Annotated in this window: 50 protein-coding genes and 3 pseudogenes (1 of these 53 running past the window's edge); 49 read left to right on the forward strand and 4 right to left on the reverse strand. The window is 37.6% G+C overall.

From position 1 onward, the window contains the following. Nucleotides 1–361: 361 nt before the first annotated feature. Both PZE06_RS06345 and secA2 read right to left on the reverse strand, forming a co-directional pair. Nucleotides 362–1249: an accessory Sec system S-layer assembly protein gene (locus PZE06_RS06345; RefSeq protein ID WP_150914838.1), complete on the reverse strand. Its 888-nt coding sequence runs from the start codon at nucleotides 1247–1249 to the stop codon at nucleotides 362–364. Between the two features lie 25 nt (nucleotides 1250–1274). Then, nucleotides 1275–3644, reverse strand: coding sequence for an accessory Sec system translocase SecA2 (gene secA2, locus PZE06_RS06350; protein ID WP_150914839.1), 2370 nt, complete (start codon nucleotides 3642–3644; stop codon nucleotides 1275–1277). A 401-nt stretch (nucleotides 3645–4045) separates the two neighbouring features. Between secA2 and PZE06_RS06355 the strand changes: the two genes are divergently transcribed. Continuing rightward, the gene (locus PZE06_RS06355; protein ID WP_150914840.1) at nucleotides 4046–5089 is read left to right on the forward strand and encodes a glycosyltransferase family 4 protein; all 1044 of its coding nucleotides are present in this window, start codon (nucleotides 4046–4048) and stop codon (nucleotides 5087–5089) included. A gap of 509 nt (nucleotides 5090–5598) precedes the next feature. On the opposite strand, the gene PZE06_RS06360 is transcribed toward PZE06_RS06355, so the two are convergent. Together PZE06_RS06360 and PZE06_RS06365 are read right to left on the reverse strand one after the other, a co-directional pair. Further along, nucleotides 5599–6588, reverse strand: a complete 990-nt coding sequence (locus tag PZE06_RS06360; protein ID WP_137743519.1) for an LCP family protein — start codon at nucleotides 6586–6588, stop codon at nucleotides 5599–5601. 157 nt (nucleotides 6589–6745) lie between these two features. Continuing rightward, entirely contained in the window at nucleotides 6746–7381 is a 636-nt protein-coding gene (locus PZE06_RS06365; protein ID WP_150914841.1) for a YigZ family protein, read from the reverse strand. A 659-nt stretch (nucleotides 7382–8040) separates the two neighbouring features. On the opposite strand from PZE06_RS06365, the gene PZE06_RS06370 reads away from it, so the two are divergent. The 48 genes and pseudogenes from PZE06_RS06370 to pseG form a co-directional block, all read left to right on the forward strand. After that, nucleotides 8041–9180: a sensor histidine kinase gene (locus PZE06_RS06370; protein WP_150914842.1), complete on the forward strand. Its 1140-nt coding sequence runs from the start codon at nucleotides 8041–8043 to the stop codon at nucleotides 9178–9180. A 31-nt stretch (nucleotides 9181–9211) separates the two neighbouring features. After that, complete coding sequence (locus tag PZE06_RS06375) at nucleotides 9212–9898, forward strand: response regulator (protein ID WP_095311905.1); 687 nt, start codon at nucleotides 9212–9214, stop codon at nucleotides 9896–9898. Nucleotides 9899–10238: 340 nt separating this feature from the next. Further along, entirely contained in the window at nucleotides 10239–11873 is a 1635-nt protein-coding gene (locus PZE06_RS06380; RefSeq protein WP_150914843.1) for a T7SS effector LXG polymorphic toxin, read from the forward strand. 13 nt (nucleotides 11874–11886) lie between these two features. Then, nucleotides 11887–12303: an immunity 70 family protein gene (locus tag PZE06_RS06385; protein ID WP_150914844.1), complete on the forward strand. Its 417-nt coding sequence runs from the start codon at nucleotides 11887–11889 to the stop codon at nucleotides 12301–12303. Nucleotides 12304–12424: 121 nt separating this feature from the next. After that, nucleotides 12425–12640 (forward strand): annotated as a pseudogene (locus PZE06_RS06390) (recombinase family protein); the annotation flags it as partial. A gap of 103 nt (nucleotides 12641–12743) precedes the next feature. Then, nucleotides 12744–13165, forward strand: a pseudogene (locus PZE06_RS06395) (SMI1/KNR4 family protein). A gap of 745 nt (nucleotides 13166–13910) precedes the next feature. Further along, nucleotides 13911–14168: pseudogene (locus PZE06_RS30065) on the forward strand (T7SS effector LXG polymorphic toxin); the annotation flags it as partial. Nucleotides 14169–14234: 66 nt separating this feature from the next. Then, nucleotides 14235–15344, forward strand: coding sequence for a DNA/RNA non-specific endonuclease (locus PZE06_RS30070; protein WP_369011849.1), 1110 nt, complete (start codon nucleotides 14235–14237; stop codon nucleotides 15342–15344). Between the two features lie 19 nt (nucleotides 15345–15363). Further along, on the forward strand, nucleotides 15364–15819 hold the full coding sequence (locus tag PZE06_RS06410; RefSeq protein WP_150914846.1) for an immunity protein YezG family protein: 456 nt from the start codon (nucleotides 15364–15366) through the stop codon (nucleotides 15817–15819). Between the two features lie 424 nt (nucleotides 15820–16243). After that, complete coding sequence (locus PZE06_RS29505) at nucleotides 16244–16486, forward strand: Imm70 family immunity protein (RefSeq protein WP_309145445.1); 243 nt, start codon at nucleotides 16244–16246, stop codon at nucleotides 16484–16486. Between the two features lie 328 nt (nucleotides 16487–16814). Continuing rightward, complete coding sequence (sda, locus tag PZE06_RS06420) at nucleotides 16815–16949, forward strand: sporulation histidine kinase inhibitor Sda (protein ID WP_150914847.1); 135 nt, start codon at nucleotides 16815–16817, stop codon at nucleotides 16947–16949. A 315-nt stretch (nucleotides 16950–17264) separates the two neighbouring features. Beyond that, on the forward strand, nucleotides 17265–18104 hold the full coding sequence (locus tag PZE06_RS06425) for a DegV family protein (protein ID WP_150914848.1): 840 nt from the start codon (nucleotides 17265–17267) through the stop codon (nucleotides 18102–18104). 237 nt (nucleotides 18105–18341) lie between these two features. After that, nucleotides 18342–19841 carry an ATP-dependent helicase ComFA gene (locus PZE06_RS06430; RefSeq protein ID WP_150914849.1) on the forward strand — a complete coding sequence of 500 codons (1500 nt, stop codon included), beginning with the start codon at nucleotides 18342–18344 and terminating at the stop codon, nucleotides 19839–19841. Further along, entirely contained in the window at nucleotides 19834–20541 is a 708-nt protein-coding gene (locus PZE06_RS06435) for a ComFC family protein (RefSeq protein WP_150914850.1), read from the forward strand. The genes PZE06_RS06430 and PZE06_RS06435 overlap by 8 nt, the downstream gene beginning before the upstream one ends. A gap of 285 nt (nucleotides 20542–20826) precedes the next feature. Then, nucleotides 20827–21246 carry a TIGR03826 family flagellar region protein gene (locus PZE06_RS06440; protein WP_137743525.1) on the forward strand — a complete coding sequence of 140 codons (420 nt, stop codon included), beginning with the start codon at nucleotides 20827–20829 and terminating at the stop codon, nucleotides 21244–21246. Between the two features lie 146 nt (nucleotides 21247–21392). Beyond that, on the forward strand, nucleotides 21393–25724 hold the full coding sequence (locus tag PZE06_RS06445) for a coiled-coil domain-containing protein (protein WP_150914851.1): 4332 nt from the start codon (nucleotides 21393–21395) through the stop codon (nucleotides 25722–25724). Further along, nucleotides 25724–26023 (forward strand): EscU/YscU/HrcU family type III secretion system export apparatus switch protein, encoded by a 300-nt coding sequence (locus PZE06_RS06450; RefSeq protein WP_137743579.1) that lies wholly within the window; start codon nucleotides 25724–25726, stop codon nucleotides 26021–26023. The genes PZE06_RS06445 and PZE06_RS06450 overlap by 1 nt, the downstream gene beginning before the upstream one ends. A 58-nt stretch (nucleotides 26024–26081) precedes the next feature. Then, nucleotides 26082–26510: a flagellar export chaperone FliS gene (fliS, locus tag PZE06_RS06455; protein ID WP_137743527.1), complete on the forward strand. Its 429-nt coding sequence runs from the start codon at nucleotides 26082–26084 to the stop codon at nucleotides 26508–26510. Nucleotides 26511–26529: 19 nt separating this feature from the next. Beyond that, nucleotides 26530–28452 carry a flagellin N-terminal helical domain-containing protein gene (locus PZE06_RS06460; protein WP_225310623.1) on the forward strand — a complete coding sequence of 641 codons (1923 nt, stop codon included), beginning with the start codon at nucleotides 26530–26532 and terminating at the stop codon, nucleotides 28450–28452. Nucleotides 28453–28593: 141 nt separating this feature from the next. Further along, nucleotides 28594–29031 (forward strand): YaaR family protein, encoded by a 438-nt coding sequence (locus PZE06_RS06465; protein ID WP_095311883.1) that lies wholly within the window; start codon nucleotides 28594–28596, stop codon nucleotides 29029–29031. A 145-nt stretch (nucleotides 29032–29176) separates the two neighbouring features. Then, nucleotides 29177–29440, forward strand: coding sequence for a flagellar biosynthesis anti-sigma factor FlgM (flgM, locus tag PZE06_RS06470; RefSeq protein ID WP_095311881.1), 264 nt, complete (start codon nucleotides 29177–29179; stop codon nucleotides 29438–29440). An 11-nt stretch (nucleotides 29441–29451) separates the two neighbouring features. Continuing rightward, nucleotides 29452–29940 carry a flagellar protein FlgN gene (locus PZE06_RS06475; protein ID WP_191963173.1) on the forward strand — a complete coding sequence of 163 codons (489 nt, stop codon included), beginning with the start codon at nucleotides 29452–29454 and terminating at the stop codon, nucleotides 29938–29940. Nucleotides 29941–29955: 15 nt separating this feature from the next. Further along, nucleotides 29956–31974: a flagellar hook-associated protein FlgK gene (flgK, locus tag PZE06_RS06480; protein ID WP_095311877.1), complete on the forward strand. Its 2019-nt coding sequence runs from the start codon at nucleotides 29956–29958 to the stop codon at nucleotides 31972–31974. 15 nt (nucleotides 31975–31989) lie between these two features. Continuing rightward, on the forward strand, nucleotides 31990–33195 hold the full coding sequence (gene flgL / locus PZE06_RS06485) for a flagellar hook-associated protein FlgL (RefSeq protein ID WP_095311875.1): 1206 nt from the start codon (nucleotides 31990–31992) through the stop codon (nucleotides 33193–33195). A 244-nt stretch (nucleotides 33196–33439) separates the two neighbouring features. Further along, nucleotides 33440–34021, forward strand: a complete 582-nt coding sequence (locus PZE06_RS06490; protein ID WP_150914853.1) for a DUF6470 family protein — start codon at nucleotides 33440–33442, stop codon at nucleotides 34019–34021. Between the two features lie 14 nt (nucleotides 34022–34035). Beyond that, nucleotides 34036–34485: a flagellar assembly protein FliW gene (gene fliW / locus PZE06_RS06495; protein WP_095311872.1), complete on the forward strand. Its 450-nt coding sequence runs from the start codon at nucleotides 34036–34038 to the stop codon at nucleotides 34483–34485. Nucleotides 34486–34488: 3 nt separating this feature from the next. Then, nucleotides 34489–34716: a carbon storage regulator CsrA gene (gene csrA / locus PZE06_RS06500; protein ID WP_095311870.1), complete on the forward strand. Its 228-nt coding sequence runs from the start codon at nucleotides 34489–34491 to the stop codon at nucleotides 34714–34716. A 157-nt stretch (nucleotides 34717–34873) separates the two neighbouring features. Further along, entirely contained in the window at nucleotides 34874–35848 is a 975-nt protein-coding gene (locus tag PZE06_RS06505) for a flagellin N-terminal helical domain-containing protein (protein ID WP_150914854.1), read from the forward strand. Between the two features lie 194 nt (nucleotides 35849–36042). After that, nucleotides 36043–36630, forward strand: a complete 588-nt coding sequence (locus tag PZE06_RS06510) for a hypothetical protein (RefSeq protein ID WP_150914855.1) — start codon at nucleotides 36043–36045, stop codon at nucleotides 36628–36630. 22 nt (nucleotides 36631–36652) lie between these two features. Next, on the forward strand, nucleotides 36653–37669 hold the full coding sequence (locus tag PZE06_RS06515; RefSeq protein ID WP_150914856.1) for an SDR family NAD(P)-dependent oxidoreductase: 1017 nt from the start codon (nucleotides 36653–36655) through the stop codon (nucleotides 37667–37669). Nucleotides 37670–37907: 238 nt separating this feature from the next. Continuing rightward, nucleotides 37908–39248, forward strand: a complete 1341-nt coding sequence (locus PZE06_RS06520; protein WP_150914857.1) for a UDP-glucose dehydrogenase family protein — start codon at nucleotides 37908–37910, stop codon at nucleotides 39246–39248. Then, nucleotides 39242–42148, forward strand: coding sequence for a motility associated factor glycosyltransferase family protein (locus PZE06_RS06525; RefSeq protein WP_150914858.1), 2907 nt, complete (start codon nucleotides 39242–39244; stop codon nucleotides 42146–42148). Before PZE06_RS06520 ends, PZE06_RS06525 begins: the two co-directional genes overlap by 7 nt. 20 nt (nucleotides 42149–42168) lie before the next feature. Continuing rightward, a complete protein-coding gene (locus PZE06_RS06530; RefSeq protein ID WP_150914859.1) occupies nucleotides 42169–43836 on the forward strand; it encodes an asparagine synthase-related protein in 1668 nt (555 codons plus the stop codon). Nucleotides 43837–43862: 26 nt separating this feature from the next. Continuing rightward, nucleotides 43863–45158, forward strand: coding sequence for a nitroreductase family protein (locus tag PZE06_RS06535; RefSeq protein ID WP_150914860.1), 1296 nt, complete (start codon nucleotides 43863–43865; stop codon nucleotides 45156–45158). Then, nucleotides 45151–46347: a polysaccharide pyruvyl transferase family protein gene (locus PZE06_RS06540; protein ID WP_150914861.1), complete on the forward strand. Its 1197-nt coding sequence runs from the start codon at nucleotides 45151–45153 to the stop codon at nucleotides 46345–46347. The genes PZE06_RS06535 and PZE06_RS06540 overlap by 8 nt, the downstream gene beginning before the upstream one ends. Before the next feature lie 62 nt (nucleotides 46348–46409). Next, complete coding sequence (locus PZE06_RS06545; protein ID WP_150914862.1) at nucleotides 46410–47648, forward strand: glycosyltransferase; 1239 nt, start codon at nucleotides 46410–46412, stop codon at nucleotides 47646–47648. A 23-nt stretch (nucleotides 47649–47671) separates the two neighbouring features. Next, the gene (locus tag PZE06_RS06550; protein ID WP_150914863.1) at nucleotides 47672–48892 is read left to right on the forward strand and encodes a glycosyltransferase; all 1221 of its coding nucleotides are present in this window, start codon (nucleotides 47672–47674) and stop codon (nucleotides 48890–48892) included. 226 nt (nucleotides 48893–49118) lie between these two features. Continuing rightward, nucleotides 49119–50240: a glycosyltransferase gene (locus PZE06_RS06555; protein ID WP_150914864.1), complete on the forward strand. Its 1122-nt coding sequence runs from the start codon at nucleotides 49119–49121 to the stop codon at nucleotides 50238–50240. Nucleotides 50241–50322: 82 nt separating this feature from the next. Beyond that, nucleotides 50323–51480 carry a glycosyltransferase gene (locus PZE06_RS06560; RefSeq protein ID WP_150914865.1) on the forward strand — a complete coding sequence of 386 codons (1158 nt, stop codon included), beginning with the start codon at nucleotides 50323–50325 and terminating at the stop codon, nucleotides 51478–51480. A gap of 92 nt (nucleotides 51481–51572) precedes the next feature. Continuing rightward, the gene (locus PZE06_RS06565) at nucleotides 51573–51812 is read left to right on the forward strand and encodes an acyl carrier protein (protein ID WP_150914866.1); all 240 of its coding nucleotides are present in this window, start codon (nucleotides 51573–51575) and stop codon (nucleotides 51810–51812) included. A gap of 11 nt (nucleotides 51813–51823) precedes the next feature. Continuing rightward, complete coding sequence (locus PZE06_RS06570) at nucleotides 51824–52567, forward strand: SDR family NAD(P)-dependent oxidoreductase (protein ID WP_150914867.1); 744 nt, start codon at nucleotides 51824–51826, stop codon at nucleotides 52565–52567. A gap of 114 nt (nucleotides 52568–52681) precedes the next feature. After that, a complete protein-coding gene (locus PZE06_RS06575; RefSeq protein WP_150914868.1) occupies nucleotides 52682–52891 on the forward strand; it encodes a hypothetical protein in 210 nt (69 codons plus the stop codon). After that, nucleotides 52851–54053 carry an AMP-binding protein gene (locus tag PZE06_RS06580; protein WP_150914869.1) on the forward strand — a complete coding sequence of 401 codons (1203 nt, stop codon included), beginning with the start codon at nucleotides 52851–52853 and terminating at the stop codon, nucleotides 54051–54053. The genes PZE06_RS06575 and PZE06_RS06580 overlap by 41 nt, the downstream gene beginning before the upstream one ends. 11 nt (nucleotides 54054–54064) lie before the next feature. After that, complete coding sequence (locus tag PZE06_RS06585) at nucleotides 54065–55123, forward strand: LuxE/PaaK family acyltransferase (RefSeq protein WP_150914870.1); 1059 nt, start codon at nucleotides 54065–54067, stop codon at nucleotides 55121–55123. Next, nucleotides 55120–56328, forward strand: a complete 1209-nt coding sequence (locus PZE06_RS06590; protein ID WP_150914871.1) for an acyl-CoA reductase — start codon at nucleotides 55120–55122, stop codon at nucleotides 56326–56328. Before PZE06_RS06585 ends, PZE06_RS06590 begins: the two co-directional genes overlap by 4 nt. A 4-nt stretch (nucleotides 56329–56332) precedes the next feature. Beyond that, entirely contained in the window at nucleotides 56333–56866 is a 534-nt protein-coding gene (gene pseH / locus PZE06_RS06595; RefSeq protein ID WP_150914872.1) for a UDP-4-amino-4,6-dideoxy-N-acetyl-beta-L-altrosamine N-acetyltransferase, read from the forward strand. A 25-nt stretch (nucleotides 56867–56891) separates the two neighbouring features. Further along, complete coding sequence (locus PZE06_RS06600; RefSeq protein ID WP_150914873.1) at nucleotides 56892–57617, forward strand: cytidylyltransferase domain-containing protein; 726 nt, start codon at nucleotides 56892–56894, stop codon at nucleotides 57615–57617. A gap of 2 nt (nucleotides 57618–57619) precedes the next feature. After that, on the forward strand, nucleotides 57620–57671 hold the 5' end (the start) of the coding sequence (pseG, locus tag PZE06_RS06605; protein ID WP_225310622.1) for a UDP-2,4-diacetamido-2,4,6-trideoxy-beta-L-altropyranose hydrolase. The gene runs 545 nt beyond the window's last position; 52 of the gene's 597 nt are visible here — the first part of the coding sequence; it begins with the start codon at nucleotides 57620–57622; its stop codon lies off the right edge, out of view.

The raw sequence follows: 57671 nt of genomic DNA on the forward strand, positions 1-57671 counted from the left end.
TAATTTTTTGAATTCGATAGTCATGTACCTTAGACGTTAATGCCCCACAATTCACGCAGGAATGTTCTTTTACAGGCATCTCCACATAGAAACAATACTTACCCTCTACTATTTCTGTCTTCTTAATGATCACTTCTTCAAATCCAGGTAAAAATATGTTAGAATTCATCATGCACGTATCCCCACTCTATACTTGTTTCTCGACAATTCAAGTATAAATGAATGGGTGATATCGTGCTCTTTTTTTTGCACAGTAATTGTGTAATAACCCCAACAAATATTATAGAACCAAAAAACAGAACACCACCTAAGTATGTGTTCTGTTTAAGCGGGCAGGTCCGTTATAAATGGGATAATCCATTTATTGAGCGATCGACGCTCTCCAGTTTGAAAAATCTGGGTTGTCTTTTTGCACAAGCTCTTTTGGAAAGACAAACGTCCAAGGTTTCGTAGTGTTTGCTTTCACCTCAAAGTTTTCCAGCTTAAATCCGCCTTGAGCGACAAGTTCATTGGTCGCATCCTCAATCTTTAATGGAATTTGCTGAAGATTGATGTTCTTTTCATTGCCATTTCGAATGAGAATAGTTACGTGTAAATCGCCATTTTCATTAAATCTTGCCTGCAAACCCATGAAATTCACTTCACCATCTTTTGGCGGCTGTAAAGAATCGACAAGCTTCACAAGTTTATCCTTTTCCTCTTGCGGAAGGGCAGACTCCCAATTTGGATCTAAATCAAGAGCATGTTTTGCTTTCAATTCAAAAGCTAATGTCCAATTTTCTTTGCTAAATTCAGACTTTTTGATCGAGTTAGCAGGAAATAAAAATTTCCATGGTAAACTGCTCTTTCCAGGCAATTCCCCAATGCTGCTTAAGTCAAAGTTATGTCTTGCAATGATTTCATTTTTAGAATCTAACAGGATAAGTCCAATGTCTGAAAACCGTATTCCTTTATTTAAGCTATTGCGTACGAAAGCGGTCGCCTCAATCCCACCCTCCGCAAGGTTTAATTCGATTCCCGAAATGGAAAGCTGGTTTGCCTTTAGTGGAGGCAATTCATTATTTAAAAAACGAAGTACATAAGAATCCTCATTACTTAGTTTCCACGAAGGATGGACAAATAATTCTGTATGGATCTCTTCATCAACAGAATTTTCTTTTTCGTTCATCAGTTCATCGGAAGAAACACTACTATCTAAGCCTGTTCTTTTTACATCTTTTAGATCTTTTTTCTTAAAAATAGAAAGCATTTGCCATTCTCCTTTTAGAGTAAAGCTAGATTTGTTTACTTTGATTAAATTCTGGAACAATTCTTTGTGCTATTTGCAAAGCACTATCTTTTTGGATTTTGTGGAATGTATATGTGAATAATTCTAATCCTTCTTTTTGATACAGTCTCATTGGGTCCTCCTGCTGATAGTGCCGGAGTCCGATGCCTTCTTTTAATCGAGACATCGATTCAAGGTGCTGGATCCAATTATAATCTAACACGGCAATCATGGTTCCCTTTAACGCATCTTGGAAGGAGTCATCCTCTTTATAATTATCAATGATCTTTTCATACTTCTCAAGCGCTGTTGTGATACTTTCTTGAATCTCCTGCTTGCTAATGGACTCATTTCCTGCAAGTGAAATCTCTTCTCCAGCAATTAGGCTATTGATGGTTTGTGAGAGCTCGGAAAGATTCCATTCGTCAGCATCCAGCTCATCGATGCAAATTCGCTCCATCTCATGTTCTGCTGCTTCTTTAAGCATTGGAATGAAAATGGCGACCTGATTTTCTTCTTCAAGCATCCGGTTGCGCAGTGTATAAATAATTCTTCGTTGTTCATTAATAATGTCATCAAGCTTTAAGTTATACTCTCGCATCGAGAAATTGGCGCCTTCCACAATGCGCTGAACTCTTGTGACAAATTCATCAATTTTACTATTCAAGATCAAGCCATTATCATCAACTTTAAGACTCTTCTGCAGTTTTTCCAGATCATCTTTGGCGAAGCGTCTAAACATGTCATCCTCTAAGGAGATGAAGAACTGGCTTGAACCTGGATCACCTTGGCGTCCAGCTCTGCCTCGCAATTGGTTGTCAATTCTTCGGCTTTCATGCTTTTCTGTTCCAAGAACGTGAAGGCCGCCAAGTTCAGCAACACCCTCACCTAAAATAATGTCCGTACCGCGTCCGGCCATATTGGTAGCGATGGTTATATGACCACGCTGTCCAGAATTGGCAATGAGCTGTACCTCCTGCTCAACACTTTTCGCATTTAAAATCTCATATGGAAGCTTTGCCTTATCAAAATATTCGGCGACTTTCTCCGATTGTAAAATCGAAGTGGTGCCGACAAGTACCGGTTGTCCAGTTTTATGGCGCTTCTTTACTTCAGCGGTAACGGCCACATATTTCTCATGCGCAGTCTTGAACACCTTATCTTCTAAGTCCATTCGGATTTTCGGTTTGTTCGTTGGAATTTGACAAACGGACATTCCGTAAACCTGCTCAAATTCCTTTTCCTCCGTTTTCGCAGTTCCCGTCATACCAGATAGATTTGGATACATTCTGAAATAATTTTGAATCGTAATCGAAGCTTGCGTTTTGTTCTCTTCGGTAATTTCTAACCCTTCTTTGGCCTCAATCGCTTGATGCAGTCCATCACTTAAGGTTCTACCATCCATGACTCGGCCTGTAAACATATCGACAAGCATGATTTTTCCATCACGAATGATATAATCAACATCCAGCGTAAACATAACATGGGCGCGCACCGCTTGTATGACATAATGGTACAAGGTTTGATGCTCTAACTCGTATAAGTTATCAACGCCGAAAGCCTTCTCGACTTTTTCAATTCCTTCTTCCGTTAAGCTGGTTGCTTTTGTTTCTTCATCATAGTTATAATCAACATCCTTCACAAACCGTTTTGCTAAGCGTGCTGCAATATAATGCAGGTCTGTGCTCGAGGGCATTTTCCCAGCAATAATAAGAGGGGTCTTCGCTTCATCAATAAGGATACTATCGACTTCATCGATAATCGCATAATGATATGGCCGTTGAACCTTTTCTCTTACATCTCTCACCATATTATCCCGTAAATAATCAAACCCAAATTCTGTTCCGACACCATAAGTAATGTCAGCTTGGTAAGCAAGAACTTTTTCTTCAGGCTGCATCAGCGGGACATTGATTCCAACTGTTAATCCGAGAAATTCATGGATTTGTCCAATGATTTCACGATCACGTCTTACTAAGTATTCATTGACCGTTACAACGTGTACCCCTTTGCCTTCCAGTGCCCTTAAATAACTTGGAAGGGAGGCGACAAGGGTTTTTCCCTCACCAGTGGCCATTTCCGCTATATTGCCGTCAGAAAGGGCTAAGCCACCTACAAGCTGGACGTCAAAGTGGCGCATGCCAAGAACCCGTTTAGAGGCTTCGCGGACAGTTGCGAACGCATCGATTTTAATATCATCAAGGCTTGTTCCTTCATTTAATTGCTTTTTAAATTCAACCGTTTTATTTTTTAATTCTTCATCAGTTAGTGAAGCATAATGCTGTTCCAAGTCATTTATTTTTTCAACTATTTTGTAATATTTTTTTAATCTTTTTTCGTTTGTGTCTCCAAATGTATTTTTGAGAAACGTGATCATGTTTTACGCTCCTTCGTAGTCAATGGGTTTTCGTTTATTTGTTTAGCGAATGATTTGTTTTTTGGAAAAATGTAAACTATCCACAACTATTAATCTTATCAAATTAATAGTTCTATTACTACTTAGATTGTCAAACTAACAATATTTGCAACTTTTTTTGGCGAATTACGTCTAAATAAATGGGGGAAAAATGCGATTGATGAGATTTTGGAGTACATACAATTCTTTACATCTATTAAAAATGTCTGGAAAAAATCTTAAGTAAACATTATAATATTGAAATTGAAGCGTATGTATTGAGATTTTGCTGAAAAGCAGTAACCATTTTTAGTCTAAAAAAGAGAACTTGTTGATTTTAAAAAATAATTCATTGGTTATGCTAATGGTTGAGGAGGTACTTCATGTTATACCTTACCTTGTTAATATGTTTTATTACTTCGATAATTATAACACCGATCATTAAAAAATTCGCCTTGAAAATTGGCGCAGTTGACAAGCCTAACAATCGAAAAGTTCATCAAAAAATCATGCCCCGTTTTGGAGGCTTAGCGATATATATCACGTTTATTTTGGGAATTGTGATCTTGCGTCCACAGGATGAATACGCCCTTCCGATTATTTTAGGGAGTATCATTATTATCATCACAGGTATGCTTGATGATTTGTTCGAATTATCGGCAAAAGTGAAATTGATTGGTCAATTGCTTGCAGCTCTTACGGTTGTCCTTGGCGGTGTCAGTGTAGAATACATTAACTTGCCATTTGGCGGCACGCTTGAGTTCGGCATTTTTAGTATTCCCCTCACGATTTTATGGATTGTCGGGATTACGAACGCCATAAATTTAATTGATGGTTTAGACGGCTTAGCAGCGGGTGTCTCCTCCATCGCCTTAATCACGATCTCAGGGATGGCGGTTTTAAAAGGGGATCCTTTCGTTGTAGCTGTCGGCTTGGTTTTATTATTTAGCACACTAGGCTTTCTATTCTATAATTTCCATCCCGCAAAGATTTTTATGGGGGATACAGGAGCCTTATTTCTCGGCTACATGATCGCCGTTCTGTCCTTATTAGGATTTAAAAACGTCACGATGATTTCATTGATTATTCCGGTTATCATTTTGGGAGTGCCGATATCGGATACATTTTTTGCGATTATTAGACGTTTTGTGAATAAGCAGCCTTTATCAGCGCCAGATAAATCCCATTTGCACCATTGCCTACTAAGATTAGGTTATTCCCATCGCCAAACGGTGCTCATCATATATGCAATGGCAGCGATGTTTGGTCTTGCCGCAGTCATTTTTTCGCAAGCGACCATGTGGGGAGCGTTAGTTGTTATCGCTGTTTTAGTTTTAGTTATTGAAGTGTTTGTTGAAAAGATTGGCCTTGTTAACCATGATTATAAGCCATTGTTAAAAATGGTTAGTCAGAAGAAAAGCGAATAAATGTCAAGAAGCCTTGAATCTTATGATTCGAGGTTTTTTTGTAGTCAATTGATATGTTAAAATCCGAAATAAATTTCTCGGTTTTCAAAAGAGAGAGAATTTTCATGTATCAAATGATGGATAGTAGCATTTTTATTGGCAGGATGCTTTCAATAAAACACGATTGAAGCGAACAGTGAGGGAGAATAGTAAAAGGGTCAGCTGCTGACCGATTCCGAACCTCTTTGAGTTGGTGGAATGGAATTCACTGGAGACAAGTCGCTAACCTATGTAGCCAATTCTGAAATGGTCTGTTAGCCGAAACGGGGAGGGAATTTCAAAGGGAAGAAAGCTCTGAACTTACGGTAACCAATCATCCGCCATCCAAAGATGAAGCAGCGAGTTTGGAACACAGATTGAGTGGCACACAAGTACAGGGGGGAGTATACAGAGAGAATGGATTTACAAGTGGTCGTTAAATAAGACCGTTATAAAGGGTGTTCTAGTAGCTAGAACACCCCTCAACTTTGTTAATTTTGCGCAATATCCGGTCGTCCCAAATGGGTCTTTAAGATCCTTTTCGAGTCATCAAGAGAAAATTCATCCAGCTGATAATAGTACACTCCATCAATATAATCGTCTTCACCATCAAGGTTAATGGTATCGATATCTAGCTTTGTACCAGCTAGAGCATAGTCGATAAAGGCATTCATATCTTTAAATGTTAAATCCGTTGCTAAATTTTCTCCCACTGCTTCGATAATGTCAGCATATTTTGTAATTCCTTGCACTGACACAGCTTTATTAACGATTGCTTTAATAATTTCCTGCTGTCTTTTTCCACGTTCAATGTCGTTATCTTTTTTCCGCGTTCTTGCCAATGCAAGCGCCTCTTCACCGTCTAATTCCTGGAAGCCAGGTTCAAGATGAATCGCATTTCTTCTATCCTTCGAGTCCATTTCATTTATCGTATAGGGTACTTCCACGTCGATACCACCTAATGCGTCAACAACATCAATAAACGCATTAAAATTCATTTTGACATAATAATCAATAGGAATGTCAAATAATTCTTCAACGGTTTCAATCGTAGCGGCAGGCCCCCCGAAGGCATGGGCATGGGCAATTTTGTCTTCGTATCCTACCTCAGGAATGTAAACATAAGAATCGCGAGGGATGCTGACGAGCTTGACCGACTTTGCCTTTTCATTAAAGGTGGCAAGCATTAAAGCATCTGATCTTGAGCCGCTATTAAAGTTTCGAGTGTCGCTATCATCTACCCCGATAATGAGCATAGATGTGTTTTCAACCTTTGGGTCTACTTTGCTGCCGGAGGCTTCAGAGCGATCGATCGGCTGATAGGAATCATTCATAACGGAGTGCGCCTTGTTGAATAGGAAGGCACCGTAACTGGTTGCTCCTAATATAAGAACAAGAATAGGAGTTAATACCCATAGCGCAAGTCTCCTACGCTTCTTTTTCTTTTTAATAGCTTTATAGCTTTGTCTATTTACAGACATATTTACTCTCCTTAAGTAAGATTATTTGTTAGTTTATTCTATTTCTCATTGGACTAAATTACTATACATATAAATTTTATTTTACATTTTTTTTTGCATTCCGTAAAATACATTTTAAAATGGACGCTTCAGTGGTAGTTTATGAGGGAGAATGATCTTATTCTTTCAGCTCTTCTAAATACAATATTTCACCTTCACGAACTTTACATTGGCCGTTCGTTAGCTCCACCATCCATTCTTTAAAAGTGTCTGTTTGGCTTTCTTCGACATATGTTTCAATTTCTACTGCATCAAGGTAATGGATTTCTTTCACGTTATAAATGGACGATCTGAGCTCATTTTCAAGTTTGCCAAGCCAAGTGTAGTCGATATTTGTATGCATCACTTTCATGAGCTTTCGTTCCACGATTCCGGTCGCGTTAATTCCTTCAGATGTAGCCTTTCCGTATGCGCGAATAAGGCCGCCTGCTCCAAGCTTAATCCCGCCAAAGTAGCGGGTCACGACAACTACCGTATCCTTTAGCTTCCTCTTCTTTAGTACTTCCAAAATGGGTACCCCAGCGGTTCCGCTAGGCTCTCCGTCATCGTTCGCTTTCTGAATTTCATCATGCTCTCCAATTAAGTATGCTGAACAATTATGAGTAGCATTCCAATGTTCTTTTTTAATCGTTTGAATAAATTCCTGTGCTTCTTCTTCGGTTTCAGCTCTTGAAACATGAGCGATAAATCGGGATTTATCGATAATAATTTCATTTTCCCCATACCCTTTAACGGTTAAGTAGCTTGGGAGCATAAGACCACTCCTTATCTGGTTTGTATTGGAGTCTAAAACTGCATTTTCATTTTGATAATGGATCGGCATTGCGGTTCCGATTCATGTTCTTGCGGGACTTTTTAGCCGAACTAAAAGGCGTGTGAAATGAAGGTTTCACACGAAATGAGGCGAAACCCGTCAAATCAACTATATGGTTTAAAGAAGCTTACCATAAAAATTCGACATTTCTATTATAATTCGACAAGAGCCTCGGTTTCAAATTAACATCACTCTGTAACGAAACTTTAACAGTCCTGTCTTTTTGTCATGTTATAATGAAAAGAAATAAAAAAAGATATTTTAGAATAACATTAATTACGGTTCCTTTTTAATGGGTCATAAGAGCCTATTAGGAATGGGTCAAATGTCCTGTCTATTAATTCCTATTCTCCTTCTTTTTAACGATTTTTTACAGGTTTTCGAACATTTTCAAGTTAGAAAGATAGTAACTTTTAACAATTCAAGGTAAAATATTGTAAAATGATTTAAGAGTTGCTTTGTTTTTCTAATTGGAAAAATGGAGATATGTCTTTATTTTATGAATGAAACAAACATGAACAATGGATAAAGACATAGAATATTCGAAAAAAATTTTTAAAAATGTAAAGGGTTTTTGCTTCACTTGGAGGAATTAGTAGATGATTAAAAAATTTGATACAAAAACTCTTGATATGATTTTGGACAAGATGGTGGAAACCGTAGGTGATAGCAAAAATGAAATTTTTCGCATTGGCGAACAATGTAGAAGTGATTATGAATCATTAGTTGATGAATTAAAAGATGTGCGAAGAATGGTTGGCCAAATCATTGAAGAGGGAGATCAATTAGAAATCAAATCACGAGCAGCGAGAAAACATCTTTCGGAAGTGAGCATGCATTTTAAGGATTTCACTGAGGCTCAAGTAAGGGAAGCTTATGAGAAGGCCCATCAAATTCATAGGGATTTAACCTTGAATCGACAGACGGAAAAGCAGCTTCGGGATAGAAGAGATGATATTGAAAGACGGCTTGTCGGTCTGACGCGAACGATTGAACGAGCAGAACATCTTGTTTCTCAAATAACCGTCGTGATGAATTATTTGATGAGTGACTTAAAACAGGTTGGCGAGGCCCTGCAGGATGCGAAGCTGAAACAGGATTTTGGCTTAAAAATTATTGAGGCCCAGGAAGAAGAGCGGAAGAGACTTTCTCGTGAAATTCATGATGGACCCGCGCAAATGATGGCCAACGTCATGATGCGCTCTGACCTAATTGAAAGAATTTACAAGGAATACGGTGCCACTGAAGCGCTTGCTGAAGTGAAAAATCTCAAGACCATGGTCAGAAATGCCTTATATGAGGTTCGCCGCATCATTTACGACCTACGTCCAATGGCCCTTGACGACCTAGGTCTAGTTCCTACCCTCAAAAAATATTTACAGACGATCGAAGAGTATCATAGTACAACATCGATTTCTTATATAAATGTGGGGGAAGAAAAAAGACTACCGACAAAATACGAGGTGGCACTATTTCGCCTTATACAGGAGTCTGTGCAAAACGTTCTAAAGCATGCAAATGCAAAGGAAATTAAAGTAAAGCTAGAGATGGCTCAAGAACAGATTACGGTTTTAGTAAAGGATAATGGACAAGGTTTTAATATAGATGAAAGAAAAGATGAGTCCTTTGGAATTATCGGGATGAGGGAAAGAGTAGAGCTTTTAGGAGGCAAAATCTCGATTAATTCAAAAATAGGCAAAGGGACGACTGTTCTCATCAAGGTTCCATTACCAAAATAAGAGAGAGAAATAATTTGGGGAGGCGACACGCATGACTACGAAGATTATCATTATAGATGACCATCAATTATTTAGAGAAGGCGTTAAAAGAATTCTTGATTTTGAAAAAACATTTGAGGTTGTAGCAGAGGGGGATGACGGTACTGAAGCTATTTCTTTAGTAGAAGAGCATCAGCCTGATGTAGTCCTTATGGATATTAATATGCCAACTATTAATGGTGTGGAAGCAACACGTCAATTAGTTGAAAGATACCCATCAACCAAAGTGATCATTTTATCGATCCACGATGATGAAAGTTATGTTCAGCACGCATTAAAAACAGGTGCAACAGGCTATTTACTTAAGGAAATGGATGCAGACGCTCTGATTGAAGCGGTAAAGGTAGTCGCAGATGGCGGTTCCTACCTACATCCAAAAGTTACTCACAATCTTGTCAAAGAATACCGCCGCTTAGCGGTAGAGGCAGCAGGAGTAAGCAGCGGTTATCTCCAACAGGTTGAGATTCGTCGTCCGCTCCATCTGCTAACGCGTCGTGAGTGTGAAGTTCTTCAGCTTCTAGCAGACGGAAAAAGCAACCGCGGAATTGGTGAAGCGCTATTTATTAGTGAAAAAACAGTTAAAAACCACGTAAGTAATATCCTGCAAAAAATGAATGTTAACGACCGAACTCAAGCCGTTGTAGAAGCAATCAAAAACGGCTGGGTTGAAGTTAGATAACCACATAACCATGCTAAAAACGCCGCTTCGTCGGCGTTTTTTCTTTACGCAAAAATAATATTTTTCTCTCATCTCTATTTAAGACTCATATATATGAGCCTTCAGCTAGCTACGAAAAGGTAATCCATGACATTAGACCTTGTTATATTTTCAATAAATGGGATTAATTTCACTTGTTAACATATTTTGGTTATTTATCATGTGTATGTAAGGACTTCTAATGAAGTGGAGACGTTTAGTCATTGATGACTAATAGGTCGAAATGTATGAAGAAGATTAATAGACTTCTCTCCTTCGCTAGGTGCCTTTTCAATGGGAAAAAGCTGTGAGGTGAAATATAATGAAGGTATTAGATGCCGCAGAATTGCACGCGGGCGTCGAAGAGACGCTCAAGGGGCTAAGTCAGCTCAACGTGCAATTGGAGACGATTGAAAAAAACATCAAAGCTTTAATCGCTTTGGAAGACAGCTTCAAAGGGGATGGGGGCCATTCGATTCGCTCCTTTTACGAGGAAGCCCACCTGCCACTCTTGCGGTTTTGGCAAGACACGTTAGCGCAATATGAAACCGCCCTGAAGCAACTCATCTCCTCCTTGCGAGGCTTTGAACCGTCACCGCAGGGCTTCATCCGCCAAAGCTTTCTTGAACACGATGTCGAACAAGGCTTAAAGCAAGCCGAAACGATCACAAGAGATTTAACGGCAGAAGGCAACCGCATCATGGATTCAGTCAGCGATATCGTCGCCTTGCCAAGACTGAACGACAGCGCCTTTGTCCAGCAGGTGAAAACGGCGGAACAGCATGAACAAGAAACGCTCGAACGACTTCACGAATTCGACCGTCAAGGCTCGTACAGTTTGGAAGCAACCAGTCAAGACTTACATACATTACATCGCACGATCCAAGAAATCAGCACCCTCTTCGAAAGAAGAGAACTCGTTTTATCGCAATACCGTCCAAGTCAACTGGCGCTAAAACTAAGCATATTGCCCATCCCGAATCTCGAGCGATTCCTGTCCTACAGCCTTTCTTCCGTTCAAACTAACTTGGAAGAACAAGGACTAACGACCAATCCAGCCGCAACCGCTAACGATTCTGTACATGAAACGGAAGCGAATTGGAGAGGCTGGCTATCGGGTGGATTAGATTTCATTCCCGGCATTTCCAACATTAAATCGGGAATCGAAGCAATGACTGGCAAAGACTTTATTACGGGCAGAGACATCGGCCATCTCGAGCGAGGCGTCCTCTTAGCTGCCATCTTTGGCGGTCCGATCGCCAAAGGCGGAGTCAAAGTATTCAAATGGGGCGGCAAGCAGCTCGATAAGATCAAGCATGTCCTCAACCCTGATAGAGTGATAGAAACGGGTAAAGCGGTTCTGGCCAAAGTGAAACAAGGCTTTAACAGCCTTCGCAACACGGCCGCAGGACTGATGAAGAAAATCGCCGACACGCCGCTTCCAACCCCGCAATTCGCAATGGCCGGCGGCGCCAAAATGCCACAAGCCACCATCGGCGATGCCGTCAACAGTGCCAAAAACTCCGTTATGAACTTTGCGCAGAAGGTGAAGGATGGGGTTGGGAAGGGTATAGATAAAACTAGACCATCTTGGAGACAGTCTGAAATTGATGTAGGAAAAGAATACCCTGGATATCGTGACCAGGTATCATATAAGGAAGGTAATGAAGTAAGTCATGGCACTAAGAATAGTTCAAGACCAGATTTCTATATCGATGGTCACAGCATAGAGGTTAAGAATTATAATGTGACTACATCTTCTGGTAGAAGTAACTTAATAAGAAATGTGTCAAAGCAAATAAATAAGCGGGTAAGTGATTTACCTGAACAAACAAAGCAATCTGTTATTATTGATGTTAGGGGACAAAATATCTCAAGGGATGTTTTAAGAGACATTAAACAAAAAATAAATGAAAGAACAAATGATGTAGCAGAAATAATTTTTATAATGGATTAGAGGTGAAAGTTAGATGGCGGTAGGAATATTAGTAGATAGTTTTTATTACGAATTAGGTCATAGCGATTTTGTACATTCATTTTTTTCAACAATCTCCTATCATTTAGAAAAAGAAGGATGGGGTACAAAATATCCTTTAATGATGAATGAGTTATATAATGACAAACTAAACTGGAATGATGTTTCTGTTGTAAAAGCTAATTTAATTGAAATTGAACAGGAATTATCAAAATACTCGCCGGAACAAGTTATATGGGATATTGATGACTTATCACAAAAACCACCGTGGGGGGATAAAATAAGTCCAAAAGTAACTAGTCTAGCGAATTATTTTGCAACAACTGATGGGAAAACATTTTTTGAAGTACTACGTACAGCAATTGATGTAGCAGAAGAAGATAAATGTGATTTAAAAATACACAAACTATAAAATTTCTTAACCATGGGGCACTATCCCATGTTTTTATACGATACTGAGTTCCGAATAAAACAATTATTATTCAGATAATGACTTAAACTTTGTAAGCCATATACGATGTTTTAACTAATTTCAAAGAGTTTTTGACTTAAAGGAACAGTATTCTTTATGGTCTTTGACCAAAATAGCAGAACGATTGAATGAAGAAGGACATCGAACGAAACAAGGAAAGTTGTTTAGCAAAGTTCAAGTAAAGCGAATATTGGATAGAAGGCACTTCTATTCAGGCAAGTATCAATATGGTGACATACTAAAAGAGCTCCATTACATCCTTATAAAGGAAAGTTAAACCCATTTTATCCAATGGATGAGACAACTAGAGGAGCGTTTCAAAAAGTAGATTCTATTAATTATTGGAAAATACGAGGAGAAGAAGCTTTAGGAGGAAGAGCATATTGCCTGAGAGACTAGATGAAGTTCTAGGAGAAGAAATATATAAACGTGAAGATAGCAATCTAGTACAGGATGCTTTAATAAGGCTAGGTGTAAACGTATCGGATACTTTTCACGAATTTTTTATCCAGTATGCAGGACCTTTTTGGGAAGAGCATGTACCCTTTGAATTACTAGATATAGCAGATGAAGAAAACAATATTGAATCATACACACTCATTTCTAGAAAAGAACATGGTTTTCCGAAGCAATATCTGGTTTCAAGTGAGATGTCAGCAAATGCTGTATTAGACTGGATACTGTAACAGATAAAGTTTATATAGTTAATTTTGAGGGTGGAGATGAACTACTTATTAAAGGTGAGTTAAAGGAAAGTTGGTCATCGTTTTTTGATTTCTTGAAGGCATATTTTAATTATTAATTATGGTCCAATTAAAGTTAATTAAGAGAAACTTAAAACCTTGATTGGCTAATATGCCTTCAAGGTTTTTTGACTTTAAGACCTTTATGGTTAAAATAATATCACTTTTGAATCAAAAACTCATGATGGTTAGCAAACTTACGAGAATAGTTGCAGTGACATATAAAAAAATACAACCACACTTACTGCTTGGTTTATATTTGCATACGAGAATGACAAAGCAAGTAAAGCTAAAGGGGCAACATACAAACACATAAAGTTAGTAATAAAAAGGAAAGATGTGTGAGCAACATAAACAATGCTTAAATGAAATTCAGAGCTCATGAAGGTAGTACCATCATGGAGTATTGTATATTTCGATTTTGTGAGAAGTACGATAAATAGGCGAGATAACCTTTTACAAGGTAGGAGGACTTGATGACTACAATACGGCAGAGATTTTTTATGAGTTTTTATCACAAAGAAGCATGGGAAGAAGATTTTTAAGATATTATAAATGAGATTAAAGAAAATCAAGAACTCTTGATAGTAATACCACCAAGAGTTCTTGTAATGAGATTTTGTTTATAAAAGATTGCATATAATTAGGCGAGATGCATTTTTAATCTAATAAAGTTTTTTATGTAGCTAACTATAAAGCACTTGATTGCTATTAGGTAACAGGTGTTTTTTGTTTATTAATGATATATTTATGCTCTGGATAACATGAATGATGCTTTACTGAAATTCATAGGATGTCGAACAAGGCTTAAAGCAAGCCGAAACGATCACAAGAGAGCTAACGGCAGAAGGCAACAGCATTATGGATTCGGTCAGCAATATCGTCGCCTTGCCAAGACTGAACGACAGCGCCTTTGTCCAGCAGGTGAAAACGGCGGAACAGCATGAACAAGAAACGCTCGAACGACTTCACGAATTCGACCGTCAAGGCTCGTACAGCTTGGAAGCAATCAGCCAAGACTTACATACATTACATCGCACGATCCAAGAAATCAGCACCCTCTTCCAAAGAAGAGAACTCGTTTTATCGCAATACCGTCCAAGTCAACTGGCGCTAAAACTAAGCATATTGCCCATCCCGAATCTCGAGCGATTCCTGTCCTACAGCCTTTCTTCCGTTCAATCCAATCTGGAAGAACAAGGACTAACGACTAATCCAGCCGCAACCGCTAACGATTCTGTACATGAAACGGAAGCGAATTGGAGAGGCTGGCTATCGGGTGGATTAGATTTCATTCCCGGCATTTCCAACATTAAATCGGGAATCGAAGCAATGACTGGCAAAGACTTTATTACGGGCAGAGACATCGGCCATCTCGAACGAGGCGTCCTCTTAGCTGCCATCTTTGGCGGTCCGATCGCCAAAGGCGGAGTCAAAGTATTCAAATGGGGCGGCAAGCAGCTCGATAAGATCAAGCATGTCCTCAACCCAGATAAAGTGATGGAAACGGGTAAAGCGGTTCTGGCCAAAGTGAAACAAGGCTTTAACAGCCTTCGCAACACGGCCGCAGGACTGATGAAGAAAATTGCCGACACGCCGCTCCCAACCCCGCAATTCGCGATGGCCGGCGGCGCCAAAATGCCACAAGCCACCATCGGCGATGCCGTCAACAGTGCCAAGAACTCCGTCATGAACTTTGCGCAGAAGGTGAAGGATGGGGTTGGGAAGGGTGCGGGGAATCGTTCAGCTAGGGAAAGTGATGTTAAAACATTAGTGGGAAGAGGAGAACAGTATACAAACGGAAGGAAAAATCGATTAAAGCCTGATATTAGGTATAAAACTGGAGAGTATAACTACTTCTATGAAACAGATAGTGCAGGTAGGATTGTAAAGTTCGAAACAGAAAATTTACAATTAACAACGAGAACAGATAGACTGTCACACAGTAAAAATACACCTGGTAAAATAAAAGGTCAGGACCACGCCGGACATTTGGCAGGCGATAGGTTTGGAGGCTCACCTAAAATTGATAATTTGGTTTCACAATTGTCTGAGGTTAATTTGAAGCAATATAAGAAAATTGAAGATGAATGGGCTGCAGCTTTAAAGGAAACCCCTCCAAAAGAAGTAACAATTAATCTAGAAGTAATATACTCTGGGAATAATGTAAGGCCGGAAAAATTCATAGTAAAATACACAATTGATGGTGAGTTGTTCTCTGAAGTCCTTTTAAACTAATCTGAGGAGTGAAAACTAAATGAATACTTTTGAAGATAGATTTAGTGAATTGCAAGCTGATATGATATCCATATGTATGGAGTATATAGAAGAGAGAGCGGATAAAGTATATGTTTACGCTTCGTGTGAGGAAAGTGTTATATCGAGCAAGTTTTTTTATTTAATTAATAATAAGTATGTGAAGCCTCATAAAGTGAATGATGCATTGGCGAATGGGGATGAAAGATACAATGTATCTTCGGAACGCCAGTTTATGGTATTAGATATTTTAAATGAAGATATTGAAAAAATTAAAGAATTATGTTTGGATTATGAAAAAGACATGCCTACTGAAATGAAGTTAATATATGATGTTAAGAGTGGCAAATTCAAAGCTGAATACAAGTATGATTTAGTTTATACTAATCATGAGACTAAAACTGCTCGTCAGATTGCTGATGAGTGGTTTGATGAGATACAAAATAAAAAACTTTAAGGTTTGACAAAGTGTGTGAAAAGAAAAAATTAGAATTAAAAACGTTACTATAAACATATACCTTGATTGCCTAAATGCCTTTCAAGGTTTTTTATTTAAATCAAGACCATTTGGTAGGCATTGACAAACCATATTTACTACTGATTTACACTTAACATGATAATGACAAATCTCTTGGTGATAAAGGAGAACATGCACTGGTACATAGGTGAATCCGAATATAAAAGAATTCATGAATATGGCAATATGCATTTTGGAATGAGAAGAATGGCTGTGGGATTTAAGGTGAAATATTACTGGTATCAAGTCGGGAATGGAGATTTCTTACACTCTTTTTTCTACAATAAGCTATCACTTACAATAGCTTTTCTTATTAAATGGACTCTATAATGAGAAACTTGAGAATAAAAATATTAATAATGCTATAAATGAATTAGAAGCAATTAAAAAGAAATTACAGAAGTTTACCCCATCACAAGTAATAGGGTGCATTGATGACTTATCTAAAAGTCCGCCTTGCGGTGATAATATTAGTAAGGATATAACAAGCTTATCTAATTCTAATTATTTTATAACAAGTGAAGGTGAAGACTTAATAGACAGGTTAATGAAAGCATTAGAGAAGGGACAAAAAACGAACTCTGATGTTTATATAGAAAGCATATAAATCATAATCTTCCATTTATGACCTTGAAATTATTCAAGGTCATTTTTTAGGTTTATAATATGGCTATAATTTATATTTGGGTTATCATACAATTCAATGTGAAAAAAAAGAGTATGATATCACCTATTCTTTTTATACTCGAATTGTCGAGATGCAAAGCTGAAATTAGGTCAATAATCCTCGATTTTCAGCCTATTTATGTTAAGAAAATGAAAAGTCACGATAAATTAATGAACAAATTGTTAAATATTGGTGTTAATAGTTTACATGTTCGATAAAAATAGGTAATAATGGTATATAGGACATAAGACTAAAGGAGGATTCTAGCATGACTTCTTTACGAATACTCTCAGATTATCAATTAAAAATGGTTTTCTACAAAGCGATCGAGAAAAATCTAGAGAAGGATTTTATCGAACTACTAAATATTGAATTGAAAAACAGAGGAATAGATGTAAGTTAACCGTGTACTTTTTGCCTTTCCGTGTAAAGGGATTATTTAAATTAATGCAATTTCATTCATTTTCATATAAAATGGATACTAAACATATAGTAAGAAGCAGGTTTTTTTCTACTAGATAATTGTTTTTAACCTCCTAATTCCATCCAGAAGTGTGCTTGGCCGTTTAAGCTTCGTAGAGTTCAAAACAAATTCGGCTTACCAGCTTAACATTTCCATACTGCGTTTTTTTTCAAAAAAAGTAAATTAGGAAGTAGACTTAACAACTATCTATGTGGAAAAGCCTAGGACAAAATGAATAAGGATGGTATCCCATTTATGAAAACGGCAGTTGTAACGGATAGTACTGCGTACATCCCGAAGGAATTGCGCGAACAGCTAAATATCCATATGATTCCCTTGAGTGTAAATTTCGGAAACGAAACGTATAAAGAAGAGATTGAGATTCAAACAGATGACTTTTATGAAGAAGTAAAAACAAAAGAACTTCCTACAACATCTCAGCCTGCGATCGGGGAATTTGTTACGCTATTTGAACAGCTGGCGAAGGACTATGATACTGTGATAAGCATTCATCTTTCCAGCGGAATTAGTGGAACATTCCAAGGAGCAGTAGCGGCAGGAGAAATGGTAGAAGGAATTGATGTCCATGCTTTTGATTCTGAAATCAGTTGCATGGTTCAAGGTTTCTATGTCATTGAAGCTGCTGAAATGGCCAAGGCTGGTAAAAGCCATGAGGAAATCCTCGCACGACTAGAGGAAATGAAACAATCAATCCGCGCTTATTTTATGGTTGATGATCTTAGCCATTTGCAGCGAGGTGGACGTCTTTCTAGTGCTCAAGCGATCATCGGCAGCCTGTTGCAAGTCAAACCGCTTCTTCATTTCGAAAATAAATTGATCGTTCCATTCGAAAAGATCCGTACTCGGAAGCGAGCGATGAAGCGAATGGTCGAACTTCTTGAAGAAGATGCTAAAAGCGGAGATGCTTACAAAGCGGTCATCATCCACGCTAAACGTGAGGATGAAGCAAATGAATGGAAGGCCGAGCTAGAAGCGAAGTTACCGAATGTTGAGTTCTCTCTTAGTTATTTTGGACCGGTCATTGGAACTCATCTTGGCGAAGGATCTATGGGACTCGGCTGGGTGAAAAAATAAGCAGGTTCATTGCAAGTGATCAATCGTTTGAACAAACGCCATTCATATGAATATTGAGTGGCGTTTGTCATTTATAACGAGCCGGAGCGTGATGTGCTTGTTGTTTGAATTCCGGAAAAAGCAGCACTGATTCCGGAAAAATTGACGATAATTCCGGAAAAAAAGCAACTAATCCCGGAAAAACGACCACCAATTCCGGAAAACAACCAAATCAATCTAATATAGAGAGGTGTTTTCATGCGATTTGCCATTCTTGACAAAACGCTGGTTCCAGAGCCGCTGCTTTCAGAACCTCAAACCACGCAAACGATCGCCGATCTTGGCGAAATTCCCCAACCTTCTCGAAACCTGCATTTTCAGTATTGTAATGACGTACGAAAAAGACTCATTGGAAAACAACTACTCCTTGATGAAATCCCCCATACTTTAGATGAAATCCATCAACATTATGAACAGGGATATATTACTTTGCGAAAAGGAATTGTTTTTGAAAAAGGAACTCCCCGCTGTCAGAGGTGTGGTAATCAAAAACCCCATTTATTTTCCAGCTTTCCATGCTCAAGATGTCGGGAGCTGTGCACTTATTGTCGGAAATGCATTATGATGGGCAGAGTCAGTACGTGTACACCTCTCTATAGCTGGAGTGACTCTGAGTGTCAAAGCGCGAGGGAAACTGCCAACTTGGTTTGGAATGGAACGCTTTCGTTCGGACAGCAAGTTGCCTCAGACGAAGTGGTGAAAGCCATTTCTACAAATGATGACATATTAGTTTGGGCCGTTTGTGGAGCAGGAAAAACTGAGCTGCTGTTTGAAGGGATGCGCTATGCATTATCGCTTCAGAAAAGAGTTTGTATCGCAACCCCACGCACCGATGTCGTTCAGGAATTAACCCCGCGCCTTCAGGCGGTATTTCCCCAGATAGAGGTAGCCTCTTTATATGCAGGCTCACCAGACCGCCACAAATATTCCCCCTTAACGATTTCAACCACTCATCAGCTCTTTCGTTTTTATCAGGCCTTTGATGTCATTATTGTGGATGAAGTAGACGCTTTTCCCTATTCGGTAGATGAAACCTTACAATACGCCGTCCAGAATGCTCGAAAAGAACGGTCCTCAATGATTTATCTCTCTGCAACACCCAATCAACAATGGCAAAAGGATTGTCGCCAAGGAAAAAGGAATTTTGTGACAATTCCGGCTCGTTATCATCGTAAGCCTTTACCGGTTCCAGAACTTAAGTGGTGCGGGAATTGGGACAAGAAGTTGAAGCAGAATAAGCTTCCGTCCAATGTAATAAAATGGTTAAAAATTCGCTTAGATATGGAAAAACAGGCTCTCCTTTTTATACCCAAAATCGAGTTAATCCCGAAGTTTTTGGCGATTTTACAGAAGCTTGATTCGCGAATTGAGGCAGTGCATGCGGCAGATCCTGAGCGCAAAGCAAAGGTTCGATCCATGCGACAAAAAGACATTCCCATTCTCGTCACCACGACAATTTTAGAAAGAGGGGTGACTTTTCCCAATTTGGATGTAGCTGTTCTCGGTTCAGAGGAGCAAATTTTCACAGCTAGTGCTCTCGTACAAATTGCAGGACGAGTTGGGAGGAGTGCGCAATTTCCTACGGGGAATATAACTTTTTTTCATTTTGGACGAACAGAAGCGATGCTTCAAGCCAGAAAGCAGATTCAAAATATGAATGCGGAAGCGGCAAAGAAAGGGATGATCGACATTGAGTGAATATTGCCTTTTTTGTCATGAGGAATTGGTTGAGCATATTAGCTGGTCAACCTTTTTTACAAAAAGAGAAGAGAAATTACTTTGCTCCACTTGTCAGGAGCAATTGGAGGAAATAACGGGGAAAAGATGTGATATCTGCAGCCGATCTTTAGAGAGCATAGATGCTCAATATGTAGTGGGCGCTCGTTGTTCCGACTGTGTTCGCTGGGAGAGTGATTCAGAATGGCAGGGATATTTAGCAGGAAATCTCTCCATCTATTTATATAATGATTTCTTAAAGGAAATCATTAGTCAGTATAAATTCCGGGGCGATTATCTATTAGCTAAAGTGTTTGCTCAAAAGCTTAAAACCTCCATTCGTATGCTGCATGCTGATTATCTTGTTCCGATTCCATTGAGCACAGAGCGCCAATTCGAGCGCGGTTTTAATCAAGCAGAAGCCCTCCTGCGCGAAGCCGGCCTCCATTCAACCCATTTACTGCAAAGAACCCATGGTGAAAAGCAATCGAAAAAGTCGCGTGAAGACAGGATTCACCTCCCGCAAATTTTTCAGCTAACTGATTCGTTCGTGATAAGTGGCAAACGGATTCTCCTCATCGACGACATTTACACGACCGGCTCAACATTAAGGCATGCTGCGAAGCTCCTTAGGAAGGCAGGAGCGGACTATGTGTTTGCACTGACCTTGGCCCGGAGTTAGAGTTGCTCTTTGTTGCGAAAGAGCGATATATTTTGATAAGGACCGATAAAATGAAACAAAGACCGATATATTTTGATAAGGACCGATAAAATGAAACAAAGACCGATATATTTCATTTAAGACCGATATCGCCCACAAAAGCAGAGAAATTTTAGTCGAGAACAAGCAGCTCAGTGCCAGTATTCGACGATTTCCATCAAATGTCTCTAATTTTTCATATTCTTCCACAGATCTTCACGCTATAATGGTAGCAAAAGGATGTAAACTTTTTAGGGGGAGCAAAAAATGGATCAATTAGCGAACTGTCCAAAATGCGGAGAAATCTTTGTTAAAAATAAATTTCGTGATATTTGCCAAGCTTGCTGGCAGGAGGAAGAAGCGGCATATGAAAAGGTGTATCAGTTTATTCGTAAACGAGAAAATCGCATGGCCACGATGCATCAGGTTGAAGAAGGCACAGGGGTGGAAGAAGCGCTAATTCTCAAATTCATCAAAACAGGGCGTTTAAAACTGGCACAATTTCCGAATCTTGGCTACCCATGTGACAGATGTGGGAAATTGATTCAAAAAGGCAAGCTTTGTAACGCGTGCACAGAGACATTGAAAAAAGAACTGGATCTTCATAATATGGAAGAAGAACGTAAAAAAGAATTAGAAAAACGAGAAAAACAAATAACTTATTTTACTTTAGATGAAAAGAAATGAGAATCCGTATGCTGATGCATGCGGGTTTTTTGATCTGTAAAAAGCTAGCCACTCAAAAAAATAGTAGTGTAAACAAAACATTCCAATTAATATGTTTGCAACTTAACCGATATTAGAATTAGAAGTTTGTACGGGGAGTGGCATAAATGCAAATCACCAATCAAGGGCTGACTAATACAGCAAGTATAGATCTTTCATTTGATGTTAAAAAAGATGAAATTTACTCTGCACAAATTAAACAACGAATTTCAGATAAAGAAGCTGTTCTGCAAATAAGAGGGAAGGAATTTGTCGCTGAATTTGAAGGGAAGGTACCAGCTGGAGAGCGAGCAACGGTTCAAGTCACCAGTCATCAAGAAGATAAGCTGAATGTGAAGGCGATTCAAAGTGAGGCATCTAAATCATCGAACTTGAAGGCACCAGAACTTTCTGCAGTATTGCAAAAGGTAGGATTAACTTCAAAGGATGCCCCGGAGTTAAGAGAAGCAGCGAGATTATTGTTAGATAAGGGATATCCGCTATCAAAAGAAGTAGTTTCTGAGCTGAAGACCTTTTTTGAAAAAGGGCAAGGCTCGTTTGAAACAAAAAGTGATACAGTCAGAGCACTAGTGAATAAGGGCTTGGAGGTTACTCAAACGCATCTCCGATCTATCCATGAAGCGCTGCACGGAAAGCCATTAAATGAAGTGCTGACAAATCTGGCAAAGGAACTGAATCTTGATACTTCTGGTAAAAGAGAACAGGCTGTTTTTTCCAATGTGAAAGAAGGAGCCATAACAGCTAAGGCAGCAGAGAGCGTGGTCAAAGCCCCTCTTTCCAACGAAAAAGCCTATAATCAAACAGCAGTTCGAGAGATTGTCAGCCAAATTCGCTCTATTTTAGAAAAAGAGGCAGATCCGCAAAAAGCAATTCAGGCTGTAAAAACGGTGATTGCCAATAACGCAAAAATAGATAGAGAAGTGGTTAATGAGATTAACAAGGTCATTTCAGATGCGGAAAAACTCCAATCTATCGGCAAGGATCGTTTAGTTCAGACTTTAAATCGTTCTGAAGCCGAAATGGTCGCTCCAAAAGCGGTTGCAGTGGATAATAGGGCTGAACAAAGCCGACCTGTTACAAATGCAAGTTTAAGTGATGTTGTTAGAGAGCTGCGAAATCAAGTCAGCTCCAATCCGAATTTGCAAAAATCAATTGAAAAAGTTCAAACGGAATTGTTAAACAATCGCAATCTTTCGGCAGATGCTGCTGGAAAAATTGCCAAAGCAATTACGGAGGCTACAGTGTTAATGCAGCAGGGGCGGATTACGACAGGGAAGGAAGTGCTCAGCTCCGCATTGGCAAGCGTGGAACATGACGCCATTGACTTAAAACCTTCTGAAGTCATTCGCCAAGCACGAGAATCGGTGCAACAGGAACCGCGCCTGCAAAAAACGATTGAGCAAGTGCGCGAACAGGTGGTCCAAAATCCGAAGATCGATCGTGAAATAGCGCAAAAGGTCGAGCGTGCTTTGCAGGAGGCAAGCCAGCTGCAAAGGTCAGGTCAGGAGTCGGCAGGAAGAGAGCGAATTGTTCAAGCACTGAGCAGTGCTGAAGCGGAATCAGTATCAAGAGAAGGGCAGCGAAGTGAGGCACCGGCACCAGTAAGGCAAGGTTCTCAGGAAACGGCACAGCCAGAAGCAAGAAGCAGAGTGAATACAAGCGCAGACCAGCGCCCGACAGAAGTCATTCGCCAAGCGCGAGAAACGGTGCAACAGGAACCGCGCTTACAAAGAGCGATTGAGCAAGTGCGTGAACAGGTAGTCCAAAATCCGAAAATCGATCGTGAAATAGCGCAAAAGGTCGAGCGTGCCTTGCAGGAAGCAAGCCAGCTGCAAAGGTCAGGTCAGGAGTTGGCAGGAAGAGAGCGAATCGTTCAAGCGTTGAGCAGTGCTGAAGTAGAAACGGCACAGCCAGAAGCAAGAAGCAGAGCGAATACAGGCGCAGACCAGCGTCCGGCAGAAGTCATTCGCCAAGCGCGAGAAACGGTGCAACAGGAACCGCGCCTGCAAAGAGCGATTGAGCAAGTGCGTGAACAGGTAGTCCAAAATCCGAAAATCGATCGTGAAATAGCGCAAAAGGTCGAGCGTGCTTTGCAGGAGGCAAGCCAGCTGCAAAGGTCAGGTCAGGAGTCGGCAGGAAGAGAGCGAATCGTTCAAGCGCTGAGCAGTGCTGAAGCGGAATCAGTATCAAGAGAAGGGCAGCGAAGTGAGGCACCGGCACCAGTAAGGCAAGGTTCTCAGGAAACGGCACAGCCAGAAGCAAGAAGCAGAGCGAATACAAGCGCGGACCAGCGTTCGGCAGAAGTCATTCGCCAAGCACGAGAATCGGTGCAACAGGAACCGCGCCTGCAAAAAACGATTGAGCAAGTGCGCGAACAGGTGGTCCAAAATCCGAAGATCGATCGTGAAATAGCGCAAAAGATCGAACGGGCCTTGCAGGAAGCGAGTCAGCTGCAAAGAGCAGGTCAGGAATCGGCGGGAAGAGAACGAATCGTTCAGGCGCTCAGCAGTGCTGAAGCAGAAACGGCAGCAAGAGAAACGCAGCGAAATGAGGCACCGGCACCGGTAAGGCAAGGTTCACAGGAAACTGTGCAACCAGATTCCCGCCGCATGGAATCACAGCTCAACCATTCTTCTAATGCAAAAACGGTGCAGACACAGCAAGGGGCCGCTTCTCAAACCGTTGAATTAAAGGAAACGATTAAGCAAGTACGTGAGCAGCTTCAAGCGGGTCAAGATGTAAAAAAGGTCCTTCAGGAACAGGTGCTAAAATCTCCAAGCATTGATCCGGATATTGCCAGAAATATCGAAAAGGCGTTGAATCAAGCAGACCAGCTTAGCGAGGCGGGGCGTGAACGGTTAACGAAGCTATTGCTGCAATTAGAGGCAAATGCTTTAAAGTCGCAGCCGCAAACCGCTCAAGCTGGCCAGCAAGCAAATCAGAATATTCAACAAACTGAATCGCAGAGCGGTGGAGAAATGAAGCCCGTGCTAATACCGAAGCTGCCAAGCGAAACCGTGCAGCAGGCTTTAAAGCAATTCCACAATGAACCGGATGTGGACAAGGCTTTGAATCTAGTCAGAAAAGAAATATCTAGCAATCCAAATATAGATGTCAAAAATATCGCAAAAATTGAAGAGGCGCTAGAACGGGCACAACAATTGAATGATCGAGGGCGGGAAATTGCCTCAAGGCAGCATGTAGCCAATGAATTAACCCAAATCCAGAAGTCCCTTTCTCTGTCAGAACCGAAAGTGGATCCAACGCAAGGGATGAACAGCCAATATGACGTCAATGAGCTCCTTCAATCCATGCAAGTTCAATCTAAAGATATTTTAGTTACAAGGGTTACACAAAAGCTCGCCGAAGCGACGCATGAATTCAGGGAATTAAAAAGAGAGATTACGAGAAATTTGGATAGTGTCCAGCGCACGATTGACACTTTTAAAGGAAGTGCACAGCCGCAAGCGAGCAAAATGCTGGAGACTGCTATTAGCAAACTGGATAATGCGATTTTAAAAAGCGATTTAATGTTATTTACGGACATGAAAACAGAAAGGCAGCTTTTGCAGGCAAGCTCCCAATTAGCTGATGCGAAAAAACTTTTGGCAAAAGGCAATTTCTCTGAAGCTTCGAAAATTGTCGGACAAGTGAAAGAATTGATTGATAAATTAAATTTCAAGCCTTCAGAACAAAAGATCATGCATTTTGTCAGCAAGGAAAGCCTTGCGATGGACAATCGCCATGCCCCTTTAGAGGCAGGAGCAAGAGGCTTCTCTTTACAGGAGCCGTCAGGAAGGCAAATGTTCGAAATGGTTCGCTCGCTTGGGCTAAACCATGATAGTGATTTAGCAAACTCGCTTGTGTTTAAAAATGGCGAGCACAACCAGCAGGAGCAGCAAAATAATATGAAGGCTGCTTTAATGAAACTTCAGCAAGAAGAAGCTAACCCTCGTGTGGCCCAGCAAGCGGAACAAGCACTGAACAATTTGACAGGCCAGCAGTTATTAAGTAAGGCAGATTCGCCTGGTACGATGCAAAACATGCTCTTTAACCTGCCGTTGCTGCTTGGAGGAAAGCCGGAAAACTTACAGGTCTTTGTCAACTCTAAAAACGAAGGCCAGCAGGTCGATTGGGAAAACTGCAATCTCTATTTCCTTATCGAAACGAAGAAGCTAGGTGATGTCGGAATCATGCTTTCGGCGACCGAACGGAATTTAACGATTACGATTAAAAATGATAAACCAGGTTTTAAAGAAAAAATGGAGCCGTTAGCGAATATGGCAAAGGATAAGCTAAATGAAATTGGCTATAACGTCAATGCCCTTCATTTCACGAGAATGACACCGATTAAAACTCAAAGTCAACCTGATCAAACGATTGAACAAAAACCGCAAAAACCTATTTTTACAGAGAAGGGAATGGATTTTAGAATATGATGGTATCGTCTGCTTTCTATAATCAAAAAAGACGCAAAGAAATGAATGGCCCTTCTGCTGCTGTTATTAAATATGACGAGGGTTCTAATCAGGCACCAACCATTGTTGCACAAGGAAAGGGGCAGGTTGCGCAGCAAATTATTGAACTGGCCAAAAGGAATCATGTTCATATGCAAGAGGATTCAACATTAGTGGCCAATTTATTGGATATGGACTTGGGGGACAATGTTCCCCCGCAATTATATTCAGTCATGGCCGAAATTTTACTATTAATCGAGGAAATGGAAAAAAATTATTAAACACTTTTCGACTTTTTCCGATAAATAAGTTAGATAACCAATTGGAGGTGTACAACAGGTGACTGAAATCTTTACAGAATCAGCTATTCACCAAAAATCACCACAGGAAATAACCGCGCTCTTATACGAAGGGTGTATGACAAACTTAGAAGAAGCCATTGATTTTATTAATAGCAAAGATTATGTCTTAGCGAATCGAAAGCTCCAAAACGCGAATGATATCCTTCAACGTCTTGGTGCTGGACTCAATTATGATGCTGGCATCATCGCTGACCAATTAGATGTACTTTATAACTATATGGCAGATAAGATTGTTGAAGCGAATTTAAATAAAGATGTCAAGATTATTAAAGAAGTTCTTCATTCATTGGAAGAAATCTCAGCTGCCTGGAATCAGGCAATGAAAAATAAAACAGCTGACCCAGCAGCAGGCATTCGAAAGAAAGCTTCTGCTTATGAAAAAAGTGTTTTAACTGAAGAATATTAAAATAAAAGGAGCATAAAAAATGAAAATCAATAATAACATTCAAGCTTTAAATGCTTACCGCAACTTATATCAAAACCAAGCGGCAACTTCTAAAAACCTTGAAAGACTATCTTCTGGATTACGTATTAATCGCGCTGCTGACGATGCTGCAGGACTTGCGATTTCAGAAAAAATGCGTTCACAAATCCGCGGCTTAAAGCAGGCGGAAAGAAACTCGCTTGATGGAATCTCCCTCATGCAAACAGCTGAAGGAGCGATGACAGAAGTTCACTCCATGCTACAACGTATGCGCGAGCTTGCTGTACAAGCGGCAAACGATACAAACACGACTGAAGACCGCGAGCAAATCCAAAAAGAAATCGACCAATTGCGATTGGAAATCGACAGCATCGCATCAAAAACAGAATTCAACACACGTAAATTGCTAGATGGTTCAAGTGCGGTAGATACACAGTACGTTGCTGGTGAAATGGCAAATACGAATATCAAAAATGTACCAATTGTAACCGATCCTTCTATGAAAACAGGACGTTATCAAATTGGAATCGAAAATACGCCTGAATTAGTTTACAAATTGAATCAACCAGGCGCTGGTGTAAGTAGTAAGGATGTACTTAAAATTGCTCCGGATGCTAAGATGGGTACAAATGGTGCACAAGTATCAAATGTTCGTGTAGATGATGCTGAAATTGGTACATATTCAGTAACAATTGAGAATAAAACAACAACTCCAAGTAACCCAGATGTAACAGCTGGAAAGTCTGCTGTACCTGGATCATACCAATTAGAGATAACAGATTATGATGATTCAAATGCACCTGATCCAGCAACGTTTACAGCAACTTTAACCTATCCAGATGGTAGTACTGTAAGTCAAAATCTTGACGTAAGTATCACACCAATTACTTTCGGTAATGGAACTGAAGCGATTAATATAACTTCAACTATTTCAGGTGATGAGACAATAACTTTTGATCTTCAAACAACTGCTGACATTTCGGTTGATGGGGGAGCACCTCAATCTGTTACCTTTACAGATGGCAGTGTTCAAACAGTCAATATTGGTGGTCTTAACATAGATTTAGAAGCAGCAAGAATTGCTGATGGAAGCACTACTGTAGATGTTGCGGGAAGTGAACTAGCACTTGGTGAATACTCCATTGTCGTAACTGGATATCAAGTGGATAGTAATAATAGACCGAGTGCGACAATTGAAGTGTTTAATCCAGATGGATTCTCTGTTGGAAAGTTAGCCTCGTTAATTGGTGATACGCATGGTAGCATCCAAACAATTGGTACTGAAGATGGGAAAAAAGTTCAAATAGATACAAGTCAAATTACACAAGCTGGAACAGCAAAAGTACAAGTGGAAGCGAAAATGGAAGTTTCTGTTTCGGTGGTAGACCCGAATGACCCGACAAACGTTACTGCCATCACATTCCCAAAACAATTAACGACTTCAAACGGAAAGTTGACTCATGGTGGACTAGAAATGGAGTATGGGGCGAATGTAAAAGAGGGGGCTTCTCAGTTCGACCTTACCAATAAAGCATTAGCCTTCCAAATCGGGGCTAACACAAACCAAAATGTCATGATTGATGTGCCGCAGTTAAGCACAGTTAAGCTTGGCATTGACGAAATCAATGTGCTTGACCACGCATCAGCTAACGAAGCGATTTTCAAGCTTGAAAAAGCGATCAATCAAATTTCATCGACTCGTTCTAAGCTTGGGGCGACGCAAAATCGATTAGAGCATACGATTAATAACTTGCAAGTCACACATGAAAACTTAACATCTGCTGAGTCACGTATCCGTGATGCTGATATGGCTCTTGAAATGACTGAGTTCACGAGAAATAATATCCTTAATCAGTCTGCACAAGCGATGCTTGCTCAAGCAAACCAATTGCCACAAGGTGTTCTTCAATTACTACAAGGATAAATTTCACAAGAGAGGTAAGGCTATCTGTAGAGGTCTTTCCTCTCTTTTTTATGACAGCGATGCGATAAGAAGATTTTTCGCTCGAATGATTCGTTATGATAAAATATTGCTATCAACACAATTAAAAGGATGGATTAATCAATGGAGATCCAAAAGGTAAATAAAGCTGGTCTTGATCGAGTGAAAGCAAAAAATAACGTACCTGCTGAAAGCGTATCCTTCCAAGAAGTGATGGCAAAGGGACGTCAACAAACGGTGTACGACAAGTTAACTAAAATGGTTGAAGAAATTGAGGAACAAGGGAAGACTCTTGCAGAGAGCCGTACGGTTGATGACTTGCGTAAATATAAAAAAATGGTTAAAGAGTTTATGGAAGAAGCGGTACAAAACGGGCTTCAGCTTGAGGAACAAAGGGGTTTTAATCGCAGAGGACGGACAAAAATTTATAAAATCGTAAAAGAAGTAGATAAGAAGTTAATTGACTTGGCAAATGATGTGTTAAATAAAGAAAAGAACGGTCTTGATATTTTAAAACAAGTAGGGGAAATTCAAGGTCTTTTAATTAATATTTATACATGATTTTTTATGAAGGATTTTGTGCCGAGAACTCATCAAAGTTTAATAGCACTTGGGCAATAATTACTAAACAAAATAGAATGGCTGCCGATATATAGTTTAGATGATAAAAATAGTAACGGAACTGTGTATTAAGAGGTGAGAAAAAATGAAGATCAATCATTTGCGCAATGTAAATGTGAATCCGTATAACAAGCAAGTTGAGAAACTGGAGCAAACACAAAAAGCAAAGACGAAAGACAAAATTGAAATTTCATCAGAGGCAATCAAGCTCCAAAAGATTGGGAATATTGAGCTTGAAAGGCAAGAAAAAGTAGATGCGCTCAAAAGTGAAATTCAATCTGGCCAATATGAGTTGAATGCAAAGAAAGTGGCCGAAAAAATGTATTCTTATTGGGATGACTTGAAATAGGAGTGAATCCATTGCCTGCGAAAACAATACTTGAATCTGTAAAGGAATTAACCAGTTTACATGAAGGTTTGCATGCCATTGCCCTTCAAAAAACAGAGATGATAAAAACGGGAGATTTAGACCGTCTGCAATCGATCCTCAAAGAAGAAAATCTCTATATCAAACAGATTCGTCAAACAGAGGGCAAGCTCGTACAAGAAACGCAACTCTTTTTAGAAAAAAGTGGAGCATCTACCGAATCTCCTAGCCTATCTAAAGTAATCGATTTAGTAGAAGATAAGACGGCATTTATGACAGAAAAAACGAAGCTTGAAACTCAAATTGAGGCTTTGCGTCAACAAAATTTATTGAATCAAGATTTATTAGAACAATCCTTGCAATTTGTTCAAATGAATCTGGAACTTTTGCAGCCGGATATCGATTCTTTTAACTACAACCGTCCTGAGGTGAACCAAGAATCGCCCCATCCGAAACGGTCCATTTTTGATTCCAACGCTTAATGGAGGATATTTGTTATGACATCAACCTTTTTTGGATTAGAAACTGCCAAGAGGGCACTCACGACACAACAATCAGCCCTTTATACGACAGGGCATAATATTTCAAACGCAAATACACCAGGCTACACAAGGCAGCGCGTAAACATGCAAACAACTCTACCTTATCCGTCTCCATCATTAAACAGACCACAAATTCCAGGTCAGCTTGGAACAGGTGTTAAGGCGGGAGATATTACGAGAATTCGTGATAGTTTTACCGATATGCAATTTCGCACAGAAAGTAGCAAACTTGGATATTGGCAATCAAAAGCTGAAATGCTAAACCAAATGGAAAATATTATGAATGAACCTTCTGATATCGGTCTAGCTAATACGATGGATCAATTTTGGAATGCCCTTCAGGATCTAGCTGTGCAGCCGCAGAATGACGGTGCGCGAAGAGTCGTGCGCGAGCGGGGAATCACCCTTGCGAACACGTTTAACTACATGGCCAATTCATTGAAGACGATACAGGCGGATTACCGCAAGGAAATTGAAACGTCTCAAGATTCCATTAACTCGATTTTACGACAAATAAATGCGATTAATAAACAAATTGGTTCGATTGAACCTCACGGTTATTTGCCGAATGACTTATACGATGAGCGGGATCGGCTGCTTGATGAATTATCGACTTATATGAATATTAGGGTTGATTCGAAATCAAGTGGAGGTTTAGCATCTGCTAATGCGGAAGGAAAATTGGATGTTTATTTAGCAACACCAGAAGGGGATATATTAAAGGATTCTAATGGAAAACCTATTAAACTTGTAGATGCAACAATGGGAATCGCCACTGGCATCCATATTCAATTTGAGAATCGTTCAGAGCTCGACAGCCCGATGACGCAAATTAAGTTCTTCCAATTAAATGAGAACGAAAGCGGTTTTGCTGGCATGGCTAATAATACAGTTGCCGACCAGTCTACTAATCCCCGCTATATTTTAGAAGATTTAAATGCGTTTAAAACTAATGGCGCATTAAAAGGCTATATTGAAGGCTATGGCTATAAAATTGGCGATGATGTTAAGGGAACATATAATGATATGCTTGCCGACTTGGATCAAATGGCCTATACATTTGCGACTCATTTTAATCTCGTTCATAGTTCAGGTTGGAGCTTAAACGAGATCGAAAATGGAGAACAAAACGAAAATTTTGGTGACTTCTTTACGATCGGCACTTCGATTAAAGGTGCTGCCTCAAGATTGGCTGTTGCCGACCACATTATAGATGATGTGCGAAATATTGCGGCCGCTTCTGAAGGGAACGTAATCGCTGGAGGGATGAAGAGAGAAACTGTTAATAATCAAACAGTTGGCAATCCTTCTTATACAGGGATCTATGATTCTTCCGACCTTTCTCTTTTGACAATTACCGATGCAAATGGGGCACCTGCAACATGGCCAGCGGGAATTGATAAAATTGATGTAAAGGTCGAGTATGATTCAGATGTGGACCCAAGCACTTGGAACTATACTTTTACAGCCGTTGATGCTGACGGCAATACGTTTACTGCAACTCATTCTGCAACAAATAACCAGGTGAAATTGTTGGGAATCAGTTTTGATACAAGCTCGGTATCATCCTTAACGGATGGAGATACATGGTCATTCTCTTTCAATGCTGAAGGGGTTAAGCCGTCCGATGAAGCATTTATTGGCAATGGCTCGAATGCTCTTGCATTGGCAAATGTGAAGGATGCTCTTATCGATTTTGGAGGCAACCTTACAAATGTTCAATCATTTTATCAAGGAATGATTGGAAAGCTCGGTGATAATGCTTCTGAAGCAAATCGTATGACAGACACGGCTGCTACGTTGAAAGGTTCAGTTGAAGAAAGACGGATGTCTGAGAGCAGTGTTTCTTTAGATGAAGAAATGGTTAATATGATTCAATATCAGCATGCCTATAATGCTGCTGCAAGACAGGTAACCCTTATTGATGAGTTGCTTGATAGGGTGATAAATAACATGGGTATAGTGGGAAGATAAGGTAGGTGAGTGAACATGCGTGTTACACAATCAATGCTGTCAAATAATAATTTAAAGTATATAAGCCAGAACTATAATCATTTGTCTAAGCTGCAAGAGCAGCTAATTACAGGTAAGAAAATTACAAGACCTTCAGATGATCCAGTTATTGCGATGAAGGGGATGCGTTATCGGACCCAAGTAGTGGAGGTCGACCAATTTCGCCGTAATTTAAATGAAGGTTTCAACTGGATGGATAATGCGGATTCAGCCCTTGATGAAACGAATCAAGTTCTGCAAAGAATCCGTGAGCTTGTCGTACAAGCTTCAAACGATAGTTATGAGGCAGAAGCACGCAAAAATATTGAAAAAGAGATTAGCAGCTTGCAAGCACATATTGTCGCGCTTGCAAATACGAAGGTTGGCGAAAATTACATTTTCAACGGAACCGATACTGCTGCAAATCCAATTAACGAAAACCAATTTAATGTCGATTTCACTAAATTTGCGACCGATATGGCTAATGCGGATGATTATGTGATTAGCTATAAGGGACAAACATATAAATATGATTCTACGAACGGTGATGTGACAACATTTACAGTTCAGCCTGAAATTAAGTATAAAACGATAGATGATAATGGCGATGAGATCGAAGAAACGGGCCCGCCAGCCACGATTTCCATTGATACATCTACAACACCACCATCGATTAAACAATTTCAATTAGAAGAGCAAGAGGGCCTCAATGGGGCTGTCATTGGGAGCACTAGAGATTTAGGAGTAAATGATCTCGTTGTTTCTAACAAAGGAGCGATTTCTTCCAATACGCAAAAAGTTGAAATTGAGGTTATGAAGGGTGTTAAAATCCCAATTAATGTTAACTCGCAAGAAGTATACTCGATTGAGATGTTTAGTGGCTTAGAATCGATTAAGAAAATGTTAACAGATCCGGAAACAACGGGTGAGGAAATCACCAAAGCGCTTGATTCAATTGATGGCTATCTCAATCAAATTATTTCTACGAGAGCGGAGCTTGGAGCGCAGGTAAACCGAGCTGAAATGGTCGATAGTCGTCTTCTTGAACAGAGAGTGATTGCCAAAAATACCGTTTCCAACAATGAAGATATTGATATTGAAGAGGCGATCATTAACTTAACGCTTCAAGAAAGTCTTCATCGTGCATCACTTGCGGTAGGAGCAAGAATTATACAGCCAACATTAATGGACTTTCTACGATAAGCTATTCCTTCGGGGGTAGCTTTTTTTAAAAGGACTTTGTTGAACAGCTTTATTGATACAATGATTTTTGGCTCTTTCGTGTGAAGCCTTGCTTTCATACCTCCTTCAGTTATCTGAACGGTGAGAAAATACCCCAAAGATCAGCACCACTCCACATAAAACTGTTTTTAAAATGAAACGATGGTTTTAATTGTCATCAACTTTAGCTAAAATAGAATTATAATTCCTTAAGGGAGGACTAGCTATGAAGCTACCTCGATTAGAAATTGATAGTCACCTCGCTTATTTAGGCCTAAATAAGAGCCGATCAACAATTGAAATAAGGCAGCCTAAAGCTGATATGAGTCTGAATCAACCGCAGCCGGAAGTAGAATACATTAAGACAGACAGTAAATTGGAAATTGACCAGACGGAGGCTTTCGCTGATGCCAACTTAAAGAATCCGCTAAGAGTGGTGAAAGAGTGGGCAGCAAAGGCAAAGCAAAAGGCCCTGCAAAGCATTGCTGAGAATGCGGCAGAAGGCGATCGTCTCATGAAGATTGAAGGTCAGAACAAAAGTGTCATTCCAGACATTGCGCGGGACAACAGTGAACCTAAACAAATGCAATTTAATATTGGCTATATGCCCTCTTCGGCTGATAAAGTGAAATTCAGCTATCAGCCATCAAAGATAGAGATAAAAGTGCATAGAGGGAATTTCAATATTGATATTAAACCGAATGAACCTACCATTAAATACAATCCGGGTAACTTGCAGATTTACTTAAAGCAGAAAGCGTCAATGCAGATAAGAGCGGTAGGTGCCGCCCTCGACCAAAAAATCTAGAAGTGGTGACGAAAATGAAAATTGCAACGAAGTATCATGGTGAGATCGAAATTGATCAAGCCAATATCATTCACTTTAACAGTGGAATTCCTAGTTTTTTAGAAGAAAAACAGTTTTATGTATTACCTTTTGCAGAGGATGGGCCTTTCTTTATTTTACAATCGGTTCAAACGCCAAGTCTTGCGTTTGTGATCGTAAGTCCATTTGAGTTTTTTCCAGGCTATGAACTAAAGTTGCCGGAGCATGTAGTAGAAGTTCTCGAAATCTCACAAGCAGAGGATGTTGCAACATTTGTTATTCTTACAGTTCAGGAACCCTTCCAAAACACAACTGCGAACCTGCAAGGACCTATTGTCATAAACAATAAGAAAAAATTAGGGAAGCAAGTAATTCTTAGCGACAGCTCCTACACGACGAAGCATCCTTTAGTCCAAACTGCAGCAGTAACCGGTAAGGAGGGCTAAGCAATGCTTGTACTTACTAGGAAACTTAACCAAGCGATTCAAATTGGTGATGACATCGAAATCAAAATTCTTTCTGTTGATGGTGAACAAATTAAAATTGGGATTAACGCTCCAAAAAATGTCGAAATTCATCGAAAAGAAGTATATTTGGCAATTCAAGAAGAAAACTCGCAGGCCATAGACACGACAATGGATCTTTTGACAAAATTCTCCGATCAACTAAAAAAATAAATAAAAAAAATGAAATTAGCCCTTCACAACCTAAGAAAAATGTCGATATAATGGTTGTAACCAATCTAGTCATTCGGGCGGCCGACCAAATGACTAGATTGAACATACAAAACCACATGGATGTGGGATAAAACCATTTTCAAGGAGGAACTTATACATGATTATCAACACTAACGTTTCAGCGTTAAACACTTACCGTCAAATGGGCGTTAACAACAACGCTGGTGCAAAAGCTATGGAAAAATTATCTTCAGGTCTTCGTATCAACCGTGCTGGTGACGATGCTGCAGGTCTAGCAATCTCTGAAAAAATGCGTGCGCAAGTACGTGGTTTAGATCAAGCTAGCCGTAACGCACAAGACGGTATCTCTATGATTCAAACTGCTGAAGGTGCTTTACAAGAAACTCACAACATTCTACAACGTATGCGTGAACTTGCTACTCAAGCAGCGAACGATACAAACGTTGAAGTAGACCGTAACGAGATCCAAAAAGAAATCAACGAGTTAACTTCTGAGATTAACCGTATTTCTAACACAACTGAGTTCAACACTCAAAAATTATTGAGTGGTGGTACTAATGGTGGAAAATTCTCTGCAACTTTCCAAGTTGGTGCTAACAATGGTCAAAGTATGACAATTGAAATTGTTAACATGAGCGCTAAAGCACTTGGTTTAGAAGGTGCTGCTGCAGGTGATTCTACAGAAATCACTGATGATGGTATTGGTGATGCAGTACATGAATTAAGAAATGGTGCAAATAACCCTGCTAATGGTCAATTTAGTGGAGCTGGAGTTACAAACGGTACAGATAGCACGATTACAGGATATGCATTAGATGTAACTAGCCACGCTGCTGCTTCTGCTGCTATCGAAGTAATCAACAATGCAATTGAAACTGTATCTGCTCAACGTTCTAACCTTGGTGCATACCAAAACCGTTTAGAGCACACGATTTCTAACTTAAATAACTCTTCTGAAAACCTATCTGCTGCTGAATCTCGTATTCGCGATGTAGATATGGCGAAAGAGGTAATGGAAATGACTCGTGCAAACATCTTAGGACAAGCTTCCCAAGCAATGCTTGCTCAAGCAAACCAAAAGCCTCAATCAGTATTACAATTACTTCAATAATTAATTATTGGAATTCCCCAGGCGATATTTCGTCTGGGGTTTTTTGTGCTTTATTTTTTGCATCAAAAGATTCCTCGAATCCATCCCAATAAGATTACTCCTTTTCCTTAACCAATAATTCCCTAAGCAAGTCGTCTTAACATTTGTTGAAAAATGTCGATATTATAAGTATCTAATTAGACGGAGGAACGATAATGAAATTAACGATATTAGACCAAGTGCATACTTTTGACAGCGGAGCAAATGGAACTGAAAAGATCATTGAAAAAATTAACAGTACGACCTCTGAAAAAGCTTTGTTTTTTAGTCATTTAGTCATTGATGGTCAAGAAGTATACGAGGATCACGAAGAATATATGCTGGCTAAAAAGGGTGAGATTAAAGAAATAGAGGCGATTGTAAAAACAGTGCAAGAGCTTATTGATGATGTATTGGTTTCGTTAGATGATTATACCAATCGAGCAATTCCTGAAATTAAAGCCCTTGTTCATGAATTTTACCAAACACCCTCTGAGAATGCGTGGCTTACATTAACCTATTTATTGGACGGGGTAGATTGGATTTACCAATCATTGAAAAAAATTGATCAATTAAAACACTCTATTGTGAACTGGGGAGAATTTGTAAAAAGCATTGCCGTTTTCGAGATGGAATTACCAAACTTAATGGAAGCAATCGAAAATAAAGATTCCATCTTGATAGCAGATATTATTCAATATGAAATTTTACCACAATTTGAGATTATTAATGGCGAGACTAAGAAAAATTTTGCAATGAAATAAATCCATTGAAGTAGGTAAGATGATGCGGACAACTATGTATACGAATAAAAATATTTTAATAATAGGTGGAACGGGCACGATAGGGCGCAGGTTGACTAAAGAATTGCTTGAGCAGAACCCTAAGGTAATCCGTATTTTTAGCAGGGATGAATATAAGCAGTTTGAAATGCAACAAGAGCTTCAGAACCATAAGAATATAAGATATTTAATCGGCGATGTTCGCGATGAAAATCGGCTCTTGAGGGCAATGGAGGATATTGATTATGTCTTCCACCTAGCAGCGATGAAGCATGTTCCTGCTTGTGAATACAACCCTTTCGAAGCGGTTCAAACGAATGTGTTAGGGACGCAAAATGTTATTCAGGCGGCATTGACAACAAATGTTAAAAAGGTTCTCTTCACTAGTACAGACAAGGCAATTGCGCCAACCAATACTTACGGAGCAACTAAGTTAACCGCTGAAAGATTAATATCGGCTGCACAATACCAAAAGGGACCAAAGCAAACTATATTTAGCTCAGTTCGATTTGGGAATGTCATGGGGTCAAGAGGTTCAGTCATTCCCCTATTCATTAAGCAAATAGTAAAAGAGAATAAAATAACGGTGACGGACGCCAACATGTTGAGATATATGATGACCTCAACCCAAGCAATAAATCTAATTCTAGAGGCAAATGAAATTGCTAAGGGCGGAGAAGTGTTTGTCTTAAAGATGCCAATTATTAAATTATGTGAACTTGTTGATGTGCTAATAGAAGAGGTAACGCAAAAGTATAACTTATCAAAGGCTGTTGCAATCAAACAAATCGGTATTCGTCCGGGCGAAAAAATGTTTGAAGAATTAATGACTGAAGATGAAGTTAGAGTGGGCTTAGAAACGGGCAATATGTATATTATTCAGGCACCTTATGTTGGAAGCCATTCGTACAAGGATGCCCATCCAATTCATAATCCTCCACGTGTTAGAGAGGATGCTGCCATTGATAAAGAAACGTTAAGAAGCTGGATCTTAGAAGAGAAGCTCGTGGACAATCCATAATTCATCATGTGAAAGATTATCCGGGAGAAAAACTTAAATGTACCTTGTTCGAAAAGATGAGCTACGTGTAGACAACTGATTCACAAGTTTAAGCTCATTCGTCTATAAAAGCTAGCTGCTCTAGACAAGAGGTTTGCGTATGTTAAACTAAAATGATTTTACTGTATTGAAATCTTTTGAGAGCGAAAACCATTAGTAGAGAAGCTGGGGAATTTATAAGAATTTGCAGGTGAAAAAAATGAAAATTGCAATCATTGGGACAGGTTATGTTGGACTTGTAACCGGTGTATGTCTTGCGGAGATCGGTCATGATGTGACATGTATTGATATAGACGAACAGAAGGTTAAAAAACTAGGCAGTGGAATATCTCCTATTTATGAACCTGGTTTAGAGGAGCTGTTAAAGAAAAACATATCTGACAAGAAACTGCGGTTTACTTTAAGTCATGAAATAGGACTCAATGATGCAGACGCAGTTTATCTTGCCGTAGATACGCCGCAAAGTGAGGATGGCTCAGCAGACTTAACTTATATTTTGCAGGCAGCAAAGGATATTGCGAGACATTTAAAAAGTAATATCGTAGTTATTACAAAAAGTACAGTACCTGTTGGAACAAATAGAACTATTAAGAAAACAATTCTCGAACATCTTCAGGTAAATGTGGAAGTAGAAATAGTTTCCAATCCCGAGTTTTTAAGAGAAGGCCATGCTATATATGACACTTTTCATGGGGACAGAATTGTCATTGGTTCAGATACAAAGGCAACTGCTAATTTTGTTGAAAGGATTTACAGTCCGTTCAACCTCCCTGTAATACATACTGATATTGAGAGTGCTGAATTAATTAAGTATGCTTCTAACGCATTTCTTGCAACTAAGATCAGCTTTATAAATGAAATGGCAAATTTATGCGGAAAAGTTGGTGCGAATATAACAGACGTTTCAAAGGGCATGGGAATGGATCAAAGAATTGGCCATGCTTTTTTAAATGCAGGTATAGGATATGGGGGTTCTTGTTTTCCGAAAGATACAAATGCGTTGCTGCATATTGGACAAGAAAATGGCTATGAATTAGAAATTTTGAATAGTGTCATTCATGTCAATGAAAAACAACCGTTAAAATTGGTAGAAAAAGTACTTCGTAGATTTTCTAATTTGAAAGATAAAAAGCTCGCTGTTCTTGGCCTTTCTTTTAAACCTAATACGGATGATATGCGTAAGGCTCCTTCAATTAAGGTTATTAATGAACTGATCAGTCATGGTGCTCAAATAGTAGCATATGATCCAATTGCAATGGAGAAGGCGAAATTAGTTCTTCCTTATGAAGTGCAATACAAAGATTCCTTATATGATGCTGTAGATGGAGCAGATGCTTGTTTAGTTTTAACGGAATGGGACGAGTTCAAAAAAATTGATTCGGCAAAAATGAAGAGAGTCATGAAAACGGCTATTGTATTTGATGGGCGTTATTGTCTACCGATGGAAGAATTACAAAAGCGTGGATTTGAATATTATACCGTTGATTCTGTAAGCAACTTAGATCTTCTGTTGAAGAGGGAGGCGATTTACTTATGGTAACCGAAAATTTATCCTTTTTAAAACAAAACTATCCAGAGCTAGTAAAGAAATTGGAAAACAGATGGAATAATCAACAAGAAACCTCCTGTAGCACAATTGAATCAAGAAAAGGGAAGCCGACTATACTAATCACACTGGATGAGCGCCATATGCTTGTCCATAGTAAATATGACCCTGAAAGAGAAGCAGAACAACTAATCGATCAAATTAATATCAATATTGACGATTATGAGCACGTGCTATTTTATGGTGTCGGGCTAGGCTATCATGTAAAGGAATTTTTAAAGAGGCATCCTAATTTTAATTTTTCTATTTATGAACCAAGTATAGATATTTTTCACGAGTTTATAAATGTACAGTCACTAAAAGAGCTCCCACTTCACAAAGCAAAAAATATCTTTGTCGAAAATTCGAACGAAGAGGGGAAGCTTTTTTTAGAACAGCTAACACATAATATCCGAGAGCGGATTCTGCTTATCGTCTTGCCTAGCTATCAACAAATATTTAAAGAAAAATTCGTGCTATTCTCTGAAAATTTTAAAGCGGCGGTTTCTTCTAAAAGACAAACTTTGTATGTAGACAGTGCTTTTAGTACAAGGTGGACATTAAATAGCTTAGTAAATTTACCAAAAACTGTTCAAACTCCCAATATATTAAGCGATGAATTTAAGCTTCGATTTCGCAATAAGCCCCTAATTATCGTATCAGCTGGCCCCTCTTTAGAGGACGAATATGAAAACCTTCGTTATATAAAAGAAAAAAAATTAGCTTATATTTTTGCAGTAGGTTCAGCAAACCGGGCGTTAATTGCACAAAATATTATACCTGATGCGGTTTGTACCTACGATCCTCAAGGGCATAATCATCAGGTTTTTGCAAGTATGATTGAACAAGGGATTGCAGATGTTCCTATGATTTATGGAACAAGTGTTGGTTATGAAACGTTAGAGATGTATCAAGGTCCAAAGCTACATATGGTTACAAGTCAAGACACGGTGGCAAAATATTATTTAAAAAATTCAAATGGTGGCGAAATGGATTTAGTTCAGGACGCGCCAACCATTGCCGCAGTTACCTTTCAGCTAGCGGCAAAACTTGGATGTAATCCTGTTCTGTTTGTTGGGCAAAACTTGGCTTTTAAAAATGAGCAGTACTACTCAAAGGATGTTGAGTACCAGCAAAAAAATCGTTCTATAAAGGTAGAAGAGAAGGATCGCCAATCCACTTTAGTTGTTGAAGACGTTTATGGAAACAGCATTGAGACGAATTCTTCTTTTAATAGTATGAGGGAATTCCTTGAAAACCAAATTAGCGAATATCCTAATATAGAAGTAATTAATACAACTAAAGGTGGAGCAGCTATACAAGGAACAAGCTTTAAACCTCTAGAAAAGTTGATCGATGGAGAATTAAATAAGGAAGTCGTGGATGAGAATTGGTATTTAGGTATTGAGAATAACTATGATATTAATTATCTACTTGAATGCTGTAAAAAAATTGAACGATCAATTGACCGGTTTCGAAAAGATTACAAGGAAGTTCGTTCGACTTTAGTAGAAATGCAGGCGAGTGTCGAAAGTAAAAAAACAGACAAGTTGACAAAAATTATAGAGAAATTCAACAAGTTAATGAAGAAATTCATTGGAAATGAAATCTATTCTTATTTTGTTCAACCGATTCTTCGGACCCAATTTCAAGCATTAACCATTAAAGCGGCAAATATTCGGAAGCTGACAAGTGAAATTGAGCGAGCAAAGTTGATTATAGAAGGGTATTTCCCATTTATAGAACAATGTAAACAAACGTTTGAATGTGTTTCTGCTAATATTTATAGAGTTCATTGGGAACTTTCAAATAAAGTTGAAATGCCGCTAAGTAAATTTTACGCAAGCGATTGTGGGGCTTTCCACTATATCGGAGAATGGGAAAAGCAAAACCTAACGGCTGGTTACTCTGTTGACTACTCTATGAAACAAATGAACGGAAGAAATAATGCTTCAGTAAGTTTTCGTTTTAAAGGAACTTCATTAAAAATTTTAGGTTCAATGAGAAGAGATAGTTCAAGACAAATAGAGATTACGATTGACGGAAACACAGAAAAGATTTCAGTAAGAAATTCAGAGCTACATAATTTTGAAACAGCAAATTTCAAGCAAGTCCTGTTTGAGAAGCATCATTTAAAAAATGAAGAACATCTTATTGAGATAAAAGTGTTAGATAAAGGAAATTTCGTATTCTCAGGAATAGAAACTGCTTCAGATAGCCGGATTAGCCATGTACATGAAGTGAGCAAAATTGAGGAATTAGAACTTGGCAAGAGAATTCGCTGCCACTATAAAGCTACATATAATAAAGTCGGTGAATTTTTAGGTTTAGGTGAAGAAACTAAGGAGTTTATTCCACCTGAGTCTAGCGCATTTCCCGATGGAGATTTTTACTTCATTATGGTTGATGAGGTTGCTGGTAAAAAGAAATTGATTGCTGATCGAAATGTGCAGCATAGTATTTCGTGGGATCGACTTTATGAGAATGGAATCGCAACTTCAAATGGAAAGGAAATATTTAAGGATAAGAAGAGTTACAGTTTAAAAGCTAAGTTAATGTCGGGTGGAATATCTCCAGACGATATAGATAATGATTGGGATAAGTATATTGTCAATGGTATTTTCTCAGCAAATATTCATCCAAAAGATGAATTTATGTGGAATGCTGGTAAAAAATTATATGGGTATCGTATTACCTCATGGACTAACTCTATCTTAAAAAATAATGTCAATAGAAGGACTAGAAGAACTCTTGAGGGAGAAAATTCTTTCGCTACAGAAATGGGGTCGAATACCAATTCAATCAAAAGCTATATTGGGTTTCGACCGCTACTATTAATTGTTGATACTGATTAAGTAAATGAGGATGATGATAAGTGCCAGGACTTTTTGGTTTTCATGATAACACCGAGGTTAAGAATGAGAGACTAATACATGATATAGAAAGAATACTGAAATATTCTGAGAATAACTATCTTGATGAAGTATTTATCCATAATGAAGTATGTATAGGTAGAGTGGCTAATGGGATATTAAATAAGGAACCGATGCCATATAAACATAGAGACTTGCTTATATGGCTCGATGGAGAAATATATAATTATGATGAAATGTTGGAACAACTTAATATTCATAATATAAGAAGTGCTGAAGCAATAATAGGAGAAATAATTTATTTAAGAAAGAATAATTTATTTGCAAAAGTTGACGGTGTATTTTCCGCAGTTATCTATGATAGTAAAAATAAAGAAATTTTACTTGTGTCAGACAGAAATGGGTTAAAAAATCTATATTATTTGGTTCATAATGAAAAGTTTTATTGGTTTTCAGAAGTAAAGGTAGCTAAAGTGTTAAAAAAATTTAAAATACAAATAGATAAGAATTCTGTAAATGTCTTTTTTGAAAAATATAATCGAGGACATTTAAATGGTGATAAGACCTGGGTTGAAAGGATTAAATTATTAGAAGAAGCAATGGTAGTGAAATGGTCTATTAAGCAAAAAAGAATTACATTTACAGAAAAATACTGGTCATACGATAATATTAGTATTTACAAAGAAGATACAATAAATAGAATAGAGGCAATAGAAGAATTATCTAGATTGTTTAAGAAGGCAGTTAAAAAGAGACATAGTAACAAAGAATCTATTGGATTATTCATAAGTGGGGGTCTAGATTCTAGAGCAATTTTTGCTGCAATACCTCATTCTTTTAGGAACAAAATAAATTTAATTTCTTTAGGGGAAAAAGGAAGTGCAGAATTAAAAATTGCTCGAATGGTATCAGCTTTAAGGGACTCTGAGTATAAGGAACATTTAATCTACTCAGGAAATTGGTTAGAAAAGAGATTACTTGGTTTATGGAAGGTTGATGGACATGTTTCCTTGTCGCATTTTCATCTTCAACTTTCGAGTATTGTTAAAGAAGAAAAACCATTCGATATTAATTTAAGTGGTTTTTTAGGGGATGCAATAGTGGGCGGATCATATATTCAAAGTGAAGAAAGAGGAGATTTTTTTAAAAATATCAGGAATAGGGGTCGTAGGAGAATAAATGAAGCAATGAATGCAGTGAGCCATAGTGTATTACACCGTTATCCGTTTCTTGATAATGATTTAATGAATTTTATACTTGCACTACCTCAAGAATGGATAAAAGGATCTAAGCTATACAATGAAATGTTATTAAATACTTTTCCGGAATATTTTATGTTTATTCCTTGGGAGAAAACAGGATATCCGATTTCACAAGAAAATCATTTTGATTTTAATTTTGATAAAAAAATGGTTGAATTTTATAGTTTTGGTGCACCAAATTATGGCACTCTTCTTAGGGAAGATAAAGAGAAAAAGTTAGTTGAATATATTTTGTTCGAAAATAAAAATAGAATATACAATAATTTTATTAATGAAAAGTATGTAAAGTATGAATGGGAAATGCATGTAAAGAAAGAAAAAAACTATTCCATAAATATATTGAAATATGTGTCATTTGAAATTTGGTTACAACAGTTGTTTGAGTCTAATTATATATCATTAGGATAATCTCCTAATGAGATAGTAGGTGAAAAATGGAATTGCTTTCAAATATTAATGGAAAGAAAATAGTAATTTTCGGGACTGGAAATTTTAGTAAAAATATCATAACTAGATACAAACTTTCTGTAAAATATTTTGTTGATAACAATACATTGAAATGGGGTAAGAAATTTTACAGAAAAGAAATAAAGAACCCCATTAAATTAAATGAGGAATGTAAAGATGAAATAAGGATCATTGTTGCTAGTGAAGCATTCCCTCAAATTGCTGATCAATTGTTAATGATGGGGTTTCAAGAAAATGTTCATTTCTTTAACGGAATTGATCTACTAATCAATTATCAAAATAACTATAGTACTTTTAAATCAAAGGTGAAGCATTTTATAAGAAATTATAAATTTCTAATTAAACTATACTATTTTTTTAATAGAGACTTTGATAGAGAATTAATAGCTACGTTCGAGGGGATCAATAAACCGAATATAAACGATTTTAGAAGAGATATACACAGAATAGAAAAAGGTTTACTAAATAAAAATAAAAAGTCAGTATTTGCTCTTGATTATATTGATAAAACAGTAAAAATCTATTATCAATTATCAACAAATAATACAGCTGATGAGAATTTGAAAAAATGGGCTTATGACGTTTTGTGTAAATATTTTGAAACGGTTAGATTAACATATCATCTTATGGGATTGAAAGAAGAGTTTATTGAAAAAACAAAAAAAACTGAGGGTGGAAGCTCAGAGCATATCCCTTATAAAAGAAAAAATATTGAGGCTCCCGTAAAGATAGAACAGTTGTATGCACTTTCGAAATATAGACGTTCAGTCCGTTATTTTGAGAAAAAGACAGTACCTAGAGAGATAATAGATGAAAGTATAAGAGTTGCTTTGCAATCTCCAAGCGCTTGTAACAGACAACCTTTTAAATTTAGAATTTTTGACGATCCGAAATTGCTTAAAGAACTTAAAAAATTGCCGTTAGGGATAAAAGGGTTTGAAGATTCTATTCCGGTTTTAGTTGTAGTTATAGGTGATCTATCATCTTATTTTGATGAAAGAGATAGACATTTAATCTATATTGATTCCTCTTTAGCAGTCATGTCGTTTATCTATGCATTAGAAACTCAAAAAGTTAGTTCTTGTATCTTAAATTGGGCAGATATTGAGGAAAGAGAAGTTAAAATGGAGAAATTATTGGGGCTAGAATCTTATGAAAGGCCGATAATGATGATTGCACTTGGCTACCCTGACCATGATAAACTCGTAGCTTATTCAGCAAAAAAAGAATTAGATATGATTAGGAGTTATAATAATGAATAAAAAGGTGATAGAGCTAACAGGCGTGAATTTTGTTAATAAAGGTGCAGAGTTAATGCTTCATGCCATAATCCAACAGTTTTCTGATGCCAATACATATAAACTGGTTTCTGACTTTACAATGGGCACTTTCGAACAAAGATCACAGCTAGGTTTGCATCAGAAGTTTCGAGTTAATCCATTAGGATATCAGTTTAGTGATGAAGGGAAAAGAACGGCAATAAATAATATGAAGAAGGATCAGGAAATATTTGAGCGTTTTTTTCATTCTCAGTTTAGTGAGGGATTAGGGTTAGTCGCACCAAATGAGATTGATGTTATTCTTGATGCGTCAGGATTTAGATATAGCAGTCAATGGGGAGACCATAAGACTCATTTGGGTGCTTTTTTATATGAGCAATGGAATAAAGAGGGGAAGAAAATATTCTTACTTCCACAAGCATTTGGTCCTTTTGAAACTGATGAGATAAAACAATCATTTTTAAAAATTGTTGAATCGGCAAGTCTTATCTGTCCAAGAGATGAAATTTCTTACAATAATATTATGGAGATTTGCCCGGATAATTTACAGAACAAAGTAAGAAAATTCCCGGATTTTACTTGTCTGGTTAATGGGAAAATTCCAACCACTAATGGTAAATCTGACCAAGTTTGTCTTATCCCAAACTTTCGAATGATTGATAAGACTAATTCCGAAACAGCTTCATGGTATATGAATTTGTTAATTAATATTGTGCAATTTTTAAAAGTTAATAATATAGAATTTTTTGTTTTAATACATGAGACAGGAAAAGATAACTTGATTTATGAAGAGATATGTAAGCAAATTGGTTTTGACATCCCTCTTTTAAGAGAAGGTGATCCTTTATATATAAAGGGCATTATTTCAAAGTCTTCTGCTGTAATTGGGTCAAGGTACCATGGCTTAATAAGTGCTTTAACTTCAAATATCCCTTGTATAGGAATAGGATGGAGCCACAAGTATGATGAGTTATTTAATGATTTTTATAATAATGATTATTTAATTAAAAATTTATCGAGCAAGGAAGAAGTAGAAAAAATACTTAATCGTTTCTTTTTTGATCAAGTTGCTCAGCAAAAATATTCTGAGGGAATGGAGAACGGCAATATAGCCTACCGTAGCAAAGTGAAAGAGATGTGGGATCTCATTAAAGAAGAAATACATCGTTAGTATTAAAAAAACAACATGTACATTGATGTTAGGAAAGAAATATATTTGTGGAGGTTATATCTTTGTGTAATAACCTGTCTAATGAATTATTAAATAAAGGCTGGATCCATAAAAGAACTATGTATCAAAACGTTTTTGAGAGTATAGAGAGGTATCGCAGCGTTAATTCCCCATCCATCTCGGTAATTGTCATTTCTTGGAGACTTCATAAGGATACCTTAAAGAGCTTTAAGATCTTGGAAAGCCAGAGAAAGCATAATTTTGAATTGATATTTGTTGATAATGGTGGTAACGAGGGAGAGTTTGCCGAATTAAAGCCTTATATAGATACTTATATAAAATTAAACATCAATACAGGAGCGTATTTGGCAAGAAATATTGGAGCTTTATTTGCCAATGCTCCGATATTATTTTTTTTGGAAGATGACGGAATACCTGATAGTGATTTGATTGAATCTCATATTGAGATGTTTAATAGTTTTGATGTTATTGCAGTTCGAGGAGTGTATCTTCCTAAGACTGAAAATCTGTTAAATAATAGGCAATTACACTATTATCATGGGAACACGATATTATCTTCATACTCTGACTTAGAAGGTAATTCCTCCTATTCTTCGGAAATATTTTATAAAGTTGGGGGCTGGAATGATAGCATTGAATTTGGCCATGGTGGAATAGAGTTAGCAATTCGCTTACTGAACTTAGAACCAGATAGGACCAAACAAGTGTATTCTCCAGCGTCCATTATATATCATGACTATGTTAAGGATGAATCTCATTTTATAAAAAAGTCTAGAAAACAGGAAGCCTCGTTGGAAGTTCTTAAAAACAAATATAAAAATTGGGATCAGTGTATAAGGGATTGGAAAAATGATTATTATCTGGGAGACAAAATAATAAAGAAGAAAGAGAAATCGACTCGTTATTATCTTATTCTAAATAGAGTATTGGAACGAAACAGTGATAAAGTAAATCAAGTGAATTTTGGGGTGATTCAAAGATACTCTGAAGGAACAGTAGTTATTAATAATCAGTCTAGATATAATGTGATTTTTGGAAGTGGGGAATATGGGAAGGAAGCTTTGAAATTTCTTAAATCACAAAATATTCGACTCGATTTTTTTACTGACAACGATAGTAATAAATGGGGTCAAGAAATTGAGGGCTTACTAGTTATTGATCCAAAGGATTTGAATCACAATCATTTTATTTTTATTGCATCTAGTTGGTTCTATGAAATTGCTGAACAATTAGAAAGAGATAATTTCAGAAGAGGTACTCACTTTGCAATTGTTAAATAGATTTCTAAAGGAGAGTCTTCCAAATGGAACATAATGTTAGTTCACTACCGATTATTAGTATTGTAATGCCAGTTTTTAATAGAGAAAAATATATTGCAGAGACTATAGAAAGTATTTTAAATCAAACGTATACTGATTTTGAGTTAATCATAGTTAATGATGGTTCAACGGACAAGACTAGAGAAATCATAGAGTCGTTTAACGATCCGAGAATAATTCTTATTGAGCATGGGGAAACAAAAGGTGTTGCAGCTGCTAGAAATACTGGATATTCAGTTTCGAGAGGGAATTTCATTGCGATATCAGACTCAGATGATATTAACTTACCACAAAGGTTGGAGAAACAATTAACGTTTCTATATACTCATGAGGATATTGATGTAGTATCTTGCTGGGTTAAAGAATTTGATGAACACAATAATAGTACAGAGCTGACAATGGATATAAATAGTCATTCTATCCGCTCACAAATGATTTTTAACCCAGGTGTCCCTGCGTTTATGATGTTTCGTAAAGAGAAAATAGGAAGTTTAAATTGTTTATATCATGATGAAACGTATAAGGCTGCAGTAGACTATCAATGGTACGCAAGTTTGCCTAATTCTATAAAAATTTCTTGTGTTCCAGAAGTTTTATATCTATATAGAAGACATTATGACCAAATTAGTACAAGTGGTTATTCGAATCAGCAGTATTATGCAAATATAATCAGAAAAAAGGAATTGGCAAAAATCGGGATAGAACCAACAGAGCATGAATTCACAATTCATTATAATGTTTCTTTAAGAAAATTTGGTTATTGCTTAATTCATTTACAAGATACATTAAGGTGGTTCGAAAAATTAAAACAACAAAATAATCTTATAAAATACTATTCAACAAAAGAATTTAATGAAATGCTTAATCGAATCTCTGAAAAGTTATTTGCGATGTCGAAAGAAATTGAAGTGATAAAAAATAAAAATAGAGATATTTTTATATGGGGAACAGGGAATCAAGGATTGCAGGATTTGGAGCTTTTGAAAAAGTATAATGTTGAAATTAAAGGATTTATTGATAGCAATTCATTAAAATGGAACGATGAGTTTGAAGGTTTTAAAATATTTTCTCCGGAAATTTTGAATGGAAAAACAAATATATTTGTTTTAGTTAGTTCAATGTATTGGAAGGATATCTATAATCAGTTAAATGAGTTTGGTCTTTCTGAAAGAAATGATTACACTACTTTTTCTAGAAGGTTGTGAAATGTTTATTAAAAAATCGACACTTGAGTCGATTTCATAATGTACCATCGCTAATTAAAAAACGAACAATATCATGTTTAATAATCATTTATATCTCCATTTACTCCTTAAAATAATGCGAAAGTCAAATGAACGTTCGTTTTTAACTTGAAGTGCGCAATTATGAAATGGACTCACTTATCTTTACGTTATAATAAATAATTGAATTTAAGGACAGGAGTACTAAATGATAGTATCTGTGTTGATAAATAATTTTAATAATGGCGTCTATTTAAGGGAGTGTATTGAGTCGGTTTTAAATCAAACATATAATGATATTGAAGTTATATTGTATGATGATGGATCGACGGATAATTCTTTAGAGATTGCAAGTCAATATAAAGAGGTAAAAATAATAAGTAGTTGTAACTATGGAAGTACAGCGAACTTTAATCAGGCAAATGCAATTTATCAAGCATATAAAATAGCATCTGGTAATATTATTTGTCTGCTAGATGGTGATGATGCTTTTGTGAGAGATAAAGTAGAATTAGTTGTTAAGGAATTTGAAGAAAATCCAGAAGTTATTGCAGTACAACATCTACTTTCTGAGATAGATAATAAAGGTAATTCAAGGAATATTATTAGACCTGTTTTAAAAAAAATTGACAATTATCGAGAACATTTAATAGAAAAAAAGGACTTCTTTCATTTATTTTCTTCAACAAGTGCCTTATCCTTTCGGAGGGATTTCCTAGGGAAGGTTCTGCCAATAAAAGAAGATCACCTTTCTCATATTTGGAGCGATTCAAGATTAATGTATTATGCAGCGTTAGAAGGTGAAATTGTTTTATTAAGTAACCCTTTAAGTCTTTATCGAATTCATGGGAATAATGATTCAACTCGGCGAGATAGTATAGAAGGGCATCAAGAATACACGAAAGAATTATATCAATTTATTAATCAGTTATTTCTGAAATACGAGTTGCCGCCTATAAATTATCAATACGAACATTTTTTAAGAAACACGTATTTTTATTCTATTTTAGATCGTATAGCGATACTTGAGTTTATGGACAATAATGAGGGAAGTAATTTTTATATTTGGGGTGCTGGTGAAGCCGGTCAATCCATTAACCTTTTTCTCCAAGAGTATAGTTATGAAATATGTGCGTTCATAGACAGTAATCAACAAAAACAAGGCCAAAAAGTTATGGGAAAAGAAATTATTAGTCCAAAACAATTATATTTAGCTGAGGATGTCAAAGTCATCATCTCACCCTACTACCATTACGATCTATTAACCAATCAGCTCCAAGAGAATGGGATGCAGGATAATGATTTTTTATATCCTTATATGAAAGACTAATTTTTTTGGGAAAGTAGCTTGGAAATAATCGTCTTGAGTAAACAGCGAATTGCAAACTTTTGAAAGAAGTGTTTGATAAATTATGAAAAACAAAATTTCAGTAGTCATTCCTGTATATAATGGAGAAAAGTATATCGCTGAAACCATTCAAAGCCTCCTTGATCAAACTAAGAAAGCAAACGAAATTATAGTAGTGAATGATGGAAGCACTGATAAGACAAAGGATGTTTTAGAGAATTTCTCAAAAGAATCAAACCTAATTTTTCATCATTTTTCTGAAAATAAAGGTGTGGCATTTACACGAAATTATGGTGTAAGTTTGTCTCAGGGGGACTGGATTCTTTTTATGGATGCGGATGATTTAGCAGAACCAAATCTACTGGAGCAATATTTTAACAAGCTGAATGAAAGTGATTCTGATGATTGGGTGCTTATTCACAGTGCTTATCAACAAATTGATGAAAAAGGTAGTTTGCTTAAAGGCGTACATCGTTTTAAACAGGTTCATTCACAAGATATATTAGGGTATCAATTGTTGAGGAATCATGTATATTTATCTGGAACGCTTGTTAAAAAAGATAGTTTTATTAAGTCATCTGGATTTAATCCTTCGTTGACACATTCTGAAGATTGGGATCTGTGGTTACGCCTAGCAGCGATAGGTGGATACGGATATGTAGATATTCCATTATTTAAAGTTCGAAGACACGGGAATAACACATCTGCAAATATTAAAGGTATGCTAGAAGGTGAAAGAAAAGTACTGGAGCAATATGATGTAGAGTATATAAAACAGGCTATCTATAAAAGAAGCCTTCCTGCCAATGAGAATAAAGTAGATTTTGTTAATATCCTTTATAGAATGGGGAAGTGGGACGATGGAATTAACATATTAAAAACTATAATAGATAGAGATCCAAGAATAATGAATAAAGTATGGTTTCTAAAAGGCATTTATTACTATCAAATTCAGGAGTATAGTTCTGCGCGTCAAAGCTTTACTGAGGCGTTAAACTATAATGCAAAGGATGGCGCATCTTTAAACAATCTTGCTGTAATGCATTACTTGTTGAATGATAGTGAAAAAAGTGTAGTTATACTACAAAAGGCTACGGAGCTATTTCCTGAGTTTCTTGATGCTAGTTATAATCTTAAAGAAGTCAAAAATCAAAGTGGAACAAATCTTAAAGTTACTATGCGTCAACTTCGCCCGGTACTTATACGCTATGCTTCTACTTAAAAGTTAACATAGGGAAGATTAGTGGTCTCCTAAATCAAAAAAATAAGTAAACGTTGAATAGAGCGAGCAGAAGGAGAAAGGATGGTTTCATTATGAATCACCAGAAGTTAAAAGTTATTTTTGCAGAAGCATTAGGTATTGAAGAAAGCCAAGTAACAGATACTCTAGCCTACAATACTATCCCTGAATGGGATTCAGTTGCTCATATGGCGTTGGTAGCTGAAATTGACGACCAGTTTGATATTATGCTTGATACGGATGATGTACTTGATTTGAGTTCCTTTGCAAAAGCAAAAGAAATTCTACAAAAGTATGATATTCGATTTGAATAGGTCCGATGCAAATGTTATTAAAGAATAAAGTAGTCTTTATTACAGGAGCTTCGAGAGGAATAGGACAAGCAGCAGCTCTTTTATTTGCGGAGCATGGCGCACGACTAATATTGCATGCTCGCAATGGAGCTTCTTTAACGGAGACAATAGAGAAGGTAGCGAAAGTTAGTTCAATTAGTCCGTATGTGCTGACCTATGATGTTAAGGATATTTCGAGCATAAAAAATAGCTTTAAGGCGATCAAGAAAGAGTTCGGCAGACTTGATGTACTTATTAATAATGCAGGTGTGATGAATGAATCGCTGCTTGGTTTGGTTAGTGATGAGCTTATAGGGCAAACAATGGAAACGAATGTACATTCTGTTTTGTACCATATGCAATATGCATCGCGTATCATGATGAAGCAAAAGGAAGGTTCTATTATAAATGTCAGTTCAATAGCAGGGACGAATGGCATTGAAGGAAATTCTGCTTATTCAGCTAGCAAAGCTGCGGTGATAGGTGCAACAAAATCGGTTTCGAAAGAATTAGCACCGTATCATATTCGAGTTAATGCGGTAGCACCTGGGTTTATAAATACGGATTTAATAGGTCATTATAAAGACGAAAGATTGGAAAAAGTGATCGAGAGTATTAAAATGAAGCGAATTGGAGAGCCGAAAGAAGTGGCGAACGTCTTTCTTTTTCTAGCGTCAGATTTATCTTCATATGTTACTGGGCAGGTGATCGGTGTAGATGGGGGCATGGTCGTTTAATGGCTCCTTATCTACACTTTTTTTATTTTTGGCCGATGAAAAAGAAGAATGGAGATTCTTTAGTCGCGATAGTTTAAAATCTAATATAATCCGTAAATAGACAGGTGAGAAATCGTGCATACATTTTGGAATAATTTCAGTGAATATAAGGATCGCGTTGCTGTAGTCGAACAGGTAGGTAAGGCATATACTTACAGTGAATTACAACAGGATATGGAGGGATTGCAAAAGAAAATAAGAGCTTCTTATAAACAACTAATTCTGATTTTGGCGAAAAACAACTATGAGTATTATTGTCTCTTATTTGGCTGTGCTTCAAAATAAAGATGCAGTTATGTTAGTTAATGCAGATCTGGAGGAAAGCCTTTTACAAACGATTATTGATTCGTATCAGCCGGCATATATAATTGGTGATGTTCATCATGAAGATTATAAGTCAATTGAAGCTGGTATTTTAAGAAGAAGTGTGGCTCCAGACTATGAGATTTTTCAAGATGTCGCTCTTTTATTAAGTACATCTGGTACTACTGGAAGCTTGAAATTTGTGAAATTATCATATGAAAATATTGCTGCTAATGCAAAATCGATATCCGAATATTTACATCTACAAACAGATGACAGAGGCTTGGTTAACCTACCCATCCATTATTCGTACGGTATTTCCATCATAAATAGCCACCTTCACGTAGGAGCATCCATTTTATTAACCAATGATAGCATCATTTCGAAAGAATTTTGGAAGTTTGTTGAAAATGAGAAAGCCACTTCACTGGCAGGGGTGCCTTATACTTATCAAACACTTTTGAGAATTGGTTTTCAAAAAATGGAGCTGCCTCATTTGAGATACTTTACTCAAGCGGGGGGAAGGTTAAGCGAAAAACACATTTCCGTTTATGCTGAGTATGCGAATAGATTTGCTAAAAAATTCTATGTGATGTATGGTCAAACTGAAGCAGCACCACGGATTAGCTATGTACCTCCAGAAGAGCTTCTTAACAAAATAGGAAGCATAGGAAAGGCGATCCCAAATGGAAAGTTAACGATTGATGAAGAAACGGGAGAATTAATCTATGAGGGACCTAATGTGATGCTGGGCTATGCCAAAGATTTTAACGATTTAGCAAGAGGTGATGAGCTAAACGGCAAGCTGCATACGGGAGATATTGCGGAAGTCGATGCAGATGGTTACTTTTACATTAAGGGCCGCATGAAGCGATTTATTAAATTATTTGGGCTACGGTTAAATTTGGACGAGATCGAAAAGCAGCTTGAAAAAACCTTGCGAAAGGACGTATTCTGTGTAGGTACGGATGATAAATTATTCGTAGTAACCGATGTGATGGACTTGAAGGATGAAATAAAGAGGCTAATTGAAGATTTATATAAGCTACATAGAAGTGCTTTTCAAGTTAAAGTGGTGGAGGATATCCCAAGACTAGCGAATGGTAAAGTAAATTATGTAGTGTTAAAGGAAATGATGTTATAGTGGAACCTTTTATGACGAAAAGTGCTGACAAACAGAATTACTTATTAGCAGAATTAAATGAGCTGACGAAATTTCATTATAGTCACTGTGAACCATATAAACAAATGCTAAGTAAATCGAATCATGCTTTAGAAGTAACAACCTTAGAGGAGATTCCTTTCTTGCCAGTTCAACTTTTTAAAATGCTGGCATTGCACTCCATTGCAGAGAACGATATTTTTAAGGTTTTAACATCAAGCGGTACAACAGGTCAGCAAGTATCAAAAATATATTTAGATAAAGACACAGCTAAGGCACAGACTAAAGCTCTTGTAGAAGTTATGACCCCCTTGCTTGGCAAGAAACGCTTACCAATGATTATGATTGACACAAAAAATGTTTTAAAGGACCGAAAATCATTTAGTGCTCGAGGGGCAGGGATTTTAGGATTTTCCAATTTTGGAAGAAGGCATTTTTACTTGCTCCATGATGATATGACGATCGATTGGGACGGTTTAAATGAATTTTTGGAACAACACAAGGATGAAAGGGTTCTTCTATTTGGCTTTACATTTATGATTTGGCAATATTTTTATCAAGCTACTTTAAGTAAAGGAATTAAATTAAATTTAAAAGACAGTGTGCTGATTCATGGTGGAGGTTGGAAAAAGTTAAAAGATCAGTCTGTTAGTAATGAGAGATTTAAGGACATGCTTTTCCAACAATTTGGTATTCAATCTATTCATAATTATTATGGAATGGTCGAGCAAGTCGGCTCCATTTTTGTAGAATGTCCAAAGGGGCATCTTCATACACCCGTTTATGCAGATGTTATTATAAGAGATCCCCTTTCTTTTCAGCCGCTTCCCTTTGGTGAACAAGGATTGATCCAAGTGCTGAGTACTTTACCAAAAAGTTATCCAGGGCACAGTTTATTGACAGAAGATTTAGGGACCATTCATGGTGAAGATGATTGCTCATGCGGTTGGAAGGGAAAGTATTTTTCTGTCGCAGGTAGAATACCAAAAGCAGAGCTACGCGGATGTAGTGATACATTCGCTTTCGACAAAAAGGTGGGGAAGACGATATGAGATTTTATTGGCCAGCTACCTCGGAAAGATGGCAAACCCAGATAGAGTCTGTTATCCAGATGAGGCCACTAAAACCATTTGATCAAAGAGTGGTTGCTTTTCTGCAATCATTATCAAAAACGATCTTAAAGGATCATACTTATCGAAGATACCCAGAATTAATTACACTCGCCTATTGGTTGAGAAGGGCGCATATCGAGGAAATGAAAGCTTCCTTTTTAAAAAGAGCTGACAATAGACTGTTACGGGCACGGGGAGTAGCATTGCATTTTGCCCCTTCCAATGTTGATACAATATTTGTTTACTCGTGGGTGCTTTCGATGCTTGCGGGAAATAATAATATATTGCGAATATCCGGACGTGAACAGCAGCAAACTGATCTGCTTATTGCGGCAATATTAAAAGAGATTGCTCAGCATCCAGAGGTTGCTAGTAGAACTGCAATTGTTACTTATGAACATAATGATGAAATTACCCGTTTTTTATCAGAGCGTTGTCATATCAGAATTGTTTGGGGCGGAGATGAGACGGTGCGGAAAATTCGTTCTATACCGCTGGCGCCATTAGCCACTGAGTTGGTTTTTCCCGATCGTTTTTCGTTGTCTGCCTTTGAGGCAAAGGAAGTCATTAATGCAAATGAGTCCGATATGAAAGAATTTGTTCATCAGTTTTATAATGATGGTTTTTGGTTTGCGCAAATGGCCTGTTCATCCCCTCGCTTGATCGCATGGATTGGAAGTCCAGATTTAATTGCCCTTGCACAAAAGCGTTTTTGGAACGAATTAAATGACCATTTAGATGCTCATCTGGAAGAGCTATCGGCAGCAATGCAGGTGCAGAAATTAACGACAGGTTATTTATTAAGTATTGATAATGAAACGACTTCTTTTATGCATCAACAGAATTTCACTCGTGTCCAATTGGAAGCTATTAATAGGGAAATGAAAGAAAGGCATTGCGGTGGGGGACTATTTTATGAATTAGAATTACCGAAATTAAAGGATTTAAGTTCTCTACTTGATGATAAGGATCAGACTTTATCCTATTTTGGTTTTACGCGAGAGGCGTTGATAGACTTTGCAAAAGCTATTGAAAATAGGAGTATTGACCGGATTGTACCTGTAGGACAGTCATTAGCTTTTGGAGGAGTTTGGGATGGCTATGATTTAATGATGCATTTTACTAGAGAACTTGTTATTAGGTGATATTATGCAATTTGTTTCTATTAAAGAAGAACATTTAGAATTAATTTTAAATTGGCGAACGAGCGAATTTGTAACAAGGTATATGTATACCGACATTGAGTATGATTTAGTAAAACAGAGAAGCTGGTTTGAGTCCATTAAAAAAGATCCTCACAGTTATTATTGGATTATGATTTATAGAGACGAGCCGATCGGACTTGTTTCCATAACGGATATTCATTCTCGTGATAAGAGAGCTCATTGGAACTTTTATATTGGGAATCCCAAGTTTAGTATGTTAGGTGGTTTTATCGGTCCGTATGTCTATAATTACGCTTTTAAAACGATGGGATTGAATAAGCTTGTAGGAGAAGTAATGGAAGAAAACGAGGGAGTCAGAAAGCTTCATTTGAAACAGGGTGCTAGAGAAGTGGGGTATTTGTCAGAACATATTTTTAAATATAACAAATATCATCATGTTTATATATATGAGATGACGAAAAATATGTGGGATACTTGCGGAAGCAAATTCTCTAACTATATTCCTGAAGTACAATAAATTTATTTGATAGGTGTGGCGGCTTATGAAAACAATTGTCATTATTCAGGCACGAATGGGTTCTTCTCGATTGCCTGGTAAGATTTTAAAGCCCTTAGGCAAAAAAGATGTTCTTTCATATGTGGTCGAGCGATGTGAAAAAATAGTCGGAGTGAGTGATGTAGTAGTAGCAACGTCCACCCTTGCACAAGACGATATTGTGGAAGAGTGGTGTAAACAAAAAGATATTGCCTATTTTCGTGGTTCGGAAGAACATGTCCTTTCGCGTTATGCGCAGGCAGCGGAACGATATAATCCCGATTATGTTATTAGAGTAACTGCTGATTGTCCATATGTTGATTTTCAATTAGCATCAGAGATGATTAGGAGAATGGAAGAATCTCCAAGTGATTTTATAAAAATTGGAGGGGAATTGCCAAGAGGGTTAGCAGTTGAATTATTCTCATTTACTGCACTGAAATATATTGAGAAGCATGGTAAGGAGCAGCGTCATAAAGAACATGTAACTTATTATGCGTATGAAAATAATCATGAGTTTTCATGGTCTTATGTAGCTCTACCTCAAGGGCTCAGCCATCCTCATCTTAGAATTACCTTAGACACAGAAGAAGACTATGAACTATGTCAGCAGATTGCTGAGCATTTCAAAGGGGATTTACTTGTACCTTCAGAAGAGGTCGTGCGCTTTCTTTTAGACCATCCTGAAATTGCGAAAATTAACGCTCATATCGAGCAAAAACCGGTTGTGTAGAGATGAATATTTTTTTTCGCGTAGATGCTTCGTTTACAATAGGAACTGGACATA

The sequence above is a fragment of the Robertmurraya sp. DFI.2.37 genome (assembly GCF_029211245.1).
Classification (GTDB): domain Bacteria; phylum Bacillota; class Bacilli; order Bacillales; family Cytobacillaceae; genus Robertmurraya; species Robertmurraya methanolica_A.

Coding starts and splice junctions, on each gene's coding strand:
- PZE06_RS06580 (WP_150914869.1), top strand. CDS start 52,851: ATGAGTATTATTGTCTCTTATTTGGCTGTGCTTCAAAATAAAGATGCA.
- PZE06_RS06505 (WP_150914854.1), top strand. CDS start 34,874: ATGATTATCAACACTAACGTTTCAGCGTTAAACACTTACCGTCAAATG.
- PZE06_RS06585 (WP_150914870.1), top strand. CDS start 54,065: ATGACGAAAAGTGCTGACAAACAGAATTACTTATTAGCAGAATTAAAT.
- PZE06_RS06515 (WP_150914856.1), top strand. CDS start 36,653: ATGCGGACAACTATGTATACGAATAAAAATATTTTAATAATAGGTGGA.
- fliW (WP_095311872.1), top strand. CDS start 34,036: ATGAAAATTGCAACGAAGTATCATGGTGAGATCGAAATTGATCAAGCC.
- PZE06_RS06365 (WP_150914841.1), bottom strand. CDS start 7,381: ATGCTCCCAAGCTACTTAACCGTTAAAGGGTATGGGGAAAATGAAATT.
- PZE06_RS06380 (WP_150914843.1), top strand. CDS start 10,239: ATGAAGGTATTAGATGCCGCAGAATTGCACGCGGGCGTCGAAGAGACG.
- sda (WP_150914847.1), top strand. CDS start 16,815: ATGACTTCTTTACGAATACTCTCAGATTATCAATTAAAAATGGTTTTC.
- PZE06_RS06355 (WP_150914840.1), top strand. CDS start 4,046: ATGTTATACCTTACCTTGTTAATATGTTTTATTACTTCGATAATTATA.
- PZE06_RS06540 (WP_150914861.1), top strand. CDS start 45,151: ATGAATAAAAAGGTGATAGAGCTAACAGGCGTGAATTTTGTTAATAAA.
- PZE06_RS06565 (WP_150914866.1), top strand. CDS start 51,573: ATGAATCACCAGAAGTTAAAAGTTATTTTTGCAGAAGCATTAGGTATT.
- PZE06_RS06360 (WP_137743519.1), bottom strand. CDS start 6,588: ATGTCTGTAAATAGACAAAGCTATAAAGCTATTAAAAAGAAAAAGAAG.
- PZE06_RS06510 (WP_150914855.1), top strand. CDS start 36,043: ATGAAATTAACGATATTAGACCAAGTGCATACTTTTGACAGCGGAGCA.
- PZE06_RS06525 (WP_150914858.1), top strand. CDS start 39,242: ATGGTAACCGAAAATTTATCCTTTTTAAAACAAAACTATCCAGAGCTA.
- PZE06_RS06465 (WP_095311883.1), top strand. CDS start 28,594: ATGGAGATCCAAAAGGTAAATAAAGCTGGTCTTGATCGAGTGAAAGCA.
- PZE06_RS06430 (WP_150914849.1), top strand. CDS start 18,342: ATGCGATTTGCCATTCTTGACAAAACGCTGGTTCCAGAGCCGCTGCTT.
- PZE06_RS06555 (WP_150914864.1), top strand. CDS start 49,119: ATGATAGTATCTGTGTTGATAAATAATTTTAATAATGGCGTCTATTTA.
- PZE06_RS06410 (WP_150914846.1), top strand. CDS start 15,364: ATGAATACTTTTGAAGATAGATTTAGTGAATTGCAAGCTGATATGATA.
- PZE06_RS06375 (WP_095311905.1), top strand. CDS start 9,212: ATGACTACGAAGATTATCATTATAGATGACCATCAATTATTTAGAGAA.
- PZE06_RS06520 (WP_150914857.1), top strand. CDS start 37,908: ATGAAAATTGCAATCATTGGGACAGGTTATGTTGGACTTGTAACCGGT.
- PZE06_RS06425 (WP_150914848.1), top strand. CDS start 17,265: ATGAAAACGGCAGTTGTAACGGATAGTACTGCGTACATCCCGAAGGAA.
- PZE06_RS06600 (WP_150914873.1), top strand. CDS start 56,892: ATGAAAACAATTGTCATTATTCAGGCACGAATGGGTTCTTCTCGATTG.
- PZE06_RS06490 (WP_150914853.1), top strand. CDS start 33,440: ATGAAGCTACCTCGATTAGAAATTGATAGTCACCTCGCTTATTTAGGC.
- flgL (WP_095311875.1), top strand. CDS start 31,990: ATGCGTGTTACACAATCAATGCTGTCAAATAATAATTTAAAGTATATA.
- secA2 (WP_150914839.1), bottom strand. CDS start 3,644: ATGATCACGTTTCTCAAAAATACATTTGGAGACACAAACGAAAAAAGA.
- PZE06_RS06450 (WP_137743579.1), top strand. CDS start 25,724: ATGGTATCGTCTGCTTTCTATAATCAAAAAAGACGCAAAGAAATGAAT.
- csrA (WP_095311870.1), top strand. CDS start 34,489: ATGCTTGTACTTACTAGGAAACTTAACCAAGCGATTCAAATTGGTGAT.
- PZE06_RS06550 (WP_150914863.1), top strand. CDS start 47,672: ATGGAACATAATGTTAGTTCACTACCGATTATTAGTATTGTAATGCCA.
- pseH (WP_150914872.1), top strand. CDS start 56,333: ATGCAATTTGTTTCTATTAAAGAAGAACATTTAGAATTAATTTTAAAT.
- PZE06_RS06440 (WP_137743525.1), top strand. CDS start 20,827: ATGGATCAATTAGCGAACTGTCCAAAATGCGGAGAAATCTTTGTTAAA.
- PZE06_RS06535 (WP_150914860.1), top strand. CDS start 43,863: ATGGAATTGCTTTCAAATATTAATGGAAAGAAAATAGTAATTTTCGGG.
- PZE06_RS06370 (WP_150914842.1), top strand. CDS start 8,041: ATGATTAAAAAATTTGATACAAAAACTCTTGATATGATTTTGGACAAG.
- flgK (WP_095311877.1), top strand. CDS start 29,956: ATGACATCAACCTTTTTTGGATTAGAAACTGCCAAGAGGGCACTCACG.
- flgM (WP_095311881.1), top strand. CDS start 29,177: ATGAAGATCAATCATTTGCGCAATGTAAATGTGAATCCGTATAACAAG.
- PZE06_RS06445 (WP_150914851.1), top strand. CDS start 21,393: ATGCAAATCACCAATCAAGGGCTGACTAATACAGCAAGTATAGATCTT.
- PZE06_RS06345 (WP_150914838.1), bottom strand. CDS start 1,249: ATGCTTTCTATTTTTAAGAAAAAAGATCTAAAAGATGTAAAAAGAACA.
- PZE06_RS06460 (WP_225310623.1), top strand. CDS start 26,530: ATGAAAATCAATAATAACATTCAAGCTTTAAATGCTTACCGCAACTTA.
- PZE06_RS06560 (WP_150914865.1), top strand. CDS start 50,323: ATGAAAAACAAAATTTCAGTAGTCATTCCTGTATATAATGGAGAAAAG.
- PZE06_RS06590 (WP_150914871.1), top strand. CDS start 55,120: ATGAGATTTTATTGGCCAGCTACCTCGGAAAGATGGCAAACCCAGATA.
- PZE06_RS06570 (WP_150914867.1), top strand. CDS start 51,824: ATGTTATTAAAGAATAAAGTAGTCTTTATTACAGGAGCTTCGAGAGGA.
- PZE06_RS06385 (WP_150914844.1), top strand. CDS start 11,887: ATGGCGGTAGGAATATTAGTAGATAGTTTTTATTACGAATTAGGTCAT.